Annotated in this window: 53 protein-coding genes and 1 pseudogene (1 of these 54 cut by a window edge); 28 read left to right on the top strand and 26 right to left on the bottom strand. The window is 59.0% G+C overall.

The genetic code is table 11. The features are described from left to right. The 3 genes and pseudogenes from H4Q31_RS22035 to H4Q31_RS03280 form a co-directional block, all read left to right on the top strand. Window positions 1–6: pseudogene (locus tag H4Q31_RS22035) on the top strand (helix-turn-helix domain-containing protein); its annotated part reaches 195 nt to the left of the window's first position; the annotation flags it as partial. A gap of 339 nt (window positions 7–345) precedes the next feature. Continuing rightward, on the top strand, window positions 346–768 hold the full coding sequence (locus H4Q31_RS22030) for a YkvA family protein (protein ID WP_209703654.1): 423 nt from the start codon (window positions 346–348) through the stop codon (window positions 766–768). A gap of 160 nt (window positions 769–928) precedes the next feature. Then, window positions 929–1,633, top strand: a complete 705-nt coding sequence (locus H4Q31_RS03280) for a putative endonuclease domain-containing protein (protein WP_185177636.1) — start codon at window positions 929–931, stop codon at window positions 1,631–1,633. Window positions 1,634–3,101: 1,468 nt separating this feature from the next. Here H4Q31_RS03280 and H4Q31_RS03275 read toward each other — a convergent pair. The 3 genes from H4Q31_RS03275 to H4Q31_RS03265 form a co-directional block, all read right to left on the bottom strand. Next, complete coding sequence (locus H4Q31_RS03275) at window positions 3,102–4,283, bottom strand: NAD(P)/FAD-dependent oxidoreductase (protein ID WP_185177635.1); 1,182 nt, start codon at window positions 4,281–4,283, stop codon at window positions 3,102–3,104. 36 nt (window positions 4,284–4,319) lie between these two features. After that, window positions 4,320–4,754, bottom strand: coding sequence for a DUF1641 domain-containing protein (locus tag H4Q31_RS03270; protein ID WP_185177634.1), 435 nt, complete (start codon window positions 4,752–4,754; stop codon window positions 4,320–4,322). A gap of 357 nt (window positions 4,755–5,111) precedes the next feature. After that, complete coding sequence (locus tag H4Q31_RS03265) at window positions 5,112–6,284, bottom strand: sn-glycerol-1-phosphate dehydrogenase (protein ID WP_185177633.1); 1,173 nt, start codon at window positions 6,282–6,284, stop codon at window positions 5,112–5,114. 208 nt (window positions 6,285–6,492) lie between these two features. On the opposite strand from H4Q31_RS03265, the gene H4Q31_RS03260 reads away from it, so the two are divergent. The 8 genes from H4Q31_RS03260 to H4Q31_RS03225 all read left to right on the top strand — a co-directional run bounded on the left by H4Q31_RS03260 (window position 6,493) and on the right by H4Q31_RS03225 (window position 14,701). Next, window positions 6,493–7,857: an extracellular solute-binding protein gene (locus H4Q31_RS03260; RefSeq protein WP_376698203.1), complete on the top strand. Its 1,365-nt coding sequence runs from the start codon at window positions 6,493–6,495 to the stop codon at window positions 7,855–7,857. A gap of 87 nt (window positions 7,858–7,944) precedes the next feature. Continuing rightward, complete coding sequence (locus tag H4Q31_RS03255; RefSeq protein WP_185177631.1) at window positions 7,945–8,835, top strand: carbohydrate ABC transporter permease; 891 nt, start codon at window positions 7,945–7,947, stop codon at window positions 8,833–8,835. Window positions 8,836–8,849: 14 nt separating this feature from the next. Continuing rightward, complete coding sequence (locus H4Q31_RS03250) at window positions 8,850–9,674, top strand: carbohydrate ABC transporter permease (RefSeq protein ID WP_185177630.1); 825 nt, start codon at window positions 8,850–8,852, stop codon at window positions 9,672–9,674. Between the two features lie 25 nt (window positions 9,675–9,699). Then, window positions 9,700–11,526 (top strand): cache domain-containing sensor histidine kinase, encoded by a 1,827-nt coding sequence (locus H4Q31_RS03245; RefSeq protein WP_185177629.1) that lies wholly within the window; start codon window positions 9,700–9,702, stop codon window positions 11,524–11,526. Then, on the top strand, window positions 11,501–12,670 hold the full coding sequence (locus H4Q31_RS03240) for a response regulator (protein WP_185177628.1): 1,170 nt from the start codon (window positions 11,501–11,503) through the stop codon (window positions 12,668–12,670). Before H4Q31_RS03245 ends, H4Q31_RS03240 begins: the two co-directional genes overlap by 26 nt. Window positions 12,671–12,762: 92 nt before the next feature. Next, complete coding sequence (msrA, locus tag H4Q31_RS03235; RefSeq protein ID WP_185177627.1) at window positions 12,763–13,281, top strand: peptide-methionine (S)-S-oxide reductase MsrA; 519 nt, start codon at window positions 12,763–12,765, stop codon at window positions 13,279–13,281. 130 nt (window positions 13,282–13,411) lie between these two features. Next, a complete protein-coding gene (locus H4Q31_RS03230; RefSeq protein ID WP_185177626.1) occupies window positions 13,412–13,930 on the top strand; it encodes a C40 family peptidase in 519 nt (172 codons plus the stop codon). A gap of 201 nt (window positions 13,931–14,131) precedes the next feature. Then, window positions 14,132–14,701: a DoxX family membrane protein gene (locus H4Q31_RS03225; RefSeq protein WP_185177625.1), complete on the top strand. Its 570-nt coding sequence runs from the start codon at window positions 14,132–14,134 to the stop codon at window positions 14,699–14,701. A gap of 92 nt (window positions 14,702–14,793) precedes the next feature. Here H4Q31_RS03225 and H4Q31_RS03220 read toward each other — a convergent pair whose 3' ends face one another. The 5 genes from H4Q31_RS03220 to H4Q31_RS03200 all read right to left on the bottom strand — a co-directional run bounded on the left by H4Q31_RS03220 (window position 14,794) and on the right by H4Q31_RS03200 (window position 18,340). Next, window positions 14,794–15,249, bottom strand: coding sequence for a threonine/serine exporter family protein (locus H4Q31_RS03220; RefSeq protein WP_185177624.1), 456 nt, complete (start codon window positions 15,247–15,249; stop codon window positions 14,794–14,796). Continuing rightward, a complete protein-coding gene (locus H4Q31_RS03215) occupies window positions 15,246–16,022 on the bottom strand; it encodes a threonine/serine exporter family protein (RefSeq protein WP_185177623.1) in 777 nt (258 codons plus the stop codon). The genes H4Q31_RS03220 and H4Q31_RS03215 overlap by 4 nt, the downstream gene beginning before the upstream one ends. 76 nt (window positions 16,023–16,098) lie before the next feature. Beyond that, a complete protein-coding gene (locus H4Q31_RS03210) occupies window positions 16,099–16,431 on the bottom strand; it encodes an ArsR/SmtB family transcription factor (RefSeq protein WP_185177622.1) in 333 nt (110 codons plus the stop codon). A gap of 2 nt (window positions 16,432–16,433) precedes the next feature. Beyond that, complete coding sequence (locus H4Q31_RS03205; protein WP_185177621.1) at window positions 16,434–16,880, bottom strand: SRPBCC family protein; 447 nt, start codon at window positions 16,878–16,880, stop codon at window positions 16,434–16,436. Between the two features lie 173 nt (window positions 16,881–17,053). Next, window positions 17,054–18,340, bottom strand: coding sequence for an MFS transporter (locus H4Q31_RS03200; RefSeq protein WP_185177620.1), 1,287 nt, complete (start codon window positions 18,338–18,340; stop codon window positions 17,054–17,056). 211 nt (window positions 18,341–18,551) lie between these two features. On the opposite strand from H4Q31_RS03200, the gene H4Q31_RS03195 reads away from it, so the two are divergent. From H4Q31_RS03195 to H4Q31_RS03185, 3 genes are all read left to right on the top strand, one after another. Then, the gene (locus H4Q31_RS03195; RefSeq protein WP_221626715.1) at window positions 18,552–19,151 is read left to right on the top strand and encodes a nitroreductase family protein; all 600 of its coding nucleotides are present in this window, start codon (window positions 18,552–18,554) and stop codon (window positions 19,149–19,151) included. Between the two features lie 178 nt (window positions 19,152–19,329). Then, window positions 19,330–19,776, top strand: coding sequence for a MarR family winged helix-turn-helix transcriptional regulator (locus tag H4Q31_RS03190; RefSeq protein WP_185177619.1), 447 nt, complete (start codon window positions 19,330–19,332; stop codon window positions 19,774–19,776). Window positions 19,777–19,866: 90 nt separating this feature from the next. Then, on the top strand, window positions 19,867–21,009 hold the full coding sequence (locus H4Q31_RS03185) for a zinc-dependent alcohol dehydrogenase (RefSeq protein ID WP_185177618.1): 1,143 nt from the start codon (window positions 19,867–19,869) through the stop codon (window positions 21,007–21,009). A 335-nt stretch (window positions 21,010–21,344) separates the two neighbouring features. On the opposite strand, the gene H4Q31_RS03180 is transcribed toward H4Q31_RS03185, so the two are convergent. Beyond that, a complete protein-coding gene (locus H4Q31_RS03180; RefSeq protein ID WP_185177617.1) occupies window positions 21,345–21,773 on the bottom strand; it encodes a Fur family transcriptional regulator in 429 nt (142 codons plus the stop codon). Window positions 21,774–21,968: 195 nt separating this feature from the next. Here H4Q31_RS03180 and H4Q31_RS03175 point away from each other — a divergent pair, with 195 nt between their 5' ends. Continuing rightward, complete coding sequence (locus H4Q31_RS03175; protein ID WP_185177616.1) at window positions 21,969–22,226, top strand: catalase-related domain-containing protein; 258 nt, start codon at window positions 21,969–21,971, stop codon at window positions 22,224–22,226. Window positions 22,227–22,504: 278 nt separating this feature from the next. Here the strand turns inward: H4Q31_RS03175 and H4Q31_RS03170 are convergent, their stop codons facing one another. Continuing rightward, the gene (locus tag H4Q31_RS03170) at window positions 22,505–22,933 is read right to left on the bottom strand and encodes a hypothetical protein (RefSeq protein ID WP_245347507.1); all 429 of its coding nucleotides are present in this window, start codon (window positions 22,931–22,933) and stop codon (window positions 22,505–22,507) included. A 239-nt stretch (window positions 22,934–23,172) separates the two neighbouring features. Then, entirely contained in the window at window positions 23,173–24,255 is a 1,083-nt protein-coding gene (locus tag H4Q31_RS03165) for a VanZ family protein (protein ID WP_185177614.1), read from the bottom strand. A 222-nt stretch (window positions 24,256–24,477) separates the two neighbouring features. Here H4Q31_RS03165 and H4Q31_RS03160 point away from each other — a divergent pair, with 222 nt between their 5' ends. Further along, window positions 24,478–25,014 carry a Crp/Fnr family transcriptional regulator gene (locus H4Q31_RS03160; RefSeq protein WP_185177613.1) on the top strand — a complete coding sequence of 179 codons (537 nt, stop codon included), beginning with the start codon at window positions 24,478–24,480 and terminating at the stop codon, window positions 25,012–25,014. Here the strand turns inward: H4Q31_RS03160 and hmpA are convergent. Continuing rightward, window positions 24,966–26,201, bottom strand: coding sequence for an NO-inducible flavohemoprotein (gene hmpA, locus H4Q31_RS03155; protein WP_342590980.1), 1,236 nt, complete (start codon window positions 26,199–26,201; stop codon window positions 24,966–24,968). The genes H4Q31_RS03160 and hmpA overlap by 49 nt on opposite strands. 184 nt (window positions 26,202–26,385) lie before the next feature. Between hmpA and H4Q31_RS03150 the strand changes: the two genes are divergently transcribed. The 4 genes from H4Q31_RS03150 to H4Q31_RS03135 all read left to right on the top strand — a co-directional run bounded on the left by H4Q31_RS03150 (window position 26,386) and on the right by H4Q31_RS03135 (window position 29,626). Beyond that, window positions 26,386–26,766, top strand: coding sequence for an MmcQ/YjbR family DNA-binding protein (locus H4Q31_RS03150; protein WP_185177611.1), 381 nt, complete (start codon window positions 26,386–26,388; stop codon window positions 26,764–26,766). A gap of 9 nt (window positions 26,767–26,775) precedes the next feature. Further along, window positions 26,776–27,714, top strand: coding sequence for a hypothetical protein (locus H4Q31_RS03145; RefSeq protein WP_185177610.1), 939 nt, complete (start codon window positions 26,776–26,778; stop codon window positions 27,712–27,714). Between the two features lie 63 nt (window positions 27,715–27,777). Continuing rightward, the gene (locus H4Q31_RS03140) at window positions 27,778–28,206 is read left to right on the top strand and encodes a MarR family winged helix-turn-helix transcriptional regulator (protein ID WP_185177609.1); all 429 of its coding nucleotides are present in this window, start codon (window positions 27,778–27,780) and stop codon (window positions 28,204–28,206) included. A gap of 148 nt (window positions 28,207–28,354) precedes the next feature. After that, window positions 28,355–29,626 (top strand): MFS transporter, encoded by a 1,272-nt coding sequence (locus H4Q31_RS03135; RefSeq protein WP_185177608.1) that lies wholly within the window; start codon window positions 28,355–28,357, stop codon window positions 29,624–29,626. 119 nt (window positions 29,627–29,745) lie between these two features. Here H4Q31_RS03135 and H4Q31_RS03130 read toward each other — a convergent pair whose 3' ends face one another. Further along, window positions 29,746–30,630, bottom strand: a complete 885-nt coding sequence (locus H4Q31_RS03130; protein WP_185177607.1) for a TetR/AcrR family transcriptional regulator — start codon at window positions 30,628–30,630, stop codon at window positions 29,746–29,748. A gap of 194 nt (window positions 30,631–30,824) precedes the next feature. Between H4Q31_RS03130 and H4Q31_RS03125 the strand changes: the two genes are divergently transcribed. Together H4Q31_RS03125 and H4Q31_RS03120 are read left to right on the top strand one after the other, a co-directional pair. Then, window positions 30,825–31,547, top strand: a complete 723-nt coding sequence (locus H4Q31_RS03125) for an MBL fold metallo-hydrolase (protein WP_185177606.1) — start codon at window positions 30,825–30,827, stop codon at window positions 31,545–31,547. Next, on the top strand, window positions 31,544–32,656 hold the full coding sequence (locus H4Q31_RS03120; RefSeq protein WP_185177605.1) for an AbrB family protein: 1,113 nt from the start codon (window positions 31,544–31,546) through the stop codon (window positions 32,654–32,656). Before H4Q31_RS03125 ends, H4Q31_RS03120 begins: the two co-directional genes overlap by 4 nt. A 445-nt stretch (window positions 32,657–33,101) precedes the next feature. Here the strand turns inward: H4Q31_RS03120 and rlmN are convergent, their stop codons facing one another. Both rlmN and H4Q31_RS03110 read right to left on the bottom strand, forming a co-directional pair. Then, window positions 33,102–34,181 carry a dual-specificity RNA methyltransferase RlmN gene (rlmN, locus tag H4Q31_RS03115; protein WP_185177604.1) on the bottom strand — a complete coding sequence of 360 codons (1,080 nt, stop codon included), beginning with the start codon at window positions 34,179–34,181 and terminating at the stop codon, window positions 33,102–33,104. 168 nt (window positions 34,182–34,349) lie between these two features. Then, window positions 34,350–35,096 (bottom strand): Bax inhibitor-1/YccA family protein, encoded by a 747-nt coding sequence (locus H4Q31_RS03110; protein WP_185177603.1) that lies wholly within the window; start codon window positions 35,094–35,096, stop codon window positions 34,350–34,352. 147 nt (window positions 35,097–35,243) lie between these two features. Here H4Q31_RS03110 and H4Q31_RS03105 point away from each other — a divergent pair, with 147 nt between their 5' ends. Next, a complete protein-coding gene (locus H4Q31_RS03105; RefSeq protein ID WP_185177602.1) occupies window positions 35,244–35,426 on the top strand; it encodes a DUF2524 domain-containing protein in 183 nt (60 codons plus the stop codon). Window positions 35,427–35,491: 65 nt separating this feature from the next. Here the strand turns inward: H4Q31_RS03105 and H4Q31_RS03100 are convergent, their stop codons facing one another. From H4Q31_RS03100 to H4Q31_RS03075, 6 genes are all read right to left on the bottom strand, one after another. Then, window positions 35,492–36,616 carry a glycosyl hydrolase family 18 protein gene (locus H4Q31_RS03100; RefSeq protein ID WP_185177601.1) on the bottom strand — a complete coding sequence of 375 codons (1,125 nt, stop codon included), beginning with the start codon at window positions 36,614–36,616 and terminating at the stop codon, window positions 35,492–35,494. A gap of 27 nt (window positions 36,617–36,643) precedes the next feature. After that, entirely contained in the window at window positions 36,644–38,353 is a 1,710-nt protein-coding gene (locus H4Q31_RS03095) for a polysaccharide deacetylase family protein (protein WP_311771677.1), read from the bottom strand. Window positions 38,354–38,454: 101 nt separating this feature from the next. Beyond that, window positions 38,455–40,329: a glycosyltransferase gene (locus H4Q31_RS03090; protein WP_185177600.1), complete on the bottom strand. Its 1,875-nt coding sequence runs from the start codon at window positions 40,327–40,329 to the stop codon at window positions 38,455–38,457. 29 nt (window positions 40,330–40,358) lie between these two features. Continuing rightward, the gene (locus H4Q31_RS03085; protein WP_221626714.1) at window positions 40,359–41,690 is read right to left on the bottom strand and encodes a nucleotide sugar dehydrogenase; all 1,332 of its coding nucleotides are present in this window, start codon (window positions 41,688–41,690) and stop codon (window positions 40,359–40,361) included. Window positions 41,691–41,710: 20 nt separating this feature from the next. After that, window positions 41,711–43,180 (bottom strand): polysaccharide deacetylase family protein, encoded by a 1,470-nt coding sequence (locus H4Q31_RS03080; RefSeq protein WP_185177599.1) that lies wholly within the window; start codon window positions 43,178–43,180, stop codon window positions 41,711–41,713. Window positions 43,181–43,663: 483 nt separating this feature from the next. After that, on the bottom strand, window positions 43,664–44,398 hold the full coding sequence (locus H4Q31_RS03075) for a FadR/GntR family transcriptional regulator (protein WP_311771675.1): 735 nt from the start codon (window positions 44,396–44,398) through the stop codon (window positions 43,664–43,666). Window positions 44,399–44,530: 132 nt separating this feature from the next. Between H4Q31_RS03075 and H4Q31_RS03070 the strand changes: the two genes are divergently transcribed. After that, window positions 44,531–45,949, top strand: a complete 1,419-nt coding sequence (locus H4Q31_RS03070; RefSeq protein ID WP_185177597.1) for an FAD-binding oxidoreductase — start codon at window positions 44,531–44,533, stop codon at window positions 45,947–45,949. Then, window positions 45,939–47,369, top strand: coding sequence for a (Fe-S)-binding protein (locus tag H4Q31_RS03065; RefSeq protein WP_185177596.1), 1,431 nt, complete (start codon window positions 45,939–45,941; stop codon window positions 47,367–47,369). The genes H4Q31_RS03070 and H4Q31_RS03065 overlap by 11 nt, the downstream gene beginning before the upstream one ends. A 469-nt stretch (window positions 47,370–47,838) precedes the next feature. On the opposite strand, the gene H4Q31_RS03060 is transcribed toward H4Q31_RS03065, so the two are convergent. The 3 genes from H4Q31_RS03060 to acpP are packed head-to-tail and all read right to left on the bottom strand — an operon-like array spanning window position 47,839 to window position 50,177. Continuing rightward, entirely contained in the window at window positions 47,839–48,180 is a 342-nt protein-coding gene (locus H4Q31_RS03060) for a histidine triad nucleotide-binding protein (protein WP_185177595.1), read from the bottom strand. A 36-nt stretch (window positions 48,181–48,216) separates the two neighbouring features. Further along, window positions 48,217–49,872 (bottom strand): class I adenylate-forming enzyme family protein, encoded by a 1,656-nt coding sequence (locus H4Q31_RS03055; RefSeq protein ID WP_185177594.1) that lies wholly within the window; start codon window positions 49,870–49,872, stop codon window positions 48,217–48,219. A gap of 47 nt (window positions 49,873–49,919) precedes the next feature. Then, window positions 49,920–50,177, bottom strand: coding sequence for an acyl carrier protein (acpP, locus tag H4Q31_RS03050; RefSeq protein WP_185177593.1), 258 nt, complete (start codon window positions 50,175–50,177; stop codon window positions 49,920–49,922). 173 nt (window positions 50,178–50,350) lie between these two features. Here acpP and H4Q31_RS03045 point away from each other — a divergent pair, with 173 nt between their 5' ends. Both H4Q31_RS03045 and H4Q31_RS21330 read left to right on the top strand, forming a co-directional pair. Further along, window positions 50,351–51,616 (top strand): beta-ketoacyl-[acyl-carrier-protein] synthase family protein, encoded by a 1,266-nt coding sequence (locus H4Q31_RS03045; protein WP_185177592.1) that lies wholly within the window; start codon window positions 50,351–50,353, stop codon window positions 51,614–51,616. Window positions 51,617–52,162: 546 nt separating this feature from the next. After that, the gene (locus H4Q31_RS21330; protein WP_311771674.1) at window positions 52,163–55,480 is read left to right on the top strand and encodes a DUF6359 domain-containing protein; all 3,318 of its coding nucleotides are present in this window, start codon (window positions 52,163–52,165) and stop codon (window positions 55,478–55,480) included. 104 nt (window positions 55,481–55,584) lie between these two features. Here H4Q31_RS21330 and H4Q31_RS03035 read toward each other — a convergent pair whose 3' ends face one another. Next, on the bottom strand, window positions 55,585–56,166 hold the full coding sequence (locus tag H4Q31_RS03035; protein WP_185177591.1) for an NAD(P)H-dependent oxidoreductase: 582 nt from the start codon (window positions 56,164–56,166) through the stop codon (window positions 55,585–55,587). A gap of 124 nt (window positions 56,167–56,290) precedes the next feature. Between H4Q31_RS03035 and H4Q31_RS03030 the strand changes: the two genes are divergently transcribed. Further along, window positions 56,291–56,725, top strand: a complete 435-nt coding sequence (locus H4Q31_RS03030) for a MarR family winged helix-turn-helix transcriptional regulator (RefSeq protein ID WP_185177590.1) — start codon at window positions 56,291–56,293, stop codon at window positions 56,723–56,725. Window positions 56,726–56,819: 94 nt separating this feature from the next. On the opposite strand, the gene H4Q31_RS03025 is transcribed toward H4Q31_RS03030, so the two are convergent. Next, window positions 56,820–57,367 (bottom strand): HNH endonuclease (locus tag H4Q31_RS03025; protein WP_260440093.1); only part of this gene is annotated, 548 nt, incomplete at its 5' end.

Below are 57,367 nucleotides of genomic sequence, written 5' to 3'. Positions count from 1 at the left end.
GGGTATGATGTCGGCAACAGCGGCGGCTCAGGCGGCGCTTCGGCTGGTGCGGGTGGCGCGGCTGGTGGTGCTGGTGGTGGTGCTGGTGGTGGTGGTGCTGCTGGCGCGGGCGCCGGTGCGGCTGCTGGTGGTGGTGCTGCTGGCGCGGGCGCCGGTGCGGCTGCTGGTGGTGGTGCTGCTGGTGCAGGCATTGCGGGTAGTTCGAGCGCAGCGGGCGGCTCCGCTGGCGCATACGGCGCAGGTAGTTTAGGTAAATCGCGTAGTTCGGGCGCCAGCTCGGCTGGTGGCGCAAGTGGAGGTTCGGACGGTGTTGGCGATGCAGGCGTAACGGGTAATGGGAGCGCTATGGGCGGTGTGAGCGGAACGCCGTCTTCCTGGCATGAGTCCGTTGATTCCATTCAGCGTGTGCTGCAGACGAGCAACTTCATCGATCCGCATTTCACGGCGGAGCATGTGCGCAAGGAATTGAGCAAGTACGAGCTGTATGCGCTGACGGATGAAGGAGAACGGACGATAAGGGACAGCTTCCGATCGAAAATCGAGAGTGTCGGCGGCGCAGGGCCGTTCATCGAACAGCTCCGCAGCCTGTATGAGCTGTTCGGTGGAGAGTCGACTTCCGCAGAGAAGCGTGCCATCGCCGGCAGCGCTCTGCTATACTTCATTTTGTCAACGGACATTATCCCTGACTATGCATTTCCGTTTGGCTACCTGGACGATGCGATCGCGGTGCAGCTGGTTCTGGACCGATTAGCGGAGATGCCGGAATGAGAGCAGCTCTCCCCCTCACCCCGATTAACAAAGGCGCTTGATAATCTTCAGCGATACTGGTACGATTCCCCTATATAGGCTGTTGGCCGCGAAGAACGCCGCCGCTTCGGATCTCCCGGAGCTGGCGGCTTTTTTTATATTGATATTAGGAGGAATGTGAATGAAGCAGCACGCGACTGATGGCCATTGGCCCGAGGATTTGAATTCGGCGTACCTCGTATGGAAGAGTCAGCATGCGCGTGAACGCAAAGGCGATGCCAAGCGGCGCTTGGCGGATCATGGTCATGCTGAGCGCATGTTCTTAAGTCAAGTGTGGTGGCCGGCAACCGGGAGCCTGGAAGGACTATATCCCGAATACGAAGTCAAGGATTACAAGGATAGCTGGCGGTATTTGGACTACGCCTACTTGGCGGCAGGGTTCAAGGTGTGCATCGAGATTGACGGATACGGAACGCATTGGCGGGACACAGATCGCTGGCAATTCGCAGACCACTTGATGCGGCAGAACCATCTCGTCTTGGACGGGTGGATCGTGCTACGTTTCGCTTATGACGACATTATGAAGAGACCTAGGCAATGCCAACAGCTTGTTCAACAGTTGCTTGGCAAGAGCAGCCACTCCCCGACGGGTTCTGGACTAGTTATCCACCCAATGGAGCGTGCGATTATTAAGCTAAGTTTCGGGCGGCCGGGCTACCTGAGAACCGAGGATATGACCGCTGCCTTCGGCATTCATCGCAGAACTGCGGCAAAATATATGAAGGCGCTCGTGGAGAAAGGCTTCCTGCTGCCCGTTAATCCCAATGGAAAGCGAATTTGCCGTTACATGGTCAATCAGGCATATAGGGAGTGGGGTATGATCTAGCCCGCGGGCGAAGGGTGGCATGCGTGTTGCGGGCCGGCTCAGCGTGTAGCGGGCAACCAAGGCACTTTTGGTGCCTTGTTGCGGGCCGGCTCAGCGTGTAGCGGGCAACCAAGGCACTTTTGGTGCCTTGTTGCGGGCGGGCTCAGCTTGCAGCCGGCAATCAAGGCACTTTTGGTGCCTTGTTGCGGGCGGGCGCAGCTTGCAGCGGGCAATCAAGGCACTTTGGGTGCCTTGTTGCGGGCGGGCGCAGCTTGCTGCGGGCAACCAAGGCACTTTTAGTGCCTTGTTGCGGACCGGCACAGCTTGCAGCGGGCAACCAAGGCACTTTTAGTGCCTTGTTGCGGGCGGGCGCAGCTTCCTGCGGGCAACCAAGGCACTTTGGGTGCCTTGTTGCGGACCGGCACAGCTTGCAGCGGCCAACCAAGGCACTTTTGGTGCCTTGTTGCGGGCGGGCGCAGCTTGCAGCCGGCAATCAAGGCACTTTTAGTGCCTTGTTGCGGGCGGGCGCAGCTTGCTGCGGGCAACCAAGGCACTTTTGGTGCCTTGTTGCGGGCGGGCGCAGCTTGCAGCGGGCAATCAAGGCACTTTGGGTGCCTTGTTGCGGGCGGGCGCAGCTTCCTGCGGGCAATCAAGGCACTTTTGGTGCCTTGTTGCGGACCGGCACAGCTTGCTGCGGGCAACCAAGGCACTTTTAGTGCCTTGTTGCGGGCGGGCGCAGCTTGCTGCGGGCAATCAAGGCACTTTTGGTGCCTTGTTGCGGACCGGCGCAGCTTGCAGCGAGCAGCCAAGGCACTTTTGGTGCCTTGTTGCGGGCGGGCGCAGCTTGCAGCCGGCAATCAAGGCACTTTTAGTGCCTTGTTGCGGACCGACGCAGCTTGCAGCGAGCAGCCAAGGCACTTTTAGTGCCTTGGTGCGGGCGGGCGCAGCTTGCAGCGGGCAACCAAGGCACTTTTGGTGCCTTGTTGCGGACCGGCTCAGCTTGCTGCGGGCAACCAAGGCACTTTTAGTGCCTTGTTGCGGGCGGGCGCAGCTTGCTGCGGGCAGTCAAGGCACTTTTGGTGCCTTGTTGCGGGCGGGCGCAGCTTGCAGCGGGCAATCAAGGCACTTTTGGTGCCTTGTTGCGGACCGGCGCAGCTTGCAGCGGGCAGTCAAGGCACTTTTGGTGCCTTGTTGCGGACCGGCGCAGCTTGCAGCCGGCAATCAAGGCACTTTGGGTGCCTTGTTGCGGACCGGCACAGCTTGCAGCGGGCAACCAAGGCACTTTTAGTGCCTTGTTGCGGGCGGGCGCAGCTTCCTGCGGGCAATCAAGGCACTTTTGGTGCCTTGTTGCGGACCGGCGCAGCTTGCAGCGGGCAACCAAGGCACTTTTGGTGCCTTGTTGCGGATCACCGCGCGCCGCGCGAAGCGCAAAAGGGCCGCCCAGCAGGCGAACACCCTGCTAGACGGCCCTCATTCAGTCATAACACTCTTAGTACGCGTATGCGAACAACCCGTTGATGTGCGACAGGTAGCGGATGTTGCTCGCTTCCTTCATCAGCGAAGCCGGCGTGCCCTTCAGACGGATGTTGTTGCCGCCGACCATCGCGACGCCGTCCTTGCGGCCGAGGCTTCCGAGCGTGCCCGAGTTGATCGGGTTGAACTCTTCCATCTTGCCGCCCTTGAAGAAGGCGTTCAGGTTGAGGCCGACCGTCTCGCCCATCTGCCAAGCGTTCTGAGCCGTCGGCGGATACGGACGTTCGCCGCCCTTTGGGAAGACGACTGCGCAGTCGCCGGCCAGGAACACTTCCGGATGCGAAGTCGATTGCAGCGACTCGGTCACCGTAGCGCGGCCGCGGTTCACTTCGATGCCGCTGTTCGCGACGACCGGATGGCCTTGAACGCCGCCTGTCCAGATGATCGAGCCCGCTTCGAGCACGCGTCCATCCTTCAGCGATACCGTGTTCTTCGTCGCTTCCGTGATCGCCACGCCCGTGATGATCTCGACGCCGCGAGCTTCGAGGCTCTTCTGCGCGCGCTCGATCAGATCCGGCGGCAGTACCGGCAGAATCGCCGGGCCCGCTTCAACGACGTACAGCTTGATGTCCGCGAAGTCGATGCCCTTCTCGCGGCACACTTCCGGCAGACGGTCGACGAATTCGCCGACCAGCTCGATGCCGGTCAGGCCGCCGCCGCCGACAACGATCGTCGCGTCGGACTTGTTGCCCGATTGCTTGTACGCATCCAGGCGGGCATAGACGTGAGCGCGAATCCGGTTCGCGTCGTCAACCGACTTCAGCGTGAAGCTGTTCTCCTGCAATCCCGGGATGCCGAAGAAAGCCGTCTCGCTGCCCAAGGCGACTACGAGAGCGTCGTAGGACACCGCTGCGCCGCCGGCGAGCAGAACTTTTTTCTCATCTGGTTTAATCTCGTTCACCGTGTCGATCACCAGATCGACATCCTTGTTCTTCAGCAGCTTCGCGAGAGGAAGCGCAACGGCCTTCTCCTTGATCGTGTCGCCGGCAAGACGGTGCAGCTCGGTGATGATTTGGTGCGTCGGGTAACGGTTCACCAGCGTAATCCGGGCATCGGCTTTGGTCAGATGCTTGCGCGCCGTCAGCGCCGCGAGCAAGCCGCCGTATCCGCCGCCCAGAATCAGAATATGTTTAGACATGTCCATCCTCCGTTCTTATCCGTTGTGGGGTAGTGATCAACGCTGCTGCTTGTTCTCCGACAGAGCGCCAAGGAAGGCTTGCGTGAACTTCAGCGTCTTCTGCACTTGCGGATCCTTCAGCAGCTTCAGTACGCCGAACATGCCGATCGTAGACGTATCGGCTTCCGCGCGTTCATTCGCTTCGATCGCCGCCGCCGCGATTCCTTTGGCCTTCTCGGCAACCGGCTTCACGAATTCGCCGATCCCGTGAGCGAAGTCATTGATCAGCACCTTGTCCGTTGCCACGTTCTTCGCGAAGTCGAAGGCAGCGGTCAGGAAAGTGACCATCTCTGTCAGCTTCGGCAGGTTATCCACCAATACGGTAAGGGATTCCTGAACTTCCGGCTTCAGCAATTGATCGAGCAGCTCTTGCGGGTTGCGTTGCACTGCGGCGTCTTGTGATTCGAGCGCCTCTTGCGAAATTTGGGACATGCGTGAGCATCCTCCTTTGCAGTCATTTCCTAATCGGTAGTCAATTCCGTCCTGGCTTGTACGCGTGCGAACCGCCGGCGATAACTTTGTACCAATTTTCACATACAAAGCCGCTATTGGGAGCGAGTATCCCGCGCTACAAACTGTCCTTCCGCAAACCTAACGCCTAAGCGTCGTCTCCGTCACTCGTCATCAGGACAGGTCGAATTTGAACCTTTCATGTCTATTCTACACCGGATATAGTCATTATGAAAATAACTTTCTCCCCTTATACGTCCGATATAAGCGGGAATTTGTGATTTATGGCACAAAACCTGCCCGATTCACCTGTATTCAGCTATTCTAGGGTGCGCGCCTTCAATTGCGAAGCGCCGCTCGGCCGTCGTTGTAGGCTCGGAGCAGCGTGAAGCGATTGGGCCGAATACGGTGCGCCTCCGCCAAGCTTCGCTGCAGCAGCTCTTCGCTGATGCCCAGCTCCCGAATAGTCGCCGGCCCCCCCGCCTCGCGAAGCCAGCCGCGAATCGTCTCCGCCGCAGGCACGCGATCCAGCGCTTGCCGCAGCGCCCTCGCCTCTTCCTCCCCGCCCGCCGCTTGCTCCGCCGCGAGCGAATGATACAGCGCGCTGATCTCGGCGCAGGCGACGCCGACCTTCGCGCCGTGCAGCAACGCGCGCCTTCCCGTGCGCATCAGCTCCATCTCCCAATAATGGGACAGATGGTGCTCCGCGCCCGATGCCGGATGGGACTGCCCCAGCATGAGCATCGCCAATCCCGATTCAACCAGCGATTGCATCAAGATCCGAATGCCGGCCTCTGTTCGGCTTCCAATCGCTTGAACGTTCTCGATACAATCCCGCAGCGCCTGCTCGGTTATGTCCGCGACAAGCTCGGAGTAGGGCTCGCCGCCGGTCATTCGTCCGAACTGCCAATCGAACAGCGACGTCAGCTTCCCCAGCATGTCGCCGAAGCCGGCAGCGGCCATGGCGGGCGGAGCCTTGCGGAGCACATCCAGATCGGCGAATATCGCGATCGGCCCGATGGCCTGCACCGTGATCTTCTCTCCGCGGATAACTAGGGGTGCGCCTCTGGAGTTGAAGCCGTCAACCGACGCGGCAGTCGGCACCGAGACGAACGACAGCCCCGCCGTATAGGCGGCGTACCTGGAGATGTCGTGCAGCGTGCCCGAGCCTGCGGCGACGATAACATCCGCGCCGTATCGCTGAACATCGAGCAGCGTCTGCACGATCGACGCTTCGTCGGCGATGACATCGCCGAGCCGATCCGGCAGCACGAGCGTCAGCTCCGGCGCCAGCCCGACAGCGGCCATCTCGTCCATCAGCCGGGCGCCCGCCGCGCGGTACGTGTTCTCGTCGGCGACGACGAGCGGCTTGCGATATCTCTTCTCCCGAATATATGGAGCCGCTAGCGACAGAGCCCCCGCTTCAGCCACGATCGGCTCCGGGAACGGAACTTCGATTCGAACGCCGCGCGCTTCGGCTGTCTCATATACTCTTCTCGCCAAATCCGTCATCTAGATCTCTTCCCCTCTCCATATGTCATTCTCACCCTATCATACCTCAATTTGGGTTGGATTGGCCTGTGAATTCCCTATGACGAAGTTAGGACGATTCTCACCCAAAATCTTGAAAAAGCAAACCTCATATATAAAAATTAACTCATTGTTGCCAAGTGCTAGCTGATGAATAATGAGGTTACATCCGATAAAGGGGGATTTGAAATTGGATTCCAAGTCGAAAAAAGCACTTACAATCGCTGTAGCCGGAGCCTTGACTCTTAGTCTCGCAGCTTGCGGCAGCAACAACAATAACAACAGCGGCGCATCGGCAGACGCTTCTGCTCCGGCGAGCTCGCCGGCCGGCCCGGCCAGCTCCAATTCGGGCGAGAAGGTCACGCTGACCTTCCAGAACATCTATGTCGACCCTAATACGCCTACCTACAAGACAGCTCACCAGATTGTCGAAGCCTACGAGAAGGAACATCCGAACATCCACATCGAATTCGATTCGCTTAACACCGACCAACAGAAGCAGAAGCTGAAGGTGCAAGCGAACTCCAAAGAGATTCCCGACATCACGATGGTGAATCCCGCCGCCCAGATGAAGCCGTTCGTCGACGCGGACCTGTTCGTTCCGCTGAACGATATGCTGGACCAGAACGGCCTGAAGGACACTTACCAGTCCGGTCTGCTTGACTACTACAGCTTCGACGGCAACGTCTACGCGCTGCCGGACGGCAACAACATCGAAGTCGTCTACTATAACAAAGACCTGTTCGCGCAAGCCGGCATCTCTGCTCCGCCTGCGACGTTCGAAGAATTGCTCGCCGACGTGAAGGCGCTTAAAGACAAAGGCATTATTCCAATGGCGATCGGCGAGAAGGATACGTGGACCGGCTCCTTCATCTTCATGAACATCGTGCTTCGCACTTACGGCCCAGGCTTCCTGAGCGACGTAGCGGCAGGCAAGACGACGTTCGAAGACCCGGCCTTCATCGAAGCGGTCGACCGCTTCCAAGATCTGATTCAAGCCGGCGCATTCGAAGAAGGCGCTACCGCCGTCGACGCCGACTCCGGCCGCAACCTGTTCACGACGGGCAAAGCCGCCATGTACATGCTCGGCTCTTGGGAGACCGGTTCGATCGACGCTTCTTCGGTTGGCCCGAGCGTCGCGGCGTTCCAATTCCCGACGGTCAACGGCAAAGGCGACATCAACCAATTCATGCTCGCCCCAGGCACCGGATACGCGATCGCCGCGAACAGCAAGCACATTCAAGAAGCGAAGGACTTCCTGAACTACTACTGCCTCAACTTCCCGAAGGCACAATTCGATAACAAGAACGCGGTGGGCCTGCCGCAGAAGGTAGACGGCGACATGAAGGCGGCCGGCTACTCGGATCTGGCCATCAGCGTCATGGATCTGTTCGGCAAGGTGAACGGCGGCGACATCGCCTTCGACAATACGATGAACCCGGCAGTGGCTCAAGCCCACTTGACCAGCCTGCAGAATCTGTTCGTGCAGAAGGTCGATTCCGCTCAAGTCGCCAAAGAGCATCAGACCGCCTATGAGGCGAACAAAGACCAGTAAAATCTTGCACTAGCCGGAAAACGAGGTGCGAAGGAGCCATGCGCTTCTTCGCCTTTCGGCTTCCGGGAGCAACGGAGGCGACGAACGTTGAACGTACTGAAAGTCCCCAAGCATGCCATCGGCATCTTCATCTTGCCAGCACTATTGCTGTACATCTGCATCGTGTTCGTTCCGATCCTGTATTCCTTCTATGTCGGTACGCTCGACTGGAACGGTTACGGCGTATCTAAATTCGTCGGCTTCGACAACTACCATAAGCTGCTGTTCGATGATCCCTACTTCTGGCCGGCCGTGCGCAGAACGTTCCTGTATGCAGCCGCGTCCATGATCGAGATTCCGTTCTGCTTAATGATGGCTGTGCTGCTGAACCGCTATGTGCGCAAAGCCAACACACTGGTATCGATCTACTTCACCCCGGTTATCCTGTCCGTCGTCATTATCGGACAGCTGTGGAAGACCATCTACAACCCGACGTCCATGGGCGGGATGCTGAATCAAGCGCTTATCTCCGTCGGTCTGGAGAGTTGGGCGCATACGTGGCTCGCCGAACCGAAGATCGCCATCTATTGCATCTACTTCGTCTCGCTGTGGCAATATTTCGGCTATCACCTGCTCATCCAATTCACCGGCGTCCAGAACATTCCAAGCGAAATTTACGAAGCGGCGAAGATCGACGGAGCGGAAGGCTTCAAAGCGGACCGCTATATTACGTTCCCGATGATCGTCCCGATCTTTAAAATATCGTTAGTTCTTGCCTTCATCGGATCGCTTCAGTCATTCGACATGGTGTGGGTCATGACCGGCGGCGGGCCAGCGCATGCGACAGACGTCCTCGCCACCTATATGTACACCCAATCGTTCAACTCCCAGGAATTCGGATACGGCAGCGCGCTCGCTTCCCTGCTCGTCGTGTTGTGCCTGGTCTTCACCGTCGTGATCAATACTGTCATGAACCGAATTGACAAAAGGTTCAGCTAAGGAGGAGACGACAGATGCCGAATATCGCCAAAGGACTCGTCTACCTTCTGATCGCCGTCTTGGTCGTCACCCAGCTATACCCGCTTATCTGGCTCGCGCTCTATTCGCTGAAGACGAACGAGGAGATTCTAAGCGGCCAATTCTTCGCCCTGCCCGCTAAGTGGCAATGGCACAATTACGTTGAAGCGTATACCAACGGGAGCTATATCAAGTATTTGGGCAACAGCGTCATCATTACCGCCGTTACGCTGATCTGCGTCATCGTGCTCAGCGCAATGGTCGCCTACGCCATCACCCGCTTCAAATTCCGGTTCGGCCCAGCGGTCATGCTGGTGTTCCTCGTCGGCATGATGATTCCGATGCAGTCGACGCTGCTGCCGCTGATGAAGATCTTCAGTCCGCTGGAGTTGATCAACACACGCTGGGCGCTGATTCTGCCATACGTGGCATTCCAGCTCCCCATCGCCATCTTCATTCTGAGCGGCTTCATGCGCTCCATCCCGACCGAGATGGAAGAGTCGGCACATATCGACGGGGCGAACGTCTATCGCATCTTCCGTTCGATTATACTCCCCATCTCCATCCCGCCGGTCATGACCGTCTGTATTCTGACCTTCATCACGATCTGGAACGAATATATCATGGCCGCGACGTTCATCTCGTCCGACAGGCTGAAGACGCTCCCGTTCGGCATCTACTCGTTCGTCAGCCAGTACAGCGTCAACTACGGCGATATCGGCGCCTACATGGTAATGGGCGCGGCTCCTGTCATTCTGATATACTTTGTCTTGTCCAGCCGGATTACCAAGGGCATGGTAGCCGGAGCCGTCAAAGGATAATTCGCCGCAGAAGGGGAAGTCAGCCGTGGCACGGGGCCAGCAATCGATTAACTCCTGGTTGTTCTTGCTATTCGTCTTCTGCATGACCGGCATTCTACTGCTTATAAGCCTCTTATTCTATAATCGAACAACCGAACAATATCATCAGAAGATTGCCGCCTTGACGCAGAAGAACGTCTCGCAGACCGACGCGCTGTTCGATCTTCTGCTGAAGGGCTACGACAGTCTGTCCAAATCGATCAGCACGAACATGGACATTATCCGGCTTATCCAAGAGAAGCCGGATAATCCGGCTGTCGACTTCATTAACGAGCGCTCGGTCACGAACATGATCGGCGCTATTTACTATTCCAGAGACGATATCATCGGCATCCATCTCTTGAGCGCCACCGGCAAGATCTACAGCTACGGCAACGCTATGAGCGTCGTCGATCCGGAGTTCGCCAAGACGGAATCATTCGAGAAGGTAAATGAGGCGGCCGGCAAAATATCGTGGATCGGCGTATCGGAACACTCTATCATCGACAAGAACGAATCCCGGCCGGTATTCGCCTTCGGCCGTCTCATGTACGATCTGAACGAGCATACGCCGATCGGTATCCTGCTCATCGAAGTGGAGCCCCAACTGATCCTCGATGCGATGGATAACCTGAAGCTCGGCGCGCATAGCGAGATCTACCTGCAGTCCGACCAAGGCATCGTCCTCGCTTCTTCGGAGCCGGGCGTCAGAGAGATTCCGAAGATGATGCGCGGCCTGCCGGCCCCCGAGAACGAGCAGGATATCGTCACGCAGGATCTGGAGGAGCAACTCATCATCGCCTCCAAGCTTCCGTTCGGCGGCTGGACGATCTGGAGCCGGACGCCGAACGCCGATCTCGATGTCGAGCTGGACCAGACGAAGCGATTCCTGTTCATTGCCGTGCCGGCGCTGATCCTGCTCTCCGCGCTGATCGCATCGCTCGTCTCGCGAACGATCTCCTCCCCGCTGAAGCGAATGATCCGCGAGATGAAGAAGGTCGAGAGCGGCGACTTCAACGGCACTCTTAATGTGACGTCGTATCGGGAGATCAATCAGTTGACCGCCTCCTTCAACCGAATGGTGCTGCGGATCTCCGAGCTGATCGAGCGGGTGAAGGTCTCGTCGGTCAGCGAGAAGAACGCGGAGCTGCACGCGCTGCAGACGCAGGTCAACCCTCATTTTCTATACAATACATTGGACATGATCTACTGGATGTTGGACGAGAAGAAGGATGACCGGCTCGGCGAAGTGGTTCTCTCCCTGTCTCGCATGTTCCGCTACAGCAGCCACTGGGAAGCCGGTATGGAGGTCACCTTGCGGGAAGAGCTCGAGCAGACCGGCCATTACTTAACGATTATCATGACTAGGCTAAGCGGACGCCTGACAGTAAACCTCAATATCGACGAGCGCTGGAAGGACTTCAAGCTGCCGAAGATGACGCTGCAGCCGCTCATCGAGAACGCCGTCAAGCACGGGATTGAGCCGCTCGATCGCCCCGGCGAGCTCCAAGTCTATGCGGAAGCCCACGAACGGCATTGGTCACTCGTCGTGAAGGACAACGGAGCTGGCATGTCCGAAGCTGCGCGGCACGCCCTGACGCTTGCGCTGCAAGGCCGCCGCATGCCCGCAGCGCCGGACGAAGGCTCCTCAAGCGGCAGCAGAGCCGCAGGCATCGGCATCCAGAACCTGCAGAGCCGGCTCCAGCACATGTACGGAGAAGCATACGGCATTCGGGTGGAGAGCGAGCCCGGCTCCGGAACGGCGGTCATTCTCAACCTGCCCTTGCCTAAGGAAGGAGATGCAGCCCATGAACATTCTAATCGTGGACGATGAGAGCATTATACGCGAAGGTGTGCAGCGGACGCTGGAGCAGAGCGGAGCCGGATACGAAGTCTTCGTCGCGGCTACAGCAGATGAAGCAGCTCAATTGATGGATCGGCATCCGATCCACATCGTGCTGACCGATATCCTAATGCCCGGCATGGACGGCCTGGAATTCATGAAGGTGTCGCTGGGGAAATATCCGCATGTCCGATGGGTCGTCATCTCCGCCCACTCCGAATTCACCTACGCCCAGAAGGCGGTACAGCTGGGCGCTCGCGATTATATCCTGAAGCCGATCGGCAAGAAGAATCTGCTGCAGCTGATCCGCTCGCTCGCAGAGGAGATCGGCAAGGAGCGGGCGCTAGGCAAGGAAGAGCAATTCCTCCGCACCAGCCTGAAGTACCTTCGCGAAGCCGTCTTCCAGCGGCTGGCGGCCGGCCTCGACATCGGCAAGCTTGATCTGAGCCGATTCATGGAAGCGCATCCGCGCTTCCATCTCGTGATGGCGACGATGGACGCCGGCAGCAAGAACGTGCATCTGGAGCACTTCATCATCGACAACGTGCTGACGGAGTTAATCGAACGGCACGGCTCGGGCTTCGCGGCCAGCTTCGACCGGCAGAGCGTGCTCGGCCTCGTCACCTTGCGGAAGGACGCTTCGATCGAGATGCTGATTGGCGAGCTCAAGGACCACTTGAAGCATTATTTGAAGATCCCGTTCCAAGTATTCCACTCCGGCGAGTTGGCCGACTTCAAGCAAGTGCCGCAGGCCGTCGGGCAGTTCCGCCAAGCCTCCGCATCCGGCACGTACGTTGCGCTGGATGGCGGAAGAGACAGAGCGATCGATATCGCCCTGCATTTCATCGACACCCACTTCCACGAAGATCTGTCGCTGGAGAAGGTGGCGTCCATCGTCTTCTTGAACCCGGTCTACTTCAGCCAGCTATTCAAGCAGAAGACAGGCCAAGGCTACAAGGAGTACGTCATCTCTCTGCGCATGGAGCAAGCGAAGAAGCTGCTCGCCAACCCCGACCTGAAGCTGGCGGATGTCGCCGAGCGGATCGGCTATCAGGACGTGCGCCACTTCTCGCAAGTGTTCCGCCGAAAGTTCGACATGACGCCGACCGAATTCCGTTCCCGCCCCTCCGTCTGACGAAGAGGCGAGCCGCTGCGCCGAACATGCTATAATCGGAACAAGGCTGCCGAACAAGCGCCTGGTTAGACGTGAAGTCAGGAGGACTGAACATGGAATATGCGACTTTCGCGGGCGGATGCTTCTGGTGTATGGTGTCGCCCTTCGAGGAACAACCGGGCATCCATGGCATCGTATCCGGTTATATGGGCGGCCATACGGAGAATCCGACATATGAGGAAGTAAAGACAGGAACGACGGGCCATCTGGAGGTTGTTCAAATTGCGTTCGATCCCGAGCTCTTCCCTTATGAGAAGCTGCTCGAGCTCTATTGGGTTCAAGTGGATCCTACCGATGACGAGGGGCAATTCCACGACCGCGGCTCCCAGTACCGGACAGCGGTCTTCTGGCACAACGAGCGACAGCGCGAGCTCGCCGAACGCTCCCGCGACGAGCTGGCTGCGAGCGGGCGCTTCGACAAGCCGATCGTGACGGCGATCCGGCCGGCGGAGACGTTCTATCCAGCGGAAGACTATCATCAGGACTACCACCGGAAGAATCCGAAGCATTACAAGGAAGACCGGGAGAAGTCCGGACGAGACGAATTCATCCAGGACCATTGGACTAGATAATTCTAGTGAATATGATGCTTGGTTCCTATATTTAGTAAGATTAAGATCAACTCAGTTTTGCCAAAAGACCGTTTTGCCCATGATATACTTCCCTTCGGACACCAAGACAAACACATCCTGGGAGGTCAATATGACTGCAACTGCAATGAAGCTCTGGAAGAAAATCGTGATTGCCATCGCATGTCTCACCGTATTCGCGGCTGCCGATATCGTCGTGACACCGAACGCTGGACAAGCCTCGGCCGCCACTTTGACGGATAGCCAGAAAGCCGATAAGATCGTGGCATTAGCCAAGTCTCTTAAAGGCAAAGTGAAATATAAGTTCAATGTGAATAACCCGAGCAAGCTTATCTTCGACTGCTCTTCGTTCACCAAGTACGTGTTCGGCAAGTATGGCGTCAGCCTGAAGTGGGGCACGAAGTATCAGAAGAACGCCGGCACCTATGTCGCGAAGAAGAACCTGAAGAAGGGCGACCTGATCTTCTTCAGCTCCCCGAGCGGCACGTCCAAGAAGATTACGCACGTCGGCATCTACATGGGCGACGGCCTGTTCATTCACGATACGATCGGAAGCAACTTCAACGGCATCGCCATCAACAAGCTGAGCGACTACACGAAGCGCTATGTTACGGCGCGCCGCGTGATCTAAGCAAGACTTGAATTGGTGAAACTAAAGTTCGAGTCCCCCGCCGCCGCGGGGGCTCCGGAGCCGGCCTGTCATCCGCGAGATGACGGGCCGGTTTTCTTTGTTGCTTTTTGCGGAAACTCCCGTTCTCGCGATCCATCTCCTGTGCTATCATGAATATTAATGTCATATTCCTTTAATTTCCCATGTCTAGGAGTTGGAACAATGTCTATCAAAGAAGAAGTACACGGCAAGCATATTATCGTACCCGAGAACCCCGTGTCGAGATTTCTGTTCAGCGACACGAGATCCGGCCTGATCTGGCTGGTGATCCGCCTGTATCTCGGCTATGAGTGGATTCATGCCGGCTGGGGAAAGCTGAACAACTCGAAGTGGGTCGGAAGCGAGGCTGGCGTAGGGCTGACGGGCTTCATTAATGGAGCTCTCGGCAAAGCGCAGGACGGCGGAGACGTGACCGGCTGGTACGCGGATTTTCTGGAGAACGCGGTGCTGCCTAACGCGAAGGTGTTCTCCTACTTCGTCGCCTGCGGCGAGTTCTTGGTCGGATTGGGCCTCATTCTCGGCCTGCTGACAGGCGTCGCTGCCTTCTTCGGCGCCTTCATGAACGCCGCCTTCTTGTTCGCTGGGACGTTAAGCTCGAATCCGCTGCTGTTCATTCTCGCCACGTGGCTGGTGCTGGCCTGGAAGGTAGCCGGCTGGTACGGATTGGACCGCTGGGCGCTGCCTATCCTAGGCACGCCATGGAGCTCGCGCCGGCGCAAGCAGACTCCCTAGCACGCGCAAGACGCGCCGCACTCCTTCCAATTACTGCAAGACAAAGACAAGTCCCGCGCTAAGCCGGGACTTGTCTTTGTTCCATATAATAGCTACTTCGGGCCATGCCCCGCTTGTCCCGCGTTGCGGATGACCTGGTTGATCACCTCGGAGAAGACGAGGCCGAACGCGATCGCGCCGGACAGCATGAACACCTCGAACGCCTTCTGCACCGCGATGTCATAGTGGTTCTGCACGACGTTGCGCATGGCGTCGTAAGCGACGCCGCCGGGAACGAGCGGCACAATGCCGGATACGCTGAACAGAATGATCGGCGCTCGGCAGAGCTTCGCCAACAGCTGGCTGAGCACCGTGACGGCGAAGGAAGCGGCCAGCGTCGCCACGATCGGATCGGCTTGCAGGTGCAGCAGCACGACATAAACCGCCCAGCCGGCCATGCCAACCAATCCGCAATAGCAAATGTTGCGGCCGGGCACATTGAAGAGCACGGCGAAGCCCGCCGACGCGACGAAGCTGGTCGCCAGCTGCTCGAGCAGTTCAAGGATCATCCGCCGGCCACCTCCGTTCCGAAGGAGAGCACGATCGCGATGCCGGCCCCGATGGCGAACGCCGTCAGGAACGCTTCGGCTCCCTTGGAGAGTCCGGAGACGAGGTGGCCTGCCATCAGGTCGCGCACTGCATTGGTGATCAAGAGGCCCGGCACGAGCGGCATGAGCGAGCCGATAATCAGCTTGTCCAGATCGCGGCCGACGCCCGTGTGTACCATCAGCCACGAGAGCAGGCCGACCATAATCGAAGCGGTGAACTCCGTGAACAGCTTGATGGGCACATAGCGCGGAATGAGAATTGTCGCGAGGTACCCCGCTCCGCCGGCAGCCATGGCCGGCACGAAGTCGACCCAGCTGCCCTGGAACATAATGAGGAAGCAGCCGCTCGCGACAGCCGCGACGAGCAGCCGAAGCCAGGACGGATAGCCCGCCGAGGAGGCGTCGACCTTGCGCAGCCGTTCATAGGCGGCCTCCGCCGACAGCTCACCGCGGCTGATGCGCCTGGAGATGTCGTTGGCGATCGTCACCTTGCGCAGATCGGTCGAGCGCTCCGAGATACGCATCAGATGCGCCGGCTCGTCCAAGCTCTCGAGCGTGAACATGATGCTGGTCGGCGTCACGGAGCTCTGCGCCCGGGAGACGCCGAACGCTGCCGCGATTCGAATCATCGTGTCTTCGACCCGATACGTCTCGGCTCCGTTCTCCAACATAATCTTGCCGGCCAGCATACATACCTTGGTAATCTGGCCCGGCTCCGGCCTCTCGCGCTGCACGTCATCGATCCCCGCTTCCGCTCCTGTGGTGTCCCACTCTTATCTTCTTAGATTGTAACACGCGCGCGGCAAATAACTAGAGCTTGTCTTCCTCCGACTCCACGAAGCTCTTGAGCGCGGCGAGCTTGTTCTCCCAGAACCGCTCGTAATAGACGAGCCAACGCTGCAGCTCCCGCAGCGGCTCCGGCTCGAGACGGTACCTTGTCTCCCGGCCAACCTTGCGTTCCTTGACGAGGCCCGCGTCCGCGAGAATGCGCAGATGCTTCGACACGGCCGTACGTGTCATCGGATAGTGGCTGCTAATCGCGGTCACGGGCAGCTCCCGCTCGCTCAGCAGCTCCAGCAGGCTGCGCCGGGTCGGGTCGGCGATAGCCTGGAATACGTCGTGCTTCGCAGGCTCCGCTTCCATGCTTATGACTCGACGTACTCGGCGAGCTTCCGGCCGATACCCTTCCAGCCGCCCGCCATATTCTCGCGCACGACAGGATGCGGCTGGCCGAATTCGGTCAGCGTATCCGCGTTCCATCCGTCGTGAATGAGCGTGAATTCCGTCTGGCTGCCCCCGACTTCCTTCAGCTCGAAAGTCAACGTCCAGTCCTTGCCCCAGCGGAAGGAGACGCGGTGCGGCGGATCGACCTCCGTCACCTTGCAGGGGGAACGGCCGAAGGGGCCGGCCTCCAGATGGAATTCATGGCCGACGACAGGCTGGAAGTCGCCCGGCATGAACCAAGCGGCGATGCCTTCCGCGGTGGCGACGGCCGGCCAGACCTTGGCGATCGGCGCGTTCAGCAGCTGCGTCTGCCGGATGGCGGGGAGGGCGTTCGTCGCGCCCGATTCGGACGATGGGGATTGGCTCATTGCTAATCGTGCCTCCTAAAATGGTTGATGGCCTGCGTGAGATACGGGTTATCGATGCTGGATGCGAATCCAATCGGTTTCCTTTCTGAATATACGCAACCAAATGGTTGCACGTCAAGACCCTACTCATGGGAAAAGCCGGTCGGCAGAGGTGGCGCGCATTCATCCGCCTTCTAACCAACCGGCTCCTTGCGCATCCGTCTCGCCCGCCGCTCCTGCCGAGATTGCCGAGATTGCCTGGCCTGCATGCGAAGCGTTCCCCGCATGAACAGCCAGCTAAACAGCGGTGCGCTGCCGACAATGAGCATGAGAATGTTCAGCACGAGCGGCGCGCGGCTGTAGTGCACCGTCACGAGGAAAGCCGCCATCCCGGCGATTCGTCCCGCGTTAAGCGCCAGCTCCCGCACGACGACATATTCAACGCGCTGTCGGGCGCTCTCTTCGCTGCCGCCGATCAAGTCGAAGACGGCTGAAGTCATCGGGATGCCGTACAGCGGATACATCAGCGAAGTCGCGACGCCGAACACGATCATGGTGGAGTAGGTAATGCCGAAGAAGAACAGCACGATGACGAGCGTCATGACGACTGCGCCGGCCAGCATGCCCCAGATTCGCCAGGCTGGCTTCAGCCATCGGCCGACCGCGTAGAATCCGACGAAGGCGACAGCCGACGTAATCAGCGTGTAATTGCCCAGCCGCAGCTCGCTGCCCGTCTGGATGTAGACAAGCAGTCCGATCATCATGCCGAAGACGCTCTCCCGAACGCCTTGAATGATTAGAGCGGCCAATACGGGACGCCAAGACGTACGCGGCACAGACCAGATCCGCCAAGGCAGACGCCAGTCGTACTTCCCTTCCGTCTGCCGGTTGCGCAGCAGCAGCGCTGCCAATACGCCGGCGACGAAGATGCCCAGCGACAGGATGAAGATCGTCCGGTAGCCGCTCTCGGCGGTCATCCGCGAGATCATGAAGCCGGAGAACCACGGCGCGGCCATACCCGCGACCGCTCCCGTCACACCGGCGAGCCCGTTGAACCGGTCCCGGTTGTCGGGATCGGTCACCTCGAAGTAGATCACATTGTACGCGAGCCAGAACAACCCGCTGGCCGTTCCCTGAATGGCGCCAAGCAGCCATATGTAGTCGATGCCGCGAGTCCCCAGAAGCAGGACAAGCGCATAGAAGACTGCCGAGCCGCCGATGCCGAGGCCGAGCACAAGCTTCTTGCGCCCCATCTTCACGGCGCGGCCGGCCAGCCAGAACGTCAGCGCCATGCAGATATGCCCCAGCAGCGTGAACCAAGCGAGCAGAGAGAAGTTCTGGCTTGCCTTCCATATATAGACCCCGAAGAAGGTGCCGGACAGAGCGTTCGCGGTAATGAACAACCCGTTCACCACGAGCAGCAAGCGGTTCTGCTTATCTAACCGTCCGTGCGAACGCGCGGGCGTCTGAGGATTCAGCATAATCGTTACCTCTCGAAGCTTTGGATTCGAATACCGCTATAACCTCCCCTTCTCCGCCGGGAGACATGCCGTTTCCCGCCAAATTAGGCGTTCGCCAATATTTACCCTCGGGGCAGCATCAATTATGAGTAACTATACAAATTATAGTGATTGAGATATACTAAATAACGCCAAAAATATAGACTTAACCAAAGGATTGGAGGACATCATCATGAGCTCTGTCACACCCGAAGTATCGCAAGCCCGCCGCGCGGAGTACCCGGTTGACCCAGCCGTTCTCAACCGCTGGTCGACTCGCGCTTTCCTGAAGAAGGAAGTGCCGGAGACGACACTGCTGAGCGTCTTGGAAGCAGCCCATTGGGCGCCGTCCGCCTTCAATGCGCAGCCTTGGCGCTTCATCGTCGCCCGCACGCCTGAGGAGCGCGAGAAGTTCTTCTCCTTCATCGGAGAGTTTAACCTCGGCTGGTGTTCGCAAGCGCCGGTTCTCATCCTCATCGTATCCAAGACGGTGACAGACAAAGGCGATTTCCCGTCTTACGCTTTTGACGCCGGAGCGGCGTGGGGCATCCTCTCCCTCGAAGCGGTGAAGCAAGGCCTCGCCACTCACGCCATGACCGGCTTCGACTTCGCCAAAGCGCGCGAGACGCTCGGCATCCCGCAGGAATATGCGATTCAAGCGCTGGTTGCCCTCGGCTATCCAGGTCCGAAGGAGAGCCTTCCGCAAGGGCTCCAAGAGCGTGAAGTGCCATCTCCGCGTGTGCCCGTGAAGGAAGTTCTATTCGAAGGAACGTTCGGCCATCCGTTCAAATAAGCTGTTCTCGCGGATCTGAAGACGCCTCAATCGACCCCGGTCGGCTGAGGCGTCTTTGCGCCGGCGCAGCAAGATTCGTTAGATACCGCCCGCGGTACCGTTGACTTTGCGCTCTCGATCCCATACCTTTAATTCAAGATAACAACTGCATTCCCGCAAGCAGAAAGGTGGCCGTTCGATGCCGAACGCAAGCGAGCTAGACCAGGCGCTTCAGCTCTACATCACGCTCTCCCGGGCTAGCCAATGGGTGAACGCCCATGCAGATCGAGACATTAAGCGGTTCGGCATGAATCGCACCGAATTCGGGGTTCTCGAGCTGCTCTACCACAAGGGCTCGCAGCCAATTCAGCAGATCGGCAGCAAGGTGCTCATGAGCAGCGGCAATATTACATACGTCGTTGACAAGCTGGAGCAGAAGCGATTCGTCGTCCGCAAGACATCGACCGAGGATCGGCGTTCAATCTATGCCGAGATTACGGACGAAGGCCGGGCATTCATCGAAGAGGTATTCCCCGGACACGCGCAGGCGATCGCCAAGGCCGTAGCCGGCTTGTCCCCGGAGGAGCAGGCCGCGGCGGCGCGGCTGCTGAAGAAGCTCGGCGTGCAAGCGCAGGCGAGCTACTAATAACGTTTTCGAGAGGGAGCCTTCCGGTTCGCATGCCGTGAATGGAATAGCATCGCAGGCGCAAACTAGGGCTAGCAAAGGAGTGATTCCGTGCAAGCCCTTACTTATCAAGGCATGAGGAACATGCAAGTTCGTCATGTGCCCGATCCTTCCATCGACAAGCCCGACGATGTTCTCGTCCGGATCACGACAACCGCCATCTGCGGCTCGGACCTGCATATCTATAACGGGGAAATTCCGAACATGCCTCACGGCTTCGTCATTGGCCACGAGCCGATGGGCATCGTCGAAGAGACCGGCCCCGAGGTGACTCGCGTCAAGAAGGGCGACCGCGTCATCATCCCGTTCAACGTCTCCTGCGGGAAGTGCTGGTATTGCACACACGAGCTGGAGAGTCAGTGCGACAACTCCAATGAGTTCCTGGAAGGCAATACAGGCGGTTACTTCGGCTATTCCGAGACGTTCGGCGGTTATGCGGGAGGGCAGGCGGAACTGCTTCGCGTTCCTTATGGCAACTTCGTGCCATTCAAGGTGCCGGAGGACGCGGAGCTGGAGGATGAGCAAATCTTGTTCTTGTCCGACATCGTACCCACCGCCTACTGGAGCGTGGACAACGCGGGCGTGAAGCCGGGCGACACGGTGATCGTGCTCGGCTGCGGGCCCGTCGGGCTGCTGACGCAGAAGTTCGCATGGCAGAAGGGCGCGAAGCGCGTCATCGCCGTCGACCATGTGGGCTATCGGCTGGAGCATGCGCGCAGGACCAACCATGTGGAGGTCTTCAACTTCAAGGAGCACGACGGCTTAATCGGTCATCTGCGCGAGATTACCAAGGGCGGCGCCGATGTCGTCATCGATTGCGTGGGACTGGATGCGGACAAGACGGTCGCGGAGAAAATCGAGACGCTGCTCAAGCTGCAAGGCGGCGGGCTCGGCGCATTCCGCATCGCAGTCGACGTCGTGCGCAAGGGCGGCACGATTCAGGTGACCGGCGTCTACGGCTTGAATTACAATCTGTTCCCGTTCGGGGACTTGTTCGCCCACAACATTACCGTGAAGCTCGGCCAAGCGCCGGTCATCCACTACATGCCGGAGCTGTTCCGGCAGATTAAGGCGGGTGAATTCGACCCGACGGACATCATCACGCATCGGATGCCGTTGGCGGATGCGGCGGACGGCTATAAGATTTTCAACGATAAGACGGATGACTGCATCAAGATTGTGCTGAAGCCTTGAATGCGCTGTGATGAATGGCAGAGGCGCCCTCGCGGGCGCCTCTAGCTGTTGAGAACGTCTCGATGCTGCTCTGATCCGATCGCAGCTCATGCAGCTTCATGACAGCGGAAGCCGATTCCGTTATCTGGCCGTAAATATTGCTCGTAGACGCATTAGAGGAACACGGTTCCATTATTCGCGGCATTCATTCGAGTAACTATTTTAAAACTTGGAAAAAACCGTACATCTCGGCACAAGACACTGAGTTTCTGGATAATCTGAGGCGTACATACAGATAAATCACAAGAGCGATAAGGTTCACTCTCCCAGTCTACCGCTCACTCCCGACTCCGCCGTTATACGACGCCAGCCTTCTCCAAGCAGCCCGGGCAGACGCCGGTCAGCTCCATGCGGCAGTCGTCGATCCGGAAGCCGCCTTGCTCGGCCGGCAGATTCCGCGTCCAGTCCGGCGCCTCCGCGTCGAGGTCGAAGATCTCTTCGCACACCTTGCAGACGAAGTGGCAATGGCTGCCGCTGGCCATCCCATAGCGGTGCGTCCGCTGGCCGCGCTCCAGCTCTTCTACGATGCCAAGCTCCTTCAGCGTCTTCAGCGTATTATATACGGTCGCTTGGCTCACGAAGGGGAACTGCTCGTGCATCCTCGCGAAGAGCTGCTCCGCCGTCGGGTGAGACATCGACAGCAGAAGCTTCAGAATCTCCATCCGCTGCGGTGTCATTCTCAGCCCGCGCTCCTTCATATAGTCGACCAGCTCGTCCAGGTTCATAACCTTTACCCCTCTCGCATACGCATAATGGGACAACGGTTGTGCAAGCGCTTTATTTTATAATTACTATTATAGAATATTGACTATCACAAAGTCGCGGCTTAAAGTTAAAATGCATAAAAAATTCCAACACAGAAGCTCCGGCTGATTGAATTAGAATCGACTATTCTAGAATTCGAGGGGAGAATGATGCGAATGAACGGATTCACCACCAACCAAGGCGGCGAGGCGAACGGCTTCAGCCAAGCGGCTCTCGTGTATAACGGCGGTTCCGACGAGCAGAAGGCCGAGTTCGTAGACGACCTGGCGGCCGGCCTCCGATCGGCCGAAGAGATGACGAAGCTGCTCGCTATCTGCAACTACTATCAGGCGGACGCCGAGCTTGGGGAGCGGCTGGCCGATGTGCTGCAGATCAATATCAAGCCTTATCTCGAGCAGCTGGCCCGACTTTAGCGGAACGCAGTTCCATTATTGGCTGAATAGAAGGTCAGCTCTGCAAGATAACGGAACGGTGTTCCGTTATTTGGGCGTTTCTTAGTTAGTTGTTTGTGAGATTGCGGCGAATAGCGGAACGGTGTTCCTTTAATGCGTCTACGAGCAAGTACTAGCCTCGAAATAACGGAACCAGCTTCCGCTATGGCGTGAAGCTGCTTCATCTGCGAGCTTTTCGGATACCGCGACGAAGCCCCGAACCGCTTGAATGCGGCTCGGGGCTTCAATTTGCTACCGAGTTATCGGCTGCTATGCTCCCGCTCTTGATCGTACTGAATCTCGAACGTCGCGCCGAGCGGAACCAGTTCGTACAAGTAGCGATGAATCAGTTCCTTCTCGATCTCCGTCAAAGCGGACGGAGTGTTGACGCTCCAATGGATCAGGCCCGACCACGGATTGTATTCGTTGAAGGCAATTCGTCCGCTGGAGAACATCTCGTTCATGACGCTGACTATCCCCTGCAGGTCGAGGCTTCGATTCATCGCTGCCCGCAGGACGTTGTCGGGAACATCATCAACCCTCGGCACCGCCTCCTCCTGCACCTTCGAGTACTCCTTAACCTTGAAGCAGACGTAAGGCGCCAGATCGGTCGCGGCGAACCGCTTCAGCGCGATCCGATCCTCCTCTTCCAGTCGCAGTTGATCGTTCCAGGCGTAGATGTTGGCCATATGTTTGCCGACGGAGTGGATACGAACATAGCGAATGTGAGGAAAGCGCTTACGAATAAGATTTTCAGACAGTAACCGGGTTCCCACAACATCACCTCATCGGATTCAAATTAGGGATGATTGCGCTTGCAGAAAAGTTGGCGGTTATTCGAATATGTTACTTACTATATTCTCCACCTGATGCATCCAACCCTTCCGATGAGAAAAATCCAGCAGCTGCCCTCTCGGCCCTCGCCCGTTCAAGTAATGGAATGGCCGGTTCCGCTAACCGACTCGTAGAACAGCTTCCTTCTCCGGTCGATGAAGCAGCGGATCGCATGCAGGGCGAACGCCGCGTTCACGAGGAACAAGACGAGCGAACATAGGATAAATAGAATGGCGGATTCCCGAATAGCTCCGATTCGCAAATAGAGCATGTTCAGGCCGCCCAGCAGCCAATAGAGCAACCCGTACCGGACGAACAACTCAGGCAATCGAACCCGTCCGCTCTCGCCCTGAAGCCGAATTCGCACCACCCACTTGCCGAAGGTCTGTCCGTTCATCAGCCAGGGAATGACCATGAAGTAGAGGAAGATCTCGGCCGCGTATGGGAACGGGAACCCCAACATCTTCAGCGCGATGCCGACAGGCGCTAGAATCCACCAATCGATCAGGAAGGCCACGCCTCTTCGCGTGTAGCTCACCCGGTGCTTCGACAGATCCACGAACGCATCCAATCGGTCGATGCGGGGAAGATGTGCCGAGAACCATTCCGCGACGAGATAGCCAAGCAGCCCGCCCGCCGTATTCGACAGGAGATCGTCCACATCGAACTGCCGATAAGGGTAATCGAAGATGCCATAGAGCCCCGAGACTTGCGTGAGCTCGAAGAAGAGCGACAGTCCCAGGGAGCCGTAGAGGCACTTGCGCCAATCCGTTCGGAAATAATGGCGCAGGAACAGCCCGAACGGAACGAAGAGAAGCACATTGAACAGCTCCTGCCACAGCGCCCGTTCCGTCAGCACGCGCCAGTAAGTGAGCGGCTGATCGACGCTGGCCCCGGTCTCCCCCAAGATATCCGCAATGAAGCGCAGAGGCACCCATTGAAATATCGCATCCGCCTTCGGCGGGCTGTTGTGAACGGACGGCGGCATCGGAAGGATGATTAGACAGTACGCATTCATCAAATAGAGCAGCAGCAAGTAGAGGACGAGCGCCCGATACTTATGCAGGTAGCCATGGCGGCGATACTGCACGATCAAGAACGGCACGGTGAAGAGCGCGGCGATCAACGGGAACGAGAGGAAGGCATAGGAGATCGGGTACAAGTAAAACTGCAGCATTAAGCGAAGGCACCTGCCTGACGAAGAAATGGGACGATCCGAAGCGTGATCGTTGCCCTGTTACCTTTTCCCCCGTCTGGTGTGCGTATCCGTATCGCTTGAGAACGGCCCTCCCTTTTGCCATGCGGTCGGAGATGCCTCATAATAAGCTTAAACGCCATAGAACGAAGACCCGCCCGCAGGCGAGTCTTCGCGATCTTAATGCTATTGGGGAATGCTGTCATGATTCTGCATAAAGGTGAAATTCTGTTCCGCCAAGGGGACGCCGGGTCCCTCTATCATCTGAAGAGCGGCCTGCTCAAGATCGTACGCACACAGGAGGATGGCTCGTTCCACCTCATGAATCTCATCGTGCCGGATGAGATCATTCCGCATCACTCGCTCATCTCGCCAGGCCCCTGCCACGGCACCGCCGTCGCGCTTATGACCAGCGAGGTGGAGCTGCTCCCTGCTGCGCCGTGGTACCGTTCCCTCGAGCAGGATGCGGCCAAGTGCCGCATGATCGCGCAGAAGCTGCAGGACAAGCTGCGGATGATGCAGCAGCGGATCGACCAATTAACCGCCGCGACGCCGGCAGACAAGCTCCGGAAGTTCGACGAATGGTTCCATGCTTACATCGCGCCCTCCTCCATTACGGAGGTGCTCACGCAAGACGAGATCGGACAGTTCATCGGCTTGCGCCGCGAGACGGTTAACCGGCTGATTCGGAATCAGACCGCCGCCGCTTCCAAGACGGCCGCCGGGCCGAAGAATTCATAGCGGATATCCGCATCCGGCACGCCGAGCGCCTTGAGCTCCGCGTTGATGCATTGCATGAACGGCACCGGCCCGCAGAAGTAGAACACCGCGTCCGTCGTCGGCAAGATCTGCTTCAGCCAAGCGGCATCGATGTAGCCTTTCTTGTCGTAGGCATGCGCAGCGGTATCTTGTTCTGTCGGCGCGCTGTAGCACGTGTATGCCTTCACGTTCGGATTCGCAGCCGCGAGCTTCGCGACAGGCTCCTTCATCGCATGCACTTGGCCGTTACGCGCCGCATGGACGAAGGTGATCGAGCGGTCCGGCTTCTCTGCAGCCAGTGTGTTCAGCATGCTGACCATCGGCGTCAGGCCGACGCCTCCGCTGATGAGCACGACCGGACGCGGGTCCTCCCGGTCCAGCACGAAGTCGCCGGCTGGCGCCGAGATCAACAGGGTATCGCCTTCCTTCACCTGATCGTGCAGATAGACGCTGACCTTGCCGGCCGGACGATTGGCATCGCCGCCTTCGCGCTTGACGGAGATCCGGTAATACGGCTGTCCAGGCGCATCAGACAAGCTGTACTGGCGAATATGCGTATATTCGTCGCCGGGGATCTCCAGCTTCAGGCTGATATATTGGCCCGGCACGAAATCCGCGATCGCTCCCCCGTCTTCCGGCACGAAGTAGAAGGACGTGATCACGTCACTCTCCTTCACCTTCCGGTCGACGCGGAACTTGCGGAAGTCCTTCCAGCCGCCTGTCTTCTGCTCAGTCTCCGCATACATATTCGCTTCGACGCCGATGAAGGCATCCGCAATCACGCCGTAAGCTTCCGCCCAAGCACCGAGAATCTCATCCGTCGCCGCGTCGCCGAGCACTTCCTTGATCGAGGCCAGCAAGTTCTCGCCGACGATCGGATAATGCTCCGGCTTGATGCCGAGGCTGCGATGCTTGTGGGCGATCTTGAGGACCGCCGGAAGAATATCGCCGAGCCGATCGATATGCTGCGCCGCGGCCAGCACGGCGTTCGCCAGCGCGGTCTGCTGTCGGCCCTGCTTCTGATTCGCATGGTTGAAAATATTCAGCAGCTCCGGGTGCTGCTTAAACATCCGCTGATAGAAGTGCTTCGTAATAGCCGTCCCATGCACCTCTAGCACCGGTACAGTCGATTTGATGATGTCTATGGTCTCTTGTCTAAGCATCGTCATTATCCTCGCTTTCGTAATCTGCTAATATCGCACGAGCCAAGTATAAGACTTCCCCGCAAGCCGCCTTGTGATTACAGTCACACGAATCGTCAACGATTTGTGACAGTAGGATATGGTAGAATCAGGTAAGATATCATCGAGAGACTGTTCGTTCGCCTCGATATCAGGAGGGGAGGATCGCGTTATGAACCATCAGCGTCTAATCGAATTAGGACTTCAATATCCGGGAACGAGCCTGCGTTATCCGTTCGATCCGAATATGCCGGTGCTGTACGTCGGGGACAAAATGTTCGCGCTGCTCGGCGGCGCAGGCGAAGCGGAGAGCGTGAACCTGAAGACGTCGCCGGAGGAAGCATGGCTGCTGCGAGATACATATCCCGGCGGCGTCTTGCCTGGCTATCATATGAACAAGAAACACTGGAACACCGTGATGCTGAACGGAACCGTGCCGGACGAGGTCATCGTCCAGATGCTCGAGGAGTCGCTGCGCCTGGTCGTCGCCAAGATGACCAAGTCCGAGCGGGAGAAGATCGGCACGCTGAAGCTTAGCGGCTTGGCGGATTGACAAGGCTGCATGGCGGCGAATGGACTGGCGGGTTTGGCGAGTGAGGACAGCTTGGTAAATGGGGTGAAGCGCGGATTAGGTAAGCTTGGGCTGCGTGTAACCGGGCTTGGACCGGTTAGAGCTGCCGAAGGCGCGGGTGCGCTGCCTGTAACAGGGCTTGGACCGGTTACAGCGATCTTTCGCACGCGCTGCGGGCGTGTAACCGGGCTGCGACCGGTTACAGCTGCCGAAGGCGCGGGGGTGCTGCGTGTAACCGGGCTTGGACCGGTTACAGCAGTCTTTCGCACGCGCTGCGGGCGTGTAACCGGGCTGCGGCCGGTTACAGCTGCCGAAGGCGCGGGTGCGCTGCGTGTAACCGGGCTGCGGCCGGTTAGAGCTGCCGAAGGCGCGGGTGCACTGCATGTAACCGGGCTTGGACCGGTTACAGCGATCTTTCGCACGCGCTGCGGGCGTGTAACCGGGCTGCGGCCGGTTAGAGCTGCCGAAGGCGCGGGTGCGCTGCGTGTAACCGGGCTTGGACCGGTTACAGCGATCTTTCGCACGCGCTGCGGGCGTGTAACCGGGCTGCGGCCGGTTAGAGCTGCCGAAGGCGCGGGTGCGCTGCGTGTAACCGGGCTTAGACCGGTTACAGCGATCTTTCGCACGCGCTGCGGGCGTGTAACCGGGCTGCGGCCGGTTACAGCTGCCGAAGGCGCGGGTGCGCTGCGTGTAACCGGGCTTGGACCGGTTACAGCAGTCTTTCGCACGCGCTGCGGGCGTGTAACCGGGCTGCGGCCGGTTACAGCTGCCGAAGGCGCAGGTGCGCTGCCTGTAACCGGGCTTGGACCGGTTACAGCAGTCTTTCGCACGCGCTGCGGGCGTGTAACCGGGCTGCGGCCGGTTAGAACGGCTAATTGCAGAGGATTGTCCGTACGCAGGCGGCACACAACCATCAAAAAAAGGAATTGACATCCAGCAGCACCGATTATATATTTGTTGTACATACAAAATAAATGAAGGAGGCGAGCCGCCTTGGATGAAGCTTTCCTGCACGACTGCTTATTCTTCACGACGAACCGATTGGGACGCCTCATCACTAAGATCGCTGAGGAAGAGTTCGCATCGACTGGGTTCAGTCCGATGTATGCCTATCTAACTCGGCTCGTCGCCTCCTCTCCGGGCATCTCCCAGAAGGAGCTCGCCGAGAAGCTGGCGATCGCCCCTTCTACGCTGACGCGATTCGTCGACAAGCTGGAGATGAAGCAGATGGTCGAGCGAAGGGTTCAGGGCAAGACGGTTCTCGTCTATCCGACGGACAGAGGCGCGGATATGGTCGAGACGTTCCGCGAAGCATCCAACCGTCTGCAAGAGCGTTACGAGGCTGTTCTGGGAAAAGACGCCGCGGACCATCTGACCACCCTGCTAGAGGAATCGAGCGATGCGCTGGAACGCAAGCATTGATTCTAAAGCAGCTGAGCAAGCAGCACTGTATTCATACGAATCCGCAGCACAGCGCACAGGCCGGCATCGGCTCAGTTTGGAGTGAATCGAGCGGATTCGCTTTGCCAATTAGTTGCATGTACAACTAAAATATTGTGGAGAGTGGAACATGAAATCTTCTGTCACACGCGGAAAATGGTATTACGGGTGGGTCGTCATCGCCGTCACCTTCCTCACCTTGCTCGTCTCGGCCGGCATTCGTTCGATGCCGAGCCTCTACATGGAGCCGTTCGAGGACGAATTCGGCTGGAGCCGCGGCGGCATCTCGGGCGTGCTCTCGATCGGCATCTTCCTCTACGGCATGGTTGGGCCCTTCTCCGCGTCGCTGCTGGAACGGTTCGGCGTCCGCCGCATGACGCTCATCTCGCTCGCCGTCCTCGCCGCGGGACTGTCGGTCACGCCGTGGATGACGGAGCTATGGCAATTCAATCTGCTCTGGGGCGTCGTCGCGGGGTTCGGCACCGGCATGATGGCGAACGTGCTCGGCGTTACGGTCGCGAACCATTGGTTCGTCCGGCACAAAGGCCTTGTCGTCGGCATTCTCACAGCCAGCGCCGCGACCGGCCAGCTGCTGTTCCTGCCGCTGCTGGCGAAGATTACGGTCGAATTCGGCTGGCGGAATGCCGTCTATACCGCCGTCGGCGCGCTCGTGCTGCTGATGATCCTCGTAGCCCTTCTCATGCGCAATCATCCCTATGACATCGGCGCCGCTCCTTATGGAACAGACGACCGCGCGAAGCCCGAGCCGTTCCGGGGCAATATCTTCCTCGCTCCGCTGCAGGCGCTTGCCGCCGGCACGAAGAACAAGACGTTCTGGCTGCTGTCCGTCTCGTTCATTATCTGCGGCTTCTCGACCAACGGATTGATCGGCACGCATCTCATTCCCGCCTGCGGCGATTACGCCATCCCGGAAGTGACGGCGGCGAGCTTGCTGGCGCTGATGGGCGTCTTCGATCTCGTCGGCACGACGCTCTCCGGCTGGTTGGCCGACCGGTTCGACAGCCGCAAGCTGCTCTTCGTCTACTACGGCCTTCGCGGATTGTCGCTGCTCTACCTGCCGACCGCGCTCGGCGGAGGCCCGCTGAATCTGACGCTGTTCAGCGTCTTCTACGGGCTCGATTGGATCGCCACCGTCCCTCCTACCGTTAAGCTCGCTACGCAGCAATTCGGCAAGCAGCGGGCCGGCATGATCTTCGGCTGGATCGTCGTCTTCCACCAGCTCGGCGCGTCCGCAGCCACCTATAGCGCCGGCTTGACGAGGCAATTCCTCGGCTCCTATACCGTGCCGTTCATGGCCGCCGGCATCGTCTGCTTCATCGCGGCCGTGCTGTCGATGCGCGTCTCGCCGAAGGGCGGTTCGGCCGCTCAAGTCCATGCTTGAGCGGGCGGAGACTGCCCCGCGGGTATGATAGCGAGCCTGCAATTGCGCCAACAACACTAGCAACAGCAACGGGCTCTCCGCTAATTGCGGGAGCCCGTTAATCTCTAAACTTATGCCACTCACGACAAGAGATTGTACAACTGGCGAACATAGGACCGCAATTCGGGAACTCCGTCCAAATAGGCGGTTAACACCCGAATCAAGGTCGTATTCGAAGGCACGCGCTCGCATTCCGCTCTCAGCATCGCTGCAACTTGCTGAAGCTCCTTCTTCGTGTCTTCCGGCTTCGCCAGTTCCCCGATCCGCTTGTCCATCAGATCGACCAGCCGGCGCACCGTCTCCTCCCGCGCCGGCGCATCGCTCGGATTCAAATAGCTATAGAACGCATTGTACGGCTCGATGACCGGCTTCGGCTGCGTCCTAATCATGTCGCTGATGACGGCGTCCATCCGATCGACGATGAAGGCGGCGAGCTCCGCCATCGGCAAGGCGATTACCTTCTGCTGAACGAAGGACAAATATTCAAGGTGAATGCCGCGGAAGATGGCGACAACATCCCACACATAGGGCTCGATCGGATCGCCGTAGGCTTCGATCAGCAGCTCGCGGCGCCAAGCGTGCAGCGCAGCCTTCTTCCTTTTCCACGCGGCGATGAAGTGCTCGTTGGTTGCGATCGGCAGCTCCTTGAAGTCGATCATGAACAAGTGATTGGCGACCGTATACTCTAGTTGAATCTCAACCTTGCGCCGCAGCTTCTCCTTCGGGGACAGGTTCAGCCATGCTTCTTCCCGTTCCAATGCGGCCGCCCGGTCGAGCAGCGTCTGATGGCAGGCGACGAACGCCGCGGTGAATAATTCTTCCTTCGAGGCAAAAAATTTATAGATGCTGGCCTTGGCCATGCCGCAGGCTTCCGCGATATCTTGCATGGATGCAGAGCTGTAGCCCTTCGCGCGGAACAGTTCGATGGCCGTGTCCAGTATTTTGTTTTTTCTAGCGTCTTCCACCGCGATCACCCCACCCTATCTTGACACGAGATGTGAGGAACGTCAACGCTTCCCATTGACACGAAAACTCATAAGTTTTATATTGAACTCATTGGTTTTCGCTGATTCATAAGATATTTATTCTTGCCTACAAAGGAGGTAAGCCGAGTCTTCTCCTCAAGCCGCTGCGCGGGGACAGGGGGCTCGGCGTTCATATGCGAATTGCAGCCAACATTGCCATGCTTGACCTTAACTTGGGACCGATGACGATTCACCCGGTCATTCTGCTCGATCAAGACGCCTGGACACTCGTCGACACGGGCATGCCCGGCTCCGCTCCGGCGATCCGGGAGCTGGCGAAGCAAGCCGGCGCCGGTAATCTGCCGCTCAAGACGATTCTGCTGACGCACCAGGATATTGACCACGTCGGCGGACTGCCGGACTTCCAATCGTCCGAAGCCCCGACTGTCTATGCGCATCCGGACGACGAAGGCGCCATCAACGGCACGGAGCCGATGCTCAAGATGACGCCGGAGCGGCTGGCCGGGTTCCTGCAGCAGCTGCCGGATGCCGCGCGCCAGCAGTTCGAGCAGGCCTTCCTGCGTCCGTCGCGTCCGAACGTGGACCGCACGTTCGCGGACGGCGAGACGCTGCCGATCGCCGGCGGCCTGGTCGTCATCCACACGCCGGGACATACGCCCGGACACGTCAGCCTGTACCATCAGCCAAGCAAGACGCTGATCACCGGCGACGCCATGGTGGCCAAGGACGGCGAGCTGTCGGGACCGAACCCGCCCGTGACGCCGAACATGGAGCAAGCGCTGGAGTCGCTGAAGAAGTTCCAAGCCTATGATATTGAAAATGTGATCTGCTACCACGGCGGCCTCGTGCAAGGCCACATCCAAGAACAGATCGCCAAGCTGGCGGATCGATCGTGATCCGCCGCTTCCTCATCACCCTCGCCATATCCTTGGCGGGGGGATTCTTGTTCACGCTGATCCGCTCGCCGCTTCCTTGGCTGCTCGGCCCAATGCTGTTCACGCTGATCGGCTCCCGGCTGATGGCCAAGGCGAAGATCCGGCCGCTGTGGCCGGGTTGGCTGCGCAATTCGGCGATGATCGCCATCGGCTACGCGATGGGCTCGGCGTTCACGATGGAGACGCTGCGGGAGATGGGCCATCAGCTGCCGACGATGCTGCTGATGAACGTGCTCCTGCTGCTGTTCTGCGCCTTGATCGCGTTAGGCGTCGCCAAGCTGTCCGGCCAGTCTTATCCGACCGTGCTGATGGGCTGCATTCCCGGCGGCTTGTCGCAAATGATTCTGCTGGCCGGGGAGACGCCGGGCATCAACGTCACGGTCATGACGTTCCTGCAGGTGTCACGTCTGCTCATGATTATCTTCTGCGTGCCGATGCTCATCTTCAGCCCGGTCTTCGGCGGCACCCATCAAGCGGACACCGCAGCGGCTGCCGCCAGCTCAGGCGCCGGCGCTGCGTGGAGCGGCCTGTTCCCGGACATTCTGCTGTTCGCCGCGGTCTGCGTCGCCGTCGCCCTGCTGGCCCAGAAGATCAAGTTCCCGTCCGCGTTCCTGCTCGGGCCGATGATCGCCACCGCGGCGCTCTTCCTGTCCGGCGTACACGGACCGGCGCTGCCGACCGGCATACTGGACGCTTCGCAGCTGCTTATCGGCACATACGTCGGCTTGCTCCTCCGGCCTGAGCGGCTGGAGAACAAGACGCGGACGATCGTGCTTACAATCATGAGCGGCCTCGTGCTGATCGGCGGCTCGCTCGGCCTAAGCGCGCTGCTCACGCAGCTGCACGGGAGCGTCTCCCCCGCGACGGCATTCCTCAGCATGGCGCCGGGCGGCATGGACCAGATGGCCCTCATGGCCCGAGAAGTCCACGCCGATCTCGCGATCGTCAGCTGCTATCAGATCTTCCGGCTCTGGTTCATCTTCTTCGTCGTCCCTCCGCTGCTGAGGCTCGCGTTCAAGCGGCTGCTCCCGCGGAAGAGCGCCGGCGAGGAGGCCGTCGGCGAGAGCTAAGCCGGCGGTGTCGAGACTGCGGCCGAGGTGTAAGGTCGCGGCTTGAGGCCGCTGCGCCGAGGCTGAGATGCAAGGCGGCAAAGGCAGACTGCGCCGAGGCTGAGACGAATGCCGCCATCTGCAGAAGTAGCTGCGGCACTAGCCCGATGCATAACGGAACGCGGTTCCGTAATTTCGGTTTGAACGAGCTCGTCTGTGCTTATAACAGAACCGCGTTCCGTTATTCGCGCGAATCTCGCGTCGACATCATCAAAATAGCGGGAATAACGTACCGTGCTTCCGTTATGATCCAATCGACGGCTCAAGTCAGCTGAATAACGGAGATTTTCTCCATTATTCAGCTGCGCGTGGTCGAGGCACGCGGATGATCGATGCAGCGCCCAGCTCAATCAAAAGGCGGTGCGGGGGATTCATTCCCCTGCACCGCCTTCATTGCTTAGTCCGCTCAGCCGCCCGAAGCGACCTTCTCGCGCCGAATCTGCTTGCTCCGCAGCTGGCCGCACGCAGCGTCGATGTCCGTTCCATGCTCCAGCCGGACGCTGACGCTGACGCCGCGCTTCTTGAGCGCGTCATAGAACGCGCGGATGGACTCCTGCTCGCTGCGCTGATACTGGCTGTGCTCATCCACCGGATTGTACGGGATGAGATTCACATTCACGAGCGGCTTGCGCGTCTCGCCGATCAGCTCGGCCAGCTCCTGCGCATGCTCCACTTGGTCGTTCACGTCCTTGAGCAGAATGTACTCCAGCGTGAGGCGGCGGTTGGTCCGCTCCAGATAGTAGTCGATGGCCTCCAACAGCTTCTCGATCGGAATGGCGCGATTGATCTTCATGATGCGCGTCCGCAGCTCGTTGTTCGGCGCATGCAGCGAGATCGCCAGATTCGTCTGCAGATCGCTGTCGGCGAATTCGCGGATCTTGCCCGCGAGGCCGCTCGTGGAGACGGTAATGTGCCGCGGCCCGATCGCCAGCCCCTTGTGATCCTTCACGATGCGGATGAAGTCCGCCATATTGTCATAGTTGTCAAACGGCTCGCCGATGCCCATCACGACGATATGGCTGACCTTCTCCCCGCGGCCTTCGCCGTCGAGGTGCAGTTGAACCTTCATGATCTGCTCGACGATCTCGCCGGCAGACAGATCCCGGCTCTTCGCCAGCAGCCCGCTCGCGCAGAAGCTGCAGCCGATGTTGCAGCCGACCTGCGTCGTCACGCAGACGGACAGACCGAACTTGTGGCGCATGAGCACCGTCTCGATCAGGTTGCCGTCCTGCAGCCGGAACAGGAACTTCACGGTGCCGTCGGCGGACTCTTGCTTCGTATGCTCCTCCATCGTCGAGAGAACGAACCGCTCCGCCAGCAGCTCGCGGCAAGCCTCGTTCACATCCGCCATCGCGGCGAAGTCGGTGACCCGCTTGCGGTACAGGTTCTCCCATACGGGCAGCGCGCGCGACCGCTTCTCCCCGTTATTTTCCAACCACTCGGCCAATCGATCTATTGTTAATCCGTATATGGATTCCTTGTTCATGCCATCCATCCTCATTTCCCAGAAGTACACCTGCTCTTATTGTCCCAGAGTTCCCCCAAATAAACAAGCGAATGCCGCCAGTGTAATCGGATGTCCCCACGCATCAAAAGCGGAGCCCCTAAACCCAAGGGCCCCGCTTCCCGCGCTCTTCTGTCTTGCCGATCCCGCCTAATCCCGGCTGAAGATCTTCGCCAGCAGGCGAAGCATCTCCACGTACAGCCATACGAGCGTGACGAGCAAGCCGAACGCCCCGTACCACTCCATGTACTTCGGCGCTCCCTGCCGCGAGCCTTCCTCGATGAAGTCGAAGTCGAGCACCAGGTTCAACGCGGCTACGCCGACAATTACCAGCGAGATGCCGATGCCAAGCCAGCCGTTGCTGTTCAAGTAAGGCACTTGGAGGCCGAAGAAGCTCAGCACGAAGTTGATCAGGTACACAAGCGCGATGCCCAGCGTCGCGGAGAAGACGATAAGCTTGAATTTGTTCGTCGCCCGGATCACTCGGGTCTTATAGGCGAGCAGCATGGCGAGGAATACCCCTGCCGTCAGCAGCGCGGCCTGCATGGTTATTCCATTGTACAGACTCTCGAACATCGCCGAGAGCGCTCCGAGGAAGACGCCCTCCAGAACCGCATAGATCGGCGCCAGATAAGGCGCTGATGTCGGCCTGAAGCTAATGATCAACGACAGCACGAAGCCCGCGATCACACTGAAAATAACGTAAGGTGTCACATTGTCGCCGGCGTTAAATCTCGACCAGCTGACAAGCGCGCCGCCCATGAGCAGGGCCAGCATAATGAACGATTTGTTCACCGTGCCGTCGATCGTCATGACATTCGGACTCGAACCAGCCCAAGTCCCCGTATTCTTAAATGTATCTTCCTTCAAAGTCGGGTTGCCGCTGCGGCCTATCAATCCCATCACCTCGTCCGATTATTAGTGCAATTCTACCACACCGATGTCTGTTATCCCATATATATCCTGCATCTAAGCGAATAATACCCGCCCGTCCATCCATAATAACGCAGCAGGCCCATTAAGCATTCGAACGGAGGACCCGTCATGCTCAATCAACTGGAGAGCGACTACAATTGCGCCCAAGCGGGCGATGATCTTCATCAGCTTAAGCAGGAGCTCGCCGAGCTTCGCGGCCGCGGGTCGGAGAGCCCCGACACGCAGGAGATGATCAACCGGCTGGAGAACCAAATCTCGTTCATCCAGAACAAGTGCGATATTAGACCTTAACCCCGACCTGCGCGTAGAAAAGAGTTGAAGCCTCTCCGGCCGTATGGACCGAGGAGGCTTCTTAACTACGAGGATGCGCCGACAGACTTCATCCAACCGAGCGACTCTTCTCCGATCCCCCCCAGCCGCCAGATCGCCACATGGGAGTATCCGATGCTCCGTGCGGTCTCCGCCCATAAGGCCAGGGTCTCCTCATCCGCGTACCAGACCGTGTGCTTATTGCCATCATCATCTTCGTATCGAAAATGCAGGCTCCCGCTCTCCGAATCCCGACCCGGAGACGCTTCGCTGAGCGAGGCCAACTCTTCGGCCTGCCGCTCTGTTAGACTCGTTACCTTGCCCGAAGAATCAAGCCAGTCGAAGCCTCCTGCCGCCAGCGCCAAGTACGGCTCGCCCGGCAGCGAATCCATCTTCGCGCCAAGCTTGCGAATAAAGGACAGATCCGCCTTAGGTCCCGGCCCGCTAAAGCCGCCATGCAGATTGTAGGCCATCACGACATAGGTCGGTCCGGATGGAAGCTTCACCTTGTCGAACGGAATTCCAGGCTCCAGAACGACTCGCAGCGACTTGCCCAAGGGCGCCAGTCTCTCGTACAGCTCCGATATCAGCAGGCTCATCCCGTCCCAATCGGAGGACGGAATCTTCTCGTAATCAAGCTCCACACCGTCGAATGGATAGCTTCGAAGAGCGTTCACGATCTCCTCGACATGACGCCCGCGGCTGCCGGAATCCGCCGTGAGCCTGCCGATAAGGTCGGCGTCCTTCTGACTCTCTGTGCCATCCTCATACAGGATGTCGTTGACGACGGTCAGGCTCAGATGCTCCACGCCGTCGGTCTCAGCGGCTTCGCGAATCTGGCCGTACGCGTCCTGGAATTCGGTCGTGAAGGTCAGATGATCCTCTTTGTCAAAGTAGGCGGCGAATACCTGCAATCCGGACATTCCGGCCGCCGCCGTGCGGAGATCGCTCAGTCCCGCCTCCCACTCCCAGTCGGCAAGCCATGCGGACAGCTCCGGCGGCGACTCGGCCCGCTGCGGCTTCTTACTCGCATCGGGCGAATGGTTATCGATCAACAGCCAGGCAACTCCGACTGCCGCCAACAAGCAGAGGACGCTTGCGAGAATAGCAACTCTTCTGAGAACCGATTGTTTGCGTGACGACCGCTTGCGCAGCGATCTTGGTGCCAACATTCTAGTGTCGTCCTCCTTGACTGCGGATCAGAAAGTATCCATAACCCAATCGACAGTTGTATTAAAGACGTGCGATGCGGTATCCGCGATTCGCCGCACGCCGGACAAGCGATTGCTGTAGAGAACACTGCCCGCCTCGCCGGCATCGTCCGAGGCTTCCCTGACTTCCAAGTTGTCGAATACACCGTCGTAAATGTCATCGTTATCCCCTTGCTCGTGGTAAGCCGATTCCAGCGCCACGAAGCCTGAGGCGATCTGGCCGTCGATCGCTTGGTCCGCCAGCAGCTCAGTGCCGTCTACTCGTACCGAGAGCTTGTCGCCAACCACGGCCATGCTGAGTTGCCTTGTATTCCGGAGCTGGAGCGGATACTTCGACTGCTCCGCCTGATCCGCTTGCGCGAGCTGCGCGCCGGAGTACACCGCCGCCTTGTTCAGCTTCAATCCGGACGTCGGTCCCTCGACCTCGCCCAGCTCCTTCGCGAGCAGTCGCTTGGCCGCCTGGCCCGGCTTCTTCTGTTCGACGATCACCTCATTGTTGTCGAGCGTAATCCGAAGATAAGAGCCGCTCTCGCGGTCATATCGGACGTACAACGATTGCCTGCCGACGACGTTGCCGCTCAAGGCGGCGCTCAGCTCGATATCGGCATAGCGTTCGCTATCTTTAAGCACAAGCATCCCGGTACCGCCCGGCTCCGAAGTGAGCGCGATGCGGCTCCCCGAGAATTCCGCGGCGCCGCGGACGAGCTCCCACTGGGAGGCCCGCTTCTCATCGCCCGCCACGAACTGGATTGGCTGGCCTGTGTCCTTCTTGATTTTCATCAAGAGGTGATTCGTCTGCCAATAAGGCTGCGGCTGCAATCGAGTAAGATCGTAGACGTTGGCCGACGGTCCGTTAAACGCGTCCCCTTCGCGACTGAAGTGCAGCCGGAACAGCTTCTCGATGTTCGCCTCATTCGCCTGCGAGACGAGAGGATTCATGCTGCGGTTCAGCGCGTTCGCGTGCATGATCATATAAACGGACGGAACGAAGCCGAACTTGTCCGAATAGACTTCCTTCATCTTCTCGTAATCGGCGTTGATCCGGGCTTCCATCTGCTGCCGGTTCTCTACCGGAATCATGTCGCTGTCCCGGATGAAGTCCATCAGATAGTGATTATATTGAGCGATCTTCGACTTGTCCCGCAGCTCGCTCTCGTCCTTGGCGCCTAAGAAGGCTCCTTCGCTGCCGATCACGTTAATATAGCTGAGCCGGTAACCGTTGCTACCCAGCTCCCAATAACCGCTGTCCATCATCTTCTTCAAATCGCCCGGCTGAAGGAATTTACGCTGGCCGTGCCCCATCTTATCGGCATACGTCAGCATCGTCGCCTTGAAATTGTACTTCTTCAGCGCAGACTCGGCGAACAGGCCGGAGTCGTTCCGTCCGTCCTCGAAGGCCAGGAACAGCGCTTTGGCCGGAAGCTTCTTGCCCTTGGTATAATAATCCAGCACATCCTGCTGCGAGATGGTGACGTAGCCTTGATTCTTCAAAGCCTTCAATTGCGCGTCCAGCTCGCTCTGGGAGATCAGGCCGGAGCTGCCCGAGCGGCTGACGCCAAAGTACGACAGCGCGATGAAGCCCTGTCCGCTCGTCCATTGCGAACGGTCCGGCTCGACGTAATGCTGCAAATTCGTAGATGCGTTGACGAGCAGATAGACGACGCCTGCGATTAGAGCGAGCTGAATAACGGCTCTGATGCTCTTGATCCGATTCTTCCAGCGATAGTTAAGTGCTTTGTTCCGGGTTGGCTTTGGCTTTGGCGTTAGCTTGAGCTTGGGCAGCTTCCTCCCCCTCCTCTCTACGTCGGCAAGCCGGTATCCGCGTTCTGCTTCCTCCGCTTGCGGGCCTCTCTTCGTTGCCTCGCTTCGATATCCTGCGGCGTCTCCCGCGTTCCCCAGGTAGACTTCCAGAACGTCACCCAGGCGACCGGCATCTGCCACAGCAGCACGAATTCATAGAACACGCAGAAGACTAACCCGAAGATCCACAGCTTGCTCCTACGGAATAGCAGATGCGCCAAACTCATGAGCAGCGCCATGAGCAGTAGTCCCATCAAGAACGTCGTCGGGAACAAGCGATAGACAGCCGGGACATAGACTAGGTTGTACAACACGATAATAGGCGCAGCGATCGGCACGATAAGCCCGATCAGGAAGAACAGCGCCATGAACGGCTCCTTACGCCAGATGAACGTGCACGCCCGCAGCGACTCCCGCAGCCACGACCGCTTCCACCGGATCTGCTGCTTCAAGAAGACGCCCATCGTCGAAGGAACGATGGTCGAGCAGATCGCCGAATCCTGATAACCCGTCCGATGGGTGCGCAGGATGTAGTTCGTCATGCTGCGGTCATCCCCGAACGTAGCCGGCTGGCCAAGGAATTTCTGGTTGAGCCAGGCGTCCGCATGTTTTAAAATTAGCTTTTTGCGATAACACGCAAGCGGTCCCGACAAGCAGGTGACGCAGTCGAACCACGATTCCGCCGCCTTCATAATCCGGAACGCGATATAATAGCGCACCGTCTGGAGCTTCGTGATCGAGTTCGTGAATTTGTTCTCCACATCGGTCCGGCCCGCCACGCCGCCCATCCTCGGATCCTGGAACGGCTGTACCAAATGCCGGATGGCCGTCGGCTCCAGGAAGCTGTCCGAATCGACAAACACGACCAGATCGTGCTTCGCCATCTTGACGCCTTGCACCAGCGCTTCGCGCTTGCCTCCGTTCTTCTCGAGCACGTACATCTGCAGCCGGTCGCGGGTGGTGAAGCGTTCCGCTTCCTGATGCACCCGTTCGATCACTTCCCGGATCCGCTTGGCGGAAGCGTCCGTCGAATGGTCATCCACGACGATAACCTCCAGCTTGTCGACCGGATAGTCCTGATTGATGCAGCTGAGAATCGTCCGGTGAATCCACTTCTCTTCGTTGAAGCACGGGATGATAATCGATACGCCCGGCGTATAACTTGGATTGATCGGCACGTTCCGGTAGAGTGCGCCGAACAAATAACGGGACAGCAAGAAGGCGGCGGCGATCAAACTATACAGATGGAGGACATAATCATATTTGAAGAAAATAATGCTCTCTGCCCGCATCAGCATGACGAACGCGACCGCGACGAACATCATGCCGCTCGCCATATAGACGGAGAAGCCCCATCTTCTTCTCTGGAAATAGTCCGTGAGCGGCTTCGCGAATTCGAAGGCAACCATCCGCTGCGTTATGCCGTCGCGCTCGCGCGTGAACTCGCGGACAACTCTCGCCTGTGTATCCACCGCGGCTTCGTATCCTTCCGGCATCGCGCCGCCCGGAACACGGAAGCGAAGCCGGACGACGTCTCCTACCTGCAAGTCATAAGGGGCAGCCTCGACCGATGCCAGCATGCCGGTTGGCGAGACGTCAGCGGTGCGCCCCTTGATCCCTTTCCCTTTGCGCTTCCGCCCTCTGGCGGGTATGACTCGAATATCGAACTCCGCGACGTAGCGGGTGCTAAGCTGACGCAGCTTCTCTACGTATGCCGCATCCGCCGGTGAATCGGCTATCTTGCCTTCTCGGAAGCCTCGCCGGTCAGCCTTAGCGCGGATGCGATCCGGATCCGGCACGTTGGACAAGGTGCGCCGATCCTCATGAGGAACGGTCAACACTTCCGAGACGGGCGTCGGTCTCTTCTTCTTCATCCTGCTAGCTCCAATCCGGACTTCATTCCTTATAGACTCCAGTAATGGCAGCCGTTGCTCTCGAACTGCTTGCGATTATATACGCCTTTGATATCGACCAGCAGTCTGGATGGCTTCGCGCCGAACATCCGATCGAAGTCCCGCGCCGACATCCGCGTGAATTCGCGATGAGGAACGGCAAGCACGACAACATCCAGATCCGTCATGTCGGACAGATCCGACAGCTCGATGCCGTACTCTTCGTAAGCAGTTCCCCGGTCGGCGAGCGGATCGGCCACGAGAGGAACGATGCCGTATTCGCCAAGCTCGCGGATGATGTCCGTCACCTTGGTATTGCGAATGTCCGTGCTGTTCTCTTTGTACGACAGCCCCAGGATGCCGACTCTGGCTTGGAAAGAACTCAGCTTGGCCTTGACGAGCAGCTTGATAATATTCCGAGCCACGTAAGCGCCCATGCCGTCGTTGATGTGACGGCCCGCCAGAATGAGCCGGGACCGGTACCCCGCATCCGCCGCCTTGTACGTCAAGTAGTAGGGGTCGATGCCGATGCAGTGGCCGCCGACCAATCCCGGCGTGAACGGAAGGAAGTTCCACTTCGTGGCGGCGGCGTCCAGCACCGCCTTCGTCTCGATGCCCATCTGATGGAACAGAATCGCAAGCTCGTTCATGAAGGCGATGTTCACATCCCGCTGCGCATTCTCGACGACCTTCGCCGCTTCGGCCACCCGAATGCTGTCCGCACGATGTACGCCCGCTTCAATGATCAACTCGTATAGTTTCGCAACCGTATCCAACGCCTGCTCGTCCATGCCCGACACGATCTTCACCGTATTGTCCAACCGATGCTCCTTGTCCCCCGGATTAATCCGCTCGGGCGAGTAGCCGACCTTGAAGTCCGTCCCGCACGCAAGACCCGATTCGGCCTCCAGAATCGGGACGCAGATCTCCTCCGTCACGCCGGGATAAACCGTCGATTCGAATACGACGAGCGCGCCGCCGGTCAGCTTCCTGCCCACGATCCGGCACGCGTTCTCCACGAACGACAGATCGGGCACGTTGCCGCTCTTGATCGGCGTCGGAACCGTAACGATAAAGAAACGGCAGCCTACCAGCGACGATTCCTCCGACGAGAACCGAACGGGGCAGCTGCGAATCGCGTCGTCGCCAACCTCGCCCGTAACGTCGGTTCCGCGCCGGTAATACTCGATTCGCTCGGCGTTAATATCGAATCCGATCACATTCGCGCGCTTCGAGAACTCGACGGCCAGCGGCAGTCCTACATAGCCTAGTCCGATAACGGCAAGCGGCTCTTCCCGGCCCGCGATTCGCTCATACAAATTCCCAATCGTTGCATCTGCCATATGATTTGCTCCATTCTCTATTACGGCTTCATGGCGATTAAATCCGCCATTGTCATGAAAGTATATCCTTGCTGTTTAAGCCGTTCGATAATGATCGGCAGCGCTTCGGTCGTATGGATGTCGTCCAGCATATGGAGCAGGATGACACTGCCTGGCTTCACTTGCTTCAGCGTGCTCTCCACGATATCGGAAGCGCTGTTGGCGGAGTCCCAATCGAAGGAGGTCACATCGTACAACGCTATGTTGGGATAACCGATTGCGGCGATGACCCGTGCTGTCTGGTCGTCGATCTCCCCGGTCGGCGGTCGGAAGAGCATCGTCGGCTTCTGCTGGATCGCGTATGTCAGCACCTGGTGGGCTTTGACGATGTCGGCCTGCAGCTCCGCCGGGGTCAGCGTCGTGACGACCGGATGGGAATAGGAGTGGTTCGCGACATCGTGTCCCGCCTCCACGATGGCTCTGGCTAGATTGGGATTCGCTTCGACGCCCTTCACGCGCAAGAAAAAGGTGGCTTTGACCTGCTGTTCCGCCAATATATCCAGCAGCTTCGTAATGGTATAATCCGTCCCCCAATCATCGAACGTCAGCGCGACGACCTTCTTATCCGTCTCCACGTTATATATCAGTTTATATTGCGAATGCGCGTAATCGGTGTTCGGCTTCGCCAGATCATAGCCCTCAATCTCCTCCGCCGGCTTCCGCTCGCCGCCATGCTGCACGAGCTCTTGAAGAGGGATAAAGCGATAGCCGACATCCTTCGCCGCCTTGGCGATCATCGTAACCGCCTCGACAACGTCTTCGAACTCATCGGTGTCGATCGCTAGAATGCCGCCGCGGGTTATGTACTTGCGAATGTACAAATATTTCTCTGACTCGCTCTCATCCTTCCAATTGTGCAAGAAGAGGCTGTAGACGATGACCGCGTCCATTCCTTCCTGCGCGGCGGCAAGCCGGACATCGTCGTTGTAATCGCCGGATCTCGTACGCAAGTATCGCGGCTTGATGCCCGTCTCCCGCTCGATCACTTCGTCTGCGAGGCGAATCTCGCGGTCGATCTGCTCGTAGCTCAGCTTGGTCATATCCAGCCGATTGAGCGTGTTGTTCTCCAGTTCATGTCCGCGCGATACGATCAGCTTCGCTAGATCCGGCTCCTCTGCAACCCGCATGCCGGGAACGAAGAAGGTTGCCTTAATGCCCTGCTTGTCCAGCTCGTCAAGCAGACGATTCAGCGTCTGATCGTCAGGCAGGCCGTTGAACGTTAGCGACAGCTCCCGATCGGCCGTATACACGAACGGGATGGCCGGGCTCGGTTCGCCCGCATATCTCGCCGCCGAGGGCTGCGCTGCCGCTGCCCGGTGCGAATCGGAGTCTTCTCCCTTGTCGCCGAAGAAGCCGCAGCCGGCTTGCGCGGCCAACAGGGCTAATGCCAGCACCGCCGAGGGCAGGCGAATCCAACCGATAATCCGTTTAGCAAAGAGGCGTCTCCTCATGGTCCGGCCTCCTTCCCTTGACCAATCCTTAACTCTTGTTATCATTCATTTTAATAGGTATATCATCCTAATTAAATAGGACCTTCGCGGCTATGTGCCCCTATATTTCGACATTTGTAATCTATTCTATCATATAAGACCGAACAATTTCTGATCAATTATCTAGATATTAGTAATTTATAGAAGATCAGCGCATGAGTGGATACGCAGGCGGATTATGCCGCTTCGGGGAGGGCTGTCTACTCGTTCGAGATAGAGACGCTCGTTCATTGGGAGAGCTCCAAGAGGGGGAGCGAATGCCTGAAATGGGCAAGCTCCCGGGCTGATCCGAAGGTGTGCGAAGTGTCCGGGGAATCGGGGGTCCGGAGTGTACGGAATGAGCAGGGGGTGAGCAAAGAGAGAAAGTACCGGAGACGTCGAATTTGAGATGGAGAGCTTCCGAAGCCGGCTAACCAGCACCTCCGCCGGGAACTCTCCATCTCCTCAATCGTCGTTCCGCGTATCCGCAAGCGCCTCGTTCAGCACCTTCTCGACCTTGGCCAGATGCGCCTCCATCCGCGCTTCCGCCTGCTCCGGATCCCCATCCTCGATCGCCTGATAGATACCCTTGTGTTCGATCAGCAGCTGCTCCGCCGAAGCCTTCTCCTCATAGAACCACAGCTCGCGCGTCCGCTGGATCGTCTCCGTCATCCGCTGGCTCAGCGAATCCATCAGCGAGAGGAGCAGCGAATTGCCCGCCGCCGCCGCGATAGCCGCGTGGAAGCTGACGTCAGCCCGCTCGCTCTCCGCCGAATCGTCGGCTTCCAGCCCCAGCTCCATACGCAGAAGCGCTTGCCGCAGCTGCTGCAGCTGCTCCTCGCTGCGCCGGCGGGCAGCCAGTGCCGCGGTTCCCCGCTCCAGTACCTGGCGCACCTCGAGAATCTCGAGCACCGACTCCGCTCCCTGCAGCCAGGCATCCGCTGCTAACGGCGCGTTCTCTTGCGGCAGCTCTTGGCGGACGAAGGTGCCGCCGCCGTGACGCACGTCTAGCCAGCCCATCGCCTTCAGCGCGCTGACCGCCTCGCGGATCGTCGACCGGCCGACGCCGTAGGACGCGGCCAGATCAACGACGGACGGCAGCTTCGCGCCGGGCGTCCATTCTCCCGCTTCGATCCGCCTCCGCATGTCGCGCGCGACGATCTCGTGGCTCTTCTGTGTCTCTATTCTTAACGATGGCACTGGGGTCGCTCCTCGCATTCGTTATGTCGTTGTCGAACCAATCTATACATAACTATTAGCATAAGATATACTGGTGGAAAAGTCATCTGATGACCTGATCTATAATCCATCCGAATGGTGAGGCGATCACACATGCTTAAGCCCGAAGCGGCGAACAGGCTCCGCGCCATCGTCGGCGCCGGCGATTACCGCGATGACATAGAGGCGCTCGTCGCTCATTCCTATGACGGTACGCCGATGCTCCAGTCTTTGCCGGACGCCGTCATCTACCCCGAATCGACCGAAGAAGTATCGAAGATTATGGCCGTCCTGGCCGAGTATGGCATCCCGCTCGTCAGCCGCGGCTCCGGATCGAACCTGTCCGGCGGAACCGTTCCGTCGCAAGGCGGCGTCGTCATGGTAATGCACCGGATGAATCGAATTCTAGAGGTTGACCTCGAGAATCTGACGGCTACCGTACAGCCAGGCATCATCACGGCGGAGTTCATCGCCCATGTGGAGTCTCTTGGCCTGTTCTATCCGCCCGATCCGAGCAGCATGCGCATCTCGACGATCGGCGGCAACATCGCCGAATGCTCCGGCGGACTGCGCGGCCTCAAATACGGCACGACGAAGGATTACGTCATCGGTCTGGAAGCCGTGCTCGCCGGCGGCGAAGTGATCCGCACCGGCGGCAAGCTAATGAAGGACGTCGCCGGCTACGACCTGACGAAGCTGCTCGTCGGCTCCGAAGGCACGCTCGCCGTCATTACGGAGGCGACGCTGAAGCTGATCCCGCCGCCGAAGACGAAGAAGACGATGCTCGCCATGTACAAGGATCTATACGGCGCAGCCCGCACCGTCTCGCGCATCATCGAGTCGCGGATCATTCCCGCGACGCTGGAGTTCCTCGACAACCCGACGATCCGGGTCGTCGACGACTTCGCGAAGCTGGGCTTGCCGCTCGATATGGAGGCCATTCTGCTCATCGAGCAGGACGGCGATCCTGAAGCGGTCGAGCGGGATATGGAGCGGATTCGCGAGGTATGCGAGCTGGAGCAGGCCGAACGCGTGGAGGTAGCCGCGACGCGCGAAGAGGCGGAGAAGCTGCTGACCGCGCGGCGCAGCGCCTTCACCGCGCTGGCGCGGCTGCGTCCGACGACCATCCTGGAGGACGCGACCGTGCCGCGCTCGAAGATCGCGGACATGGTGCTGCGCATCAATGAGATCGCGCGCAAGTACAACGTGCAGATCGCGACGTTCGGCCACGCCGGGGACGGGAATCTGCACCCGACGGCGACAACCGATGCGCGCGACCATGAGGAGATCGAGCGCGTCGAGCAGGCGTTCGCCGAGATCTTCGAAGCGGCGATCGAGCTGGGCGGTACGATCACGGGCGAGCATGGCGTCGGCATGGTCAAAGCGCCGTACTTGGAATGGAAGACGGGGCCGGCCGGCATCGCCCTGATGAAGGGTATCAAGCAGGCGTTCGACCCGAAGGGCCTGCTCAATCCGGGCAAGATGTTCGCCAAGGAATCGCGCAAGAGGGTGGTGCTGCAGCATGGCCAATGACACTCCTAAGCTCGGCAAGCCCGATATAGCGCACAGCAACCCGCTGTCTCGCGATATGCTCGCCAAGCTGGACTACGACCAACTGACCAATTGCATGCGCTGCGGCTTCTGCCTGCCGGCGTGCCCGACGTTCCGCGAGACCGGCCTCGAGCCGGAATCCCCGCGCGGCCGGATCGCGCTCATGAAGGCGGTCGCGGACGGCATCATGGAACCCAATCAGGCATTCCAGGACCAGATGTACCATTGCCTTGGCTGCCGGGCTTGCGAGCCCGCCTGCCCTGCCGACGTCAAATACGGGCGGCTGATCGAGCAGGCGCGGGACGTCATCGAGGATCACGCCAAGCATTCCGCTCCGGTGAAGGTAATGCGCAAGGCGGTATTCAGCAGCCTGTTCCCGAACCGGTCTCGGCTGAAGTGGCTCGGGCGCTCGCTCGGCGCGTACCAGAAGTCGGGGCTGCGCAAGCTCGCCCGCGGAACCGGGGCGATGAAGCTGTTCCCCAAGCATCTGCGCGAGATGGAAGCCATTCTGCCCGACGCCTCGGGCAAAGGGGTCCTCGAGCGGCTTGGCGGGGAATTCTACCCGGCCAAGGGCGAGCCGATCGGCCGCGTCGGCATGTTCCGCGGCTGCATCATGGACGTTATGTTCGCCGAGACGAATGTCCGCACGGTGAAGCTGCTGTCCGAAGCCGGGTTCGACGTCGTTATCCCGGACACTCAAGTGTGCTGCGGCGCGCTGCATGCCCACAGCGGCGAGATGGACGGCGCCCGCGAGCTGGCGCGCAGCAATATCGCCGCGTTCAAAGCCGCCGGGGTGGACTACATCGCCTCCAACGCGGGCGGCTGCGGTGCGCTGCTGATAGAGTATGACCATCTGCTGCATGAAGAAGACGCATGGCGCGAGGATGCCGAATGGTTCGCCAAGCGCGTGATCGACGTCAGCGCGCTGATCGTCGAGAAGGGCCGCGTCCCGGCATTCGCGGAGAGGATGGCCAGGAATCTGAGCGGCGCGGCTGCCGACACCGCATCGGTCAACCCTGATCAGACGCCGAAGACGCTTATCACCTATCAGGACTCGTGCCATCTGCGCAATGTCATGAAGGGCTCAGACGCGCCAAGGCGCCTGATGCGAAGCGTGGCGGGCGTGTCGTTCGTGGAGATGAAGGAAGCCGACCGCTGCTGCGGCTCGGCCGGCATCTACAACGTGACGCAGCCGGAGATGGCCGGCCAGATCCTTGAGCACAAGATGGAGCACGCGAACCGGACGGAAGCCCGCTACCTGCTCACGAGCAACCCCGGCTGCCTGCTGCAGATGAAGCTGGGCATCGAGAAGCACGGCGACAGCTCGCGGATGGAAGCGATGCACATCGTCGACTTCCTGTACGAACGTCTGGCAGCGGAAGATGCGAATGAGAGGAATTAGTCGATTCGAGACTAACCCCCTTGCACAGGCGCAGGCAGCCAGATTTAGCTCGCGAACGAACGATCTCGACGCTAAGACGGCAAGCTTCGCGCGAATTAATTCGCGAATAGACTAACTCATTGACCGGGTGACGCGATTGGCCGGAATTAGTTCGCGAACGAATGAACTCGACCCTCGAATGGTGCACACAGCCAGAATTAGTTCGCAGACGAACTAACTCAGTCATGGAACCTTCAAGGAACTCGAATTAGTTCGCAGACAGACTAACTCGGCTGCCGGCCGGCGCGATCGAGGGTAGTTAGTCGGAGCGTTCGGCACATGGTCGGAATACGGTCCTCGGACAATAGGCGAGTTGCTATAACGTGACGTGACAGTCGCTAATACAAGCGCCCCCCTCACCCCCAACACATCAATAAAACAGCCTTCGGCCGGACGCATCCGAACGAAGGCTGTTTGCTTATTGAACCTATTAAGCTTCCCACTGCAGCTGGCGGCCGCCGAGCAGATGATAGTGCAGATGCTGCACCGTCTGCTGGCCGTGCACCCCGACGTTCGTGACGACCCGGAAGCCGGACTCGTCGACGCCCATCTGCTTAGCTACCTTCTGAAGCACCAGGTGAAGATGCCCGATCAGTTCCTTGTCCTCTTCCCCGATCTCGAGCACGGACGCGATGTGCTTCTTCGGAATCGTCAGCACGTGCACCGGCGCGAGCGGGCTGATGTCGTGGAACGAGACGACGCGATCATCTTCGTACACTTTGGTGGACGGAATCTCGCCTTTAATAATTTTGCAGAAAATACAATCATCCATCGTAGTCATCCTCCTTGGATCTGCACGCCGCTTCGCTTAGTTCGTCGGCAGCCCTTCGGCCCCGTTCGCCAGCCAGTCTCGCAGCGCGACCTTGCGAATCTTGCCCGTATTCGTCATCGGAAGCTCCGGCACCAGGTGCAAGAGGTCCGGGAATTGGAACTTCGCCAGTCCCCGCTCCCCGAGGAAGTCTCGCAGCTCAGGCAGCGTGAACGCCGGCGCGTCTTCCTTCAGCACGGCGCAGGCGGCGATCTGCTGGCCCAGCGTGTCGTGCGGCGCTGCGACGACGGCGATCATCTGCACCGACGGATGCTCGGCGATGACGTCCTCGACGCCCTTCGGATCGATCTTCGTGCCGCCGCGGTTGATGACGTCGTCCACGCGCGCGACGAAGGAGTAGCGCCCGTTCGCGTTCTTGCGAAGCAAGTCGCCGGAATGGAACCAGCCATCGGCATCATATTGCCGCTCGGCGGCGACCTTGTTGCGGAAGTAACCGGCGCTGAAGTTCGGTCCGCGCGCCCACATCTCGCCTTCCACGCCTGTCTCGGCAATCTCGTTGCCGTCCTCGTCCATCAACTTGATCTCGACGCCCGGTATCTGCGAGCCGATCGTGCTGCTGATGATCTCGAGCGTATCGTCCGGGCGGGTCGCCACGACGACGAGCCCTTCCGTCCAGCCGAACATGGCGGCGACCTTGAAGCCGCCGTCCGCCTGCAGGCGCTGCAGCACAGCGCTCGGCACCGGCGCGCCGGCGTAGATGAACAGCTTAATGCTGGACGTGTCGGCCGACTTCAGGTTCGGCGCATTGGCGACGTGAATGACGTGCGGCGGCGCGCCGACCAGGAAGTTCGCCTTCTCCGCTTCGACCTTCTGCAGCACTTGGCGGGCGGAGAAGCGGTCGACGAGCACGATGCGGCAGCCGGTCACGATGCTCATCTGAACGCCGAGCATGCCCGTCTGGTGGTAGATCGGCGCGATATCGAGGACGGTGTCGCCCGGCTGGAAGCCGAAGTTCTTCGCGTACGCCCGAAGCGCCCAGATATAGCTGGCATGCAGATGGACGACGCCCTTCGGGGAACCGGTCGTTCCCGAAGTGAACACCATCAGGTAGCCGTCCAGCGGCTGCGCCTTGTTCGCTTCGAGCACGTCGTCGGGCAGCTTCTTAGAACCGTCGCGCAGCGATGCGAACGTGATCGTGTCGCCCTTCGGCTGCGCCTCTTCGCCTTGAAGCACGATGCGCTCCAGCGCCGGCACCGATTCGCGCACTTCCAAAGCCATCTCGTAGAGCGATTGGCCGCGATAATTTTCAGACAGAATCCAGATCTTCGCCCCGGACTGCTCCAGGCTGCGCACGATCGCGTCGCGTCCCAAGTCGATCTGCTGGCAGACGATAACCGCTCCGATCCGCGCGGCGCCGAAGACGGCTACGAGGTAATCGAGCACGTTCGGCAGTTGAATCGCCACCCGGTCGCCCCGGCGAATGCCCAGCTCGTAGAGACTGGCCGCGAACGTCTCCACTTCATTCCATAGCTCGCGGTACGTCAGGCTCCGTGTCTCGTCCTTATGTACGAGATCGGGGTACTTGTCCACGCTCTGCTTCAGCAGGTCCACGGCGGATTCGTTCGTCCAGACGCCCTGGTCCAGATACGCCTGCGCGCGTTCCAGCGACAGCGTTCGACCTTCGAAATCAAACATATAAGATCACTCCCTTGGCTAGGATATTTGTTGCCGCTCGGCTTGCCTTACTTCGATTGCTGCTCTGCCAAGAAGCCGACGACGGCTCCGACCGAATTCAGACGCTTCATCTCCGATTCCGGCACGCGGACCGAGAATTCGTCCTCCAGGCTGATGACCAGCTCTGTCAGGTCGAGGGAATCGGCGCCATAATCGTCTACGAAGTCGGCATCGTCCCGTATGTCGGCCGGTTCTACGCGAAGCTGCTCATGGACGAGCTGCTTCACCTTCTCTTCGATCTGTTCTTTGCTCCATTGTTCCGGCATGGACTACGACTCCTTTATGTGGGAAATACTAGCTTCAAATTCGCAAAACATATTCTTACATTCTCGTGTTAATATAAATATGTTAGCATCTATAATGGTACATCTAAGCTAGATTCATTTCAATGCGCCAGATGCGTTAGTACGTAGAGGTTAAAAAAGGAGGTTGGCCCTTCGTGGCTGAGCAAACTCGTATCGTCGTTACCGGAATGGGAGCCGTGACTCCATACGGTGCCGGCGTTTCTTCTTTTTGGGAAGGCATTATCTCCGGGCGGTCCGCCATTATCGAGACGCCCGATGAATACTTAAGGCAATGGGCCCCGGCCACGGCGCCGGCTGTCAGCTTCAAGCCTGAACAATTCATGAATCCACGCCTGCTGCAGCAGACGGATCGCTTCACCCAGCTGGCGATCGCGGCGGTCGCAGAAGCGCTGCAGGACGCCGGATGGGCGGACGGCGCGGCGTTGCACGACAGCTGCGCTTCGGATCGCATCGGCATCTCCGTCGGCAATTCGCTCGGCGGCGTCCAGTCGCTGGAGGAAGGCTCCGCCCGCCTCTCCTCCGGCAAGTCGAGCCGCGTCAGCGCCCGGCTCGTGCCGAAGGCGCTGCCGAACGCCGCCGCCGGGACGATCGCCAAGCTGCATGACATTCACGGCCCGGTCATGACGTACTCCGCCGCCTGCGCCTCTTCGGCCAACTCGATCGGCGAGGCGAGCTATTGGCTCCGGCTGGACCAAGCCGACGTCGTGCTGGCGGGCGGCACGGAATGCCTGTTCAGCCCGTCCATTCTGTCCAGCCTTCGCAGCGCAGGCGCGCTGGCCGACGGCGAAGGCGACTTCGCCGCCTGGTCGCGGCCGTTCGACAAGAACCGGACCGGCATGGTCATGGGCGAAGGCGCCGCCTTCCTCGTGCTGGAGAAGCTGGAGCACGCGCGGGCGCGCGGAGCGAAGATCTACGCCGAGCTCGTCGGTTACGGCACGTCCAACGACGCCTATCATGAGACGTCGCCGGATCCGACCGGGCGCAGCGCCAAGCTGGCCATGGAACGGGCGCTTCGCAGCGCAGGACTGGGCGTCGGCGATATTGATTACATCAACGCGCATGCCACCGCCACGCCGGCTGGCGACCAAGCCGAGGCGAACGCGCTCCGCGAGCTGTTCGGCGAAGAGCTGAACCGCATTCCGGTCAGCTCGATCAAGGGCTCGGTCGGCCACATGCTCGGAGCGGCCGGCGCGATCGAGAGCGTTGCCTGCGTGAAGGCGCTGGGCGAGGGCATTCTCCCTCCAACCGTCAATTGCGACGACAAGGAGGACTGGGCTCCAGCGGATATTGTTCCCAACGCAAGCCGCGTTCAACCTGTGAAGCGGGTGCTAAGCAATTCGTTCGGATTCGGTGGCCAGAACGGAGTTCTGATCTGGCAGCATGCCGATCTGCTTCGGTAATTTGGGCGGGAAACTCCGCGTCTTGTGCCAAGACGTACAGGGTTCTCTCCAATAAAGGAACGGCGTTCCGTTATTGGCGAACTGAATTGCGATGTGCGCGAAGTAACGGAACAGCGTTCCGTTATTCCCGCGTTTTAAGCTGAATACTCGAATGAATGCCGCGGATAACGGAACGGTGTTCCTCTATTGCGTCTACGAGCACGTATTTGAGGCCAGACAACGGAACAGCGTTCCGCTAATGCGTCAACGAGCAGGTGCTTGCAAGAAATCGCGGAACCTGCTTCCGATATGGTATGAGCGGCTAGAGATGCATGAGTTGTGCATGAGCTGCGAACTTTTCGGCTAAGCGTCGAGACATTCTCTACAACCTGGGCAAATGATCGGTTTTTCCGGTCATTTGTCTTTTTTTGTTGTCAACTTATGTCACGCATTCCTCCAACGCTATTTTTTTATATTCCGATAACCCTTAGCTAATTGTATAAAAATGATAGTTTGCTATATTTAAGTAGAATCTATTTATACAAATGATGGGAGGAATTATAACAAGTGAGAAAAAATCCATTTCGCAGATTCGCATGGATCGCATTAGCCGCTCTTACGGTTCTATCGAACGGCTTCGGATTCGCGGCCAGCCATGCCTCGGCCGCGAATGCCGACGGCTCCTTGACCGTCGCGGAAGCGATCGCCTCCAACAGCGGAACCGCAACGGTGGAAGGCTACATCGTCGGCCATGCGACCGGGTCGAGAACGGCAGACTTCGCAGCCCCGTATGGCAACGACTTCAACTTCTTGATGGCGGATTCCCCGAATGAGCAAGACCTGACCAAAGTGCTGGACGTGCAAGTCTCATCGGGCTACCGCGCGGAATTCGGGCTGCAGACGAACCCGGAGCTGATCGGCGCGAAGGTGAAGGTAGCCGGTGCGCTCGGCGCCTACAACAACTTCCCCGGATTAAAGTCCCCAACGGCGATGTCGCTGCTTGAGGGTTCGGACCCCGGCGATCCTGAAGATCCAGGAGACCCGGGCGATCCTGGCGATCCTGGCGATCCTGGCTCCGGCGACCCTGACGAAGACGTGCCTCCGCTGCCTAGCGGCGAAGGCAAGAAAGTGCTCTTCGACAACACGCACGGCCAGACGGCTGGCGCAGCGGACTGGGTCATCGACGGCGCCTTCTCCGACTTCGCCGACGGCCTGCGCGCGGTCGGATTCACCGTCGAATCGCTCGACCGCCCGGTTCCTTACACGTTCGCTGAACCAGCGATCACACTCTCCAAGCTGCAGGATTACGACGTCTTCATCGTTAGCGAACCGAACGTTCCGTTCAAGCAGTCCGAGCAGGACGCGATGCTGGATTACGTGCAGAACGGCGGCAGCATCTTCTTCATCGGCGACCACTACAACGCCGATCGGAACAAGAACCGCTGGGACGGCTCGGAGGCGATGAACGGCTTCCGCCGCGGCGCATGGGACAACCCCGCCAAGGGCATGTCCGCTGAAGAAGCCGCTTCCCCTGCGATGGACGGCGTCGTCAGCTCCGACTGGCTGGCCGACAACTTCGGCATCCGCTTCCGCTACAACGCGCTCGGCGACGTCGAGCACATGACCGACGTCGTGTCGCCGAGCCAATCGTTCGGCATTACGGCGAACGTCGACTCCATCGCGATGCACGCAGGCTCCACGCTGGCCATTCTCGATCCGGCCAAGGCCAAAGGCATCGTCTATCCGCCGGCGAACGTATCCGCATGGGGCAACGCCGTCGATCAAGGCGTCTATGAGAATGGCGGACGCGCTGAGGGGCCGTATGCGGCAGTGAGCAAAGTAGGCGCCGGCAAAGCCGCGTTCATCGGCGACTCCTCGCCTGTCGAGGACATCACGCCGAAGTATCTTCGCGAAGACAACGGCTCGAAGAAAACAACCTACGACGGCTTCAAGGAAGCGGACGACGGCGCCTTCCTCGTCCAAACCGTTCAATGGCTCGCCCATGACGAGAGCTTCACCGACTTCACGCAAGTGTCCGGCCTTCAGCTCGATTCGCCGACAACGCTGCTCCCGTTCGAGGAGCCGGCGCAATCGACCGAGCCGCAGCCGGAGCCGTGGGCAGCTCCGGATCCTGGTTACAAGTGGTATGATCCGGCGACGTTCAAGCCCGGCTCCTACGGCTCGACCCAAGAGCCCCCTGTTCAGCCGGCATATACCCTCGTGCATCAAAGCCAGCTGCCGAACGCGGAGACGTTCCAGATCCGCGTACAGGCAGACAACTTGTTACCCGGGCGGACGTTGTCCGGCCTATCGCTCGGCATCTACCTGACCGGCGGCACGCAAGTTGCCAAGATTCAGAACGCGGACGGCACTTGGCCTTCCTCGTACGGCTACAGCTCCGCTTTCTCCGTGACGGCGGACGCGACTGGGCACGCGATCAAGGATCTGAACGTCCAGATCAATCCGTCCGTCTCCGGTACGGCCAACCTCCGATTCCGGGTGAACGGCACGAATACAATTACGAAGACAGTGGCGATAGCGAACGTGCCTGCCGAGCCGCTGCCGGAAGACAAGCCGCCGGTGCCGGAGAAGATCGCCATCGCAGCCGCTCGCCAAGCGCCGGAAGGAACGCTCGTGACAGTTGAAGGCGTCATTACGTCGGAGCCGGGCGCCTTCGGAGGCCAAGCGTTCTATATGCAGGACGACACGGCAGGCATCTATGTCTATCAATCCGCCGCAGGCTTCCATGCCGGCGATGTGATTACGATCAGCGCGAAGAAGACGGCGTACAACACCGAGCTCGAATTGACCGATCCGGTTATCCTCGAGAAGATCGGCACGGCGCCGATCCCGGCGCCTATCGTTCAGACCGAGCTTAGCGAGAGCAACCAAGGCCGCTTGGTGACGCTTGAGAATGTAACGATCAGCAGCTACATGACCGCGACGCCGGCCGGTTCCTTCGAATTCGACGCGAACGGCACGCACATTCGGATCGACGGCCGCACGGGCATTCAGATGACCGCCTTCCAAACGCTGTATCCGGAAGGCAGCGTCGTGAACCTGACCGGCATCTCGGCGATCTTCCGGGGCGTCTATCAGTTGAAGCCGCTCTCGATGGATCACGTCGCGCTTGCCGACGCGGCCGCTCCCGCGACGACGGCGACTGCTGACGGGCTGACGGGTGAAAATGTATACAATAACCGCGACGTGACGCTCGTCTTCACGGCAACGGACAGCGGCGCGGGCGTCGAGAAGACAGAGTTCAGCTTGAACGGCGGTACATGGACGGCTGCAGCAGGTCCTGTCGTGATCTCGGCGGAAGGCCGCAACGTGGTGGCCTACCGTTCAACGGACAAGGCGGGCAATGTGGAAGCCGCCCAGACGATCGCCGTCTGGATCGACAAGACGAGCCCAGAGGTCGTCTTCACCGGCTCGCCGGTCTTCCAGCCGACGGACAGCGCCATTGATCTCGCCGCGGCCGCAGCGGACTCGCTGAGCGGCGTGAAGTCCGTCAGCTACGCGCTGGACGGCATCGCGATCGACTCGATCGGTTCGATATCGCCGATCGACCTGGCTGCCGGCGACCACACGCTTGTCGTCACAGCTGAGGATCGCGCAGGCAATGTCACGACGGTCTCCGTCACGCTGACGTCCAGCGTCGACCTGGCCAGCCTGTCCGATCTCGTCTCCTACGGCGAGGAGCAAGGGCTGTTCAAGAATCACGGCGCGGCGCAGAGCCTGCAGGCCAAGCTCAAGAACATCGAAGCGGCGGAGCAACTGGACGAGCTCGAGAACTGGATCGAGCAGCACGCCGGCAAGCAGATTGATGAGAGCTTCGCGGAGCAACTGCTCGACGCGGTAGCCTACATGAGAGCTAGCGAGTAACCTCCCGGCGATCGCTAGCGCGCAAGCCAGCAATTAATAGCTCGTTGCCGCTTAATAACGCCAAAGCCGTCCTTCGGGCATCACTCCTGAAGGGCGGCTTTGGCTTATATCCGCTTAAAGTACCGATAGACCCGCTCCAGCTTGGCTTCCTGCCTGCCCCTCGGACTCTCCATTCTTCCGAATTCGAAGAACTTCACCTTGCGGATTCCCACGAAGTTGAACAGCGCTCTCCTCATTAGCATCTTGTGCGCATTGTGGAGCCAGAATAGCGGATATAGCGCGGGACCCTTCATCGTCGATACGCATACAACCGACCTTCCCTTGAGAAGTCCTTCCGGAAGAAGCCCCTTCTTATCCCGATAAGCGAAGCCTGAGGCGAACATCTGATCAATATAGCCAAGCAGCATCGCAGGCGGCCTCCCCCACCATATTGGGTAGATCAGCACGATCTTATCGGCGCGGAGCAGCTGCGCTCTATACTTCGCGAGGCGCGGATCTTGGTGCATGTCCCTCCGGCGCTTATGCTCGTTGAAGACAAGCACCGGATCGAACCCATCTTCGTACAGATCCAGCACCTCCACCTCCGAGATCCGCGGATTCTCCCGGCTTCCCTGGATCACCTTCTGCAGGAAGGCGTAGCTTAAACTCCGGTGATTGGGATGCGCGAAAAGGATCAATACTCTCATTCTGACTCTCCCCTTATAGTTATCATTTGATAACTTAAAGGTAGCGTTACTGAAGTTAGTTGTCAATAGATAATTGTTTTATGATAATCACTTTGCTATCTTATCTTGTATGAGGTGATCCTGTATGGATAACAACGCCGTCTTCCAGAGGTTTATAACCTTCACTGCCGCTGTTCACCAGGTAACAAATGAATTTATGAAGGAGCTGCGATTGGATTCCGTAACCCCGGTGCAGTACGGCATCCTGCAATATATCGCCATACACCAGCCGGTCACGCCGAGTCAGATCAGCGAATGCCAGCATATTTCCATGCCCAATACGAGCCGCGAGCTGAAGAAGCTGTACGAACGCGAGCTATGCGAGAAAATTGACGCACCCGAGGATCGGCGCAAGCAATATATCCGTCTGACTCCAGGGGGCGAAGCATTGATGAACGAAGCGTTCGCCTATCTTCAGTCCCGATTCCTGGAGCAAATCCGCGATGTCTCGGCTGAAGAGCTTGCCGATATCGAGCAGGCGTTGGGCCTGTTGGAAGCCAAGGTGTTCTATACCCGGTAACGCAGGCAACGCAGACAAGCGCTGTGCCAATAGTCAACAAAGCGAACAAGGCCGTTCCCTATCGGGAGACGGCCTTGTTCAATAAGCACCGCAATCATTCCGCCGACCCGATGAACTCCTCGAGGTCGCGGTCCGCCTTGGATTGATTGCATTCGTTGCAGGCGCAGACGCAGTTGACCGGCGTCGTGTGCCCGCCTTTGGCGCGGGGCAGCAGATGGTCGATCGTGTCGCCGTACTTCCCGCAGAAGTGGCAGATGTAGTTGTCGCGCGTCAGGATCATGCGGCGGAATTCCTTGTTGCTGTAGATCCGGCGAATCGTATGCCGGTTAATGACGACGGCGGCGTGCTCCCGCACGAGCGTCATCGCCAGCTCCGGGTCAACCTCCTGGTACCAGCGCCGCCCGTTGTCGGTCTTGCCTCGCATGCGGATGAAGCCGGCGCGCGTCGGCCGCAGCATGGAGGCGTCCCCGGGAGCGGTCTTGTGCGACTTCGGCTTCACCTCCGCCGGCACGATCGGTTCGGCGGCGGCGACCGATGCGGGAGCGCCTGCCTTCTTGCGCTTGCCTCGGCGGCGGCGCTTCTTCGGCGGCGCTGCCGTGCTGGCCGCCGTCTCGGCAGCGGCCCCTGGCGACTGCGCCGCAT

Origin of the sequence: Cohnella lubricantis (assembly GCF_014212015.1) — a bacterium.
Classification (GTDB): Bacteria; Bacillota; Bacilli; order Paenibacillales; family Paenibacillaceae; genus Cohnella; species Cohnella lubricantis.
The sequence above is the reverse complement of the archived record's forward strand: the minus strand, read 5'-3'. Positions and strand labels throughout refer to the sequence as shown.

Excerpts from the sequence above, each read along its gene's own strand:
- H4Q31_RS03145 (WP_185177610.1), top strand. The coding sequence starts at position 26,776 with ATGGCGGCGAATGGACTGGCGGGTTTGGCGAGTGAGGACAGCTTGGTA.
- H4Q31_RS03225 (WP_185177625.1), top strand. The coding sequence starts at position 14,132 with ATGTCTATCAAAGAAGAAGTACACGGCAAGCATATTATCGTACCCGAG.
- H4Q31_RS03265 (WP_185177633.1), bottom strand. The coding sequence starts at position 6,284 with ATGACGGATTTGGCGAGAAGAGTATATGAGACAGCCGAAGCGCGCGGC.
- H4Q31_RS03230 (WP_185177626.1), top strand. The coding sequence starts at position 13,412 with ATGACTGCAACTGCAATGAAGCTCTGGAAGAAAATCGTGATTGCCATC.
- H4Q31_RS03275 (WP_185177635.1), bottom strand. The coding sequence starts at position 4,283 with ATGTCTAAACATATTCTGATTCTGGGCGGCGGATACGGCGGCTTGCTC.
- H4Q31_RS03085 (WP_221626714.1), bottom strand. The coding sequence starts at position 41,690 with ATGGCAGATGCAACGATTGGGAATTTGTATGAGCGAATCGCGGGCCGG.
- H4Q31_RS03105 (WP_185177602.1), top strand. The coding sequence starts at position 35,244 with ATGCTCAATCAACTGGAGAGCGACTACAATTGCGCCCAAGCGGGCGAT.
- H4Q31_RS03280 (WP_185177636.1), top strand. The coding sequence starts at position 929 with ATGAAGCAGCACGCGACTGATGGCCATTGGCCCGAGGATTTGAATTCG.
- H4Q31_RS03180 (WP_185177617.1), bottom strand. The coding sequence starts at position 21,773 with ATGAACCTGGACGAGCTGGTCGACTATATGAAGGAGCGCGGGCTGAGA.
- H4Q31_RS03125 (WP_185177606.1), top strand. The coding sequence starts at position 30,825 with ATGCGAATTGCAGCCAACATTGCCATGCTTGACCTTAACTTGGGACCG.
- H4Q31_RS03270 (WP_185177634.1), bottom strand. The coding sequence starts at position 4,754 with ATGTCCCAAATTTCGCAAGAGGCGCTCGAATCACAAGACGCCGCAGTG.
- H4Q31_RS03070 (WP_185177597.1), top strand. The coding sequence starts at position 44,531 with ATGCTTAAGCCCGAAGCGGCGAACAGGCTCCGCGCCATCGTCGGCGCC.
- H4Q31_RS03150 (WP_185177611.1), top strand. The coding sequence starts at position 26,386 with ATGAACCATCAGCGTCTAATCGAATTAGGACTTCAATATCCGGGAACG.
- H4Q31_RS03220 (WP_185177624.1), bottom strand. The coding sequence starts at position 15,249 with ATGATCCTTGAACTGCTCGAGCAGCTGGCGACCAGCTTCGTCGCGTCG.
- H4Q31_RS03250 (WP_185177630.1), top strand. The coding sequence starts at position 8,850 with ATGCCGAATATCGCCAAAGGACTCGTCTACCTTCTGATCGCCGTCTTG.
- H4Q31_RS03065 (WP_185177596.1), top strand. The coding sequence starts at position 45,939 with ATGGCCAATGACACTCCTAAGCTCGGCAAGCCCGATATAGCGCACAGC.
- H4Q31_RS03055 (WP_185177594.1), bottom strand. The coding sequence starts at position 49,872 with ATGTTTGATTTCGAAGGTCGAACGCTGTCGCTGGAACGCGCGCAGGCG.
- H4Q31_RS03200 (WP_185177620.1), bottom strand. The coding sequence starts at position 18,340 with ATGCTGAATCCTCAGACGCCCGCGCGTTCGCACGGACGGTTAGATAAG.
- H4Q31_RS03240 (WP_185177628.1), top strand. The coding sequence starts at position 11,501 with ATGAACATTCTAATCGTGGACGATGAGAGCATTATACGCGAAGGTGTG.
- rlmN (WP_185177604.1), bottom strand. The coding sequence starts at position 34,181 with ATGAACAAGGAATCCATATACGGATTAACAATAGATCGATTGGCCGAG.
- H4Q31_RS03175 (WP_185177616.1), top strand. The coding sequence starts at position 21,969 with ATGAACGGATTCACCACCAACCAAGGCGGCGAGGCGAACGGCTTCAGC.
- msrA (WP_185177627.1), top strand. The coding sequence starts at position 12,763 with ATGGAATATGCGACTTTCGCGGGCGGATGCTTCTGGTGTATGGTGTCG.
- H4Q31_RS03035 (WP_185177591.1), bottom strand. The coding sequence starts at position 56,166 with ATGAGAGTATTGATCCTTTTCGCGCATCCCAATCACCGGAGTTTAAGC.
- H4Q31_RS03080 (WP_185177599.1), bottom strand. The coding sequence starts at position 43,180 with ATGAGGAGACGCCTCTTTGCTAAACGGATTATCGGTTGGATTCGCCTG.
- H4Q31_RS03135 (WP_185177608.1), top strand. The coding sequence starts at position 28,355 with ATGAAATCTTCTGTCACACGCGGAAAATGGTATTACGGGTGGGTCGTC.
- H4Q31_RS03205 (WP_185177621.1), bottom strand. The coding sequence starts at position 16,880 with ATGAGCCAATCCCCATCGTCCGAATCGGGCGCGACGAACGCCCTCCCC.
- H4Q31_RS03210 (WP_185177622.1), bottom strand. The coding sequence starts at position 16,431 with ATGGAAGCGGAGCCTGCGAAGCACGACGTATTCCAGGCTATCGCCGAC.
- H4Q31_RS03170 (WP_245347507.1), bottom strand. The coding sequence starts at position 22,933 with ATGGCCAACATCTACGCCTGGAACGATCAACTGCGACTGGAAGAGGAG.
- H4Q31_RS03190 (WP_185177619.1), top strand. The coding sequence starts at position 19,330 with ATGCCGAACGCAAGCGAGCTAGACCAGGCGCTTCAGCTCTACATCACG.
- H4Q31_RS03195 (WP_221626715.1), top strand. The coding sequence starts at position 18,552 with ATGAGCTCTGTCACACCCGAAGTATCGCAAGCCCGCCGCGCGGAGTAC.
- H4Q31_RS03090 (WP_185177600.1), bottom strand. The coding sequence starts at position 40,329 with ATGAAGAAGAAGAGACCGACGCCCGTCTCGGAAGTGTTGACCGTTCCT.
- H4Q31_RS03100 (WP_185177601.1), bottom strand. The coding sequence starts at position 36,616 with ATGTTGGCACCAAGATCGCTGCGCAAGCGGTCGTCACGCAAACAATCG.
- H4Q31_RS03060 (WP_185177595.1), bottom strand. The coding sequence starts at position 48,180 with ATGGATGATTGTATTTTCTGCAAAATTATTAAAGGCGAGATTCCGTCC.
- H4Q31_RS22030 (WP_209703654.1), top strand. The coding sequence starts at position 346 with ATGGGCGGTGTGAGCGGAACGCCGTCTTCCTGGCATGAGTCCGTTGAT.
- acpP (WP_185177593.1), bottom strand. The coding sequence starts at position 50,177 with ATGCCGGAACAATGGAGCAAAGAACAGATCGAAGAGAAGGTGAAGCAG.
- H4Q31_RS03030 (WP_185177590.1), top strand. The coding sequence starts at position 56,291 with ATGGATAACAACGCCGTCTTCCAGAGGTTTATAACCTTCACTGCCGCT.
- H4Q31_RS03165 (WP_185177614.1), bottom strand. The coding sequence starts at position 24,255 with ATGCTGCAGTTTTACTTGTACCCGATCTCCTATGCCTTCCTCTCGTTC.
- H4Q31_RS03160 (WP_185177613.1), top strand. The coding sequence starts at position 24,478 with ATGATTCTGCATAAAGGTGAAATTCTGTTCCGCCAAGGGGACGCCGGG.
- hmpA (WP_342590980.1), bottom strand. The coding sequence starts at position 26,201 with ATGACGATGCTTAGACAAGAGACCATAGACATCATCAAATCGACTGTA.